We start from the raw sequence: 55523 nt of genomic DNA on the forward strand, positions 1-55523 counted from the left end.
CCGTCGACCCGCTCATCAACCGAGGCTGGCAGTTCAACCGCCCGCACCTGAACACCTTCGCCATCACCTCACCCGACGGGCTCGCCACGCTGGAGTACACCACCGGCGACCTCGACCCAGCGATCGAACTGGACACCCGCGACGCGCGCTGGCACCTGTGGGCTGGCACCTCCTCAGCCCGCCCCTTCTGGTACGCCACGGCCAGCACCGACATCCCCGCCGCCCTCCTGCGAGCCGTCACCGAAGCCGTGGCCGACCCCGCACCCCTGCCTCGATGGCGGGACGACACCGACAGCTACGTCAAGGGCCGCGCCCAGCTCTCTCCGATCCTTCCTCCGCGTCCGCCGTCGCCCACCCCGCTCGACGTTCGGCGGACCGCAGCGTCCCGCCGCCCGGCCGCGCTTCCCGCGGCCAGCGTCCCGCGCTGGAGCACCACGAGCCGACCTGCCCTGCCCGGCCCACGCCGCTGACCCCAGCCCGACTCCGACCGGAGACCCTCGTGTCCCTGCAGGCCCCCGAGTTCTTCACCGAACTGTGCCTCCCATTCCACGACCACACCGTCGTGGGCAACACCTACTACGCCGCTCCCGTCCCGGGCACGCCGCTACGGCTGCGAATCGACTTCACCCGCACCATCCACGCGGACACCTACGGCGGGCTGCGTGTCGCAGTCGTCCACCCGGAACGCGGCGAGATCGACGCGGTGGCGCTCAGCTTCGTGGACCACGGAACATTCCACCGCCGCGACGAAGCCAACCACACCCATCCGAACACCAAGCAGTACGGCACCTTCGACACCTACCACCGCCCCGGCCGCCCGCCGTGGGACGGGGCCGTCACCACCGGACTGCGCGATGCCATCGAGCAGTACACCGCCGTCTGGTTCCCCGGCGCCTGGGCCGCCTCCGCGCCCAAGCGAGCGGCCGGCCGCACATCGCGCAGCACTCCGGCCCCGCCAATCGCCCCCGCCGGGGCGGCCCGCACCCGCTGAGCCTCGTCCCGCCCCCCCCCCGCGATACCACCCATCGGCCATACGACCGGCCGCACCCGCTGCCCCCGACCGATCAAGGAGTCTTCTTCCTCGTGCACGCACGTCTCGTCCGATCCGCCGCCGCCATCGCCGTCGCCGCGGCTGGCACCCTCACCTTGGCGCCGACCGCGAGCGCCGAGCCCTCCGAACCGATCCCCTCGGCCTCCGCCGCCCCCGCCGAGACTCCGGCTCCGGACGCGGGCAGCGTCGAGATCACCACCAAGGACACGGCCGGAGACGCCCTGCCTGGCGCCGTGTTCCTGCTGCTCGATTCCGCCGGCCAGGAAGCCGGACACGGGAAGACCGACGCACAGGGGAAGCTGACCTTCTCCGACCTCGCGCCCGGCGTCTACCGGCTCAAGGAGACGGCCTCCGGCAGCCCGCTCCACGAGGTCGTCGCCGACCAGGACGTCATCGTCACCCCAGGCGCGACCACACGGCTGACGATCACCGACCCGTTCAAGGCCGCCAAGGTCCTCCTGCAGGCCAAGGACGACAAGACCGGCAAGCTCCTGCCCGGCGCGACCGTGAACATCGGCACCGGCACCTCGACGCTGCTCACTCTGACCACGGGAGCCAAGGGCACAGCCTCCGGAGAGCTGCCCATGTCGAGCCGGAAGGCCCAGTTCTGGGTCAAAGAGATCAAAGCCCCTGCCGGCTACGACCTGTACAAGCCCACCAAGACGTTCACCGCGGGTCCCGGCGACCCGGTGACCGTGACCGTCACCAACGCCAAGACCACCACCGACCCGAAGCCCGAACCCTCGGGCAAGCCCACGCACAAGCCCACCGACACCCCCGCCAGCCCAGGCAATCCGGACAGCGGTACGGGAAGGGCCACGCCGTCCGCGTCGGGCAGCGACACACCGGAACCCGACTCCTCCACCATCGCTGCCACCCCGGTCGGCGACTCCACCCCGAAGACCCCAACGGGCACCCTCGCTCACACCGGCGCTGACGCCACACCGTGGCTGATCGGCGGAGCGGCCGTTCTGATCGCGGCAGGCGGAGGCACCCTCGCCGTGGCACGCCGCAGCCGCTCCGACAGCCCCACAGAAGACTCCACCGGGAGCTGACCGCACCCACCCTTCTTCACTACACGGAGCCCCCGCAGCCCCAGATGGACACGCTGTTGGCGACCGCCAACAGCGTCCTCCCGGGTGCGGGGGCCTCGGTGCGTGTTTTGACTCAATACACAGCGCCTTGATTCATTACACGTCTCGTTGGCGTTCCCGAAGGCGTGGGGCGTCCCGGTGAGAGGTATTGCAGATGATGCTGCCCACGATCGCGCTCGTTCGCCCCGAGGCGGCTTCCGCCTCGGTGCTGTCCCGTGGTGAGGCTGCGAGCCTGCTGGGGGTGTCGGTGAATACAGTGGGGAAGCTGTTGGACAGTGGGTTCCTGCCGGGGCTGGAGGCGTCACGGGTGACGGCGCTGTCGCGGGCGCCGCAGGTCGAGGTGTCCGCAGGGGTGCTGCCGGTGTTGCGAACGGGTGCGCCGGGCTTGCCCTCGCGCGAAGGGGACGACCGCGAGGTGATCGGTGCGGGTGCGTCGATGTCGGACGTGCAGTTCCTGGAGGCGGCGCGGCAGTGGTGGCGGTGTGACGCCGGCACAGTCACGTCCGCGGGTGTGCTGGCGGTCGCCGTCGCCGGATGGGTCGTCGGGGTGCTGGCGGTGCAGGGGGTGCAGGAGACGCGGGCGTGGAAGGTCGGAGAGGTGCGGCATTCTTTCGCAGCTGACCTGGTTGGCCGGGTGGGGACGCTGGACGAGTCGGGTTCGCACCGGGTGATGACGTCACGGCCGGCGCTCGTGGAGCTGGCGGCGCAGCTGCTCGGCGCGCGGGTGCAGGGTGCCGTGTCGGGTGGGCCGATCGCGTATCTGTCGGCTGGGTGATGCATGAGGGCGGGGGTCCCCGCGCCTGGTGGCGTGGGGACCGCCGTGCTGTGTCTGGAGGAGGAGTCGGAGGAACTGTACGAGACCGCGCAGGCCCTCCTTGATCCCGAGACGGGGTCCTTCACCGACGAAGTCAGCGAACGGCTGGAGTACGTCGGCTCAGCGCTGCTCGTCATGAATCGCGTGACGCTGGATCCGCCATGGCGCGGGCACGGCCTGGCGGCCGTACTTTGCCTGCGAGGTGATCACCCGGCTCATGACCGGCTGCCGGGCCATCGCCTGTTCGCCCGGCATCACCGATCTCAGCAGCCATCGGCTGGCGGCCAGAGCCGAGTGGGACCGCGTGAACGCCAAAATTGCCAGGGGTGGGAGAGCCTGGGTTTCCGTCCCTACCGAGACAATGTCTATCTTCTGTCTCCCGCCTCGCAGGATCTTGAGGAGCAGCGTGGTGCACTGCGCAGGCATCTTGCCGAACTCGGTGGTTCCTGGCGGGGTGGCGCGTCATGACCAGCCCGCCAGCGAGTGAGGCGAGCTGCCTACTAACCCGGCGCCCTTCTCGGTCCGCAGGCAGTTGCGACGGCCGGCATCCGCTCATTGGCAAACGCGTGGTCGCAGCCCGCAGGATTACTCGGCTGCTGGCACCTGAGAACCAGTAGTCGACCTAAAAGGAGCCTGTGTTTCGCGGGCGACTATTTCGAGGAACTCGGTGACGGACTCGGGTCGCATCGCGGGCTCGTCTCTCGTGGCGGCCTCTACGACCGCACGCCATGCGCCACTCTCCGGCAGGAGGGGAATGTTTGCGCGGGGACGCTTTCCTGTGACTGCCCACCCGATTAATTGGCCCAGGCTGTATATGTCCGCCTGCGGCCCTGCGCTGTGAGCGTCGTCTTCCAACTCGGGGGCGGCAAACCCAGCCGATCCCAAAGCTACGCCCACCCTCGTCCTCTGAGGGTCGGTCGTCATCCCTCGCGGACGCCTAACAATGCCCCAGTCAGCGACCACCCACCGACCGTCCAGCAAAAGAATGTTGGCCGGTTTGATGTCACGGTGCACATAGCCTTCTTGGTGTGCTACCTCAAGGGCCGAACATACGGATTGCAGGAGAAGAATCAGTGCGTCGTCGTTCCGTAGGTCATCATGGTAATCCAGGGCCGTTCCCTGTGCGTACGGCATGACAAACCAGCTATGATCTGGCGCGTGGTCCAGAATGGGCATGGCATGAGGATGACCGCTCAGGAACAGTCCGACTTCAATCTCCCGCCCCATTCTGGCGACACGGCGCTCTAGCGGTGTGCGGAGCTTCTTCAGGGCTACCACGGATCCCGTGGACTTGTCTCTCGCCCTGAAAACCTGAGCTTGGCCGCCATCGATAGGGATGGGATCGCATGCGTAATTTTTGCGCACGCCAGTCATATGGCGGGCAGTGAATTTCGGCTTCTTGTCGTACTCTGAATGCTCTGAGCAGACTTTCAGGAAGGCCATGAGTGCCAACTTGCATTCCTGCGAGTCCTGTCGATCGAGAAGTCTCAGCGCCTTATCAACCCTGTCGAAATACGTCCCCTTTTCCGCTTCAGGTCGGGGTATCTCGTCCCAATGGTCGTAGCGGAAAAAGGGCTGGTTGTTGAAAGGTTCCCTTCCTGCGGTGTTCAGGTCGAAACCGAGTTCCGCGGAAGCGGGTACAAGTACGCGGTGGCATAGGGTTCGAGCCGAATAGGATCGAGCATTGTGTGTCTGCTGCTTGATAGAGCGAGGGTCAACGGTCTCATCGAGTGTTCGGGCGAGGAGTGCGGTACCCAACGCGGGGGTGTAAGTGCGTGGGGCTTCTTCCTGTCGCAGTGAGCGCGAAAGATGCAGCCACGCCTCTGGCAGCGAAGTGGCTTCCATCGCTTGCCTAAACGCCTCGTCCAATGCCTGGCGGGCGATATGCGGGTCGAACCTGACTGTCATCTATCCCCCTGAGTCGATCAGTCTTAATCGGCGTTGGGTTCGCCGCTACCGAATCCCAGGCCATGTTATCCATCTGCCAGCGTCGGGCCGTAGCGCACTGATGGTGCCGAAGACCGTCGCCGCCCGGTGGTTCTGCTGTCGACGGACGGCAGTTCGCCGGGGGCAGACAGGAAAGATCCGGGAAACACTGGCCAACGGGCGCGAGAGCATGTCAACGTAGACGACCTTGCAAGAAGCCCCAGGTCAGAGAGGTGATTGCCCGTGACCGTAGCCCCTGCGGGCCCCGGTTTCTCCACCACCGTCGAAGCCCTGCGACCGCGGGAGTGGCAGCTCGGCCCTGGTCAGCCGACTCTGGTCATGGACCAGTTCTCCGCCGAGGACTTCCATCTGATCGTCGATGATCGCGCTGACGTGCACGTCAGCTCCAAGGACGGCCGGTTCTACCTCGGCTGGTTTCCGCTCGGTCGCCCCGGCACGGATGGTGAGGGGTGGAAGATTGCTGTCACCGGAACCGCCCAGGTCCGCGGCTACCACATGTCGTTCGACACCGAGACGCCGGCCGACATCGTCGCCGCCACCGTGGCGAGGGTGCTGGAGACCTCACGCCGCCTCTGACAGCGCGGACACCGATACATAGCGCCCGCCCTACGAGCGCTGGCGGTGCCGTAGGCCGGCCTGTTCTGCTGCCCCCCGTTTCCCCCGAACCTCAGGAGGCTGTCCGTGACGTCCCCGGAGATGACCGTCGGCGATCTCATCGACCTGTTGTCCGGCTGCGACCGGAGCGCTCCGGTCCGCCAGGCCATGAACCCGTTCTTCCCGATGGCGCACCGCTTGGCGCAGGTCCTGCAGTCGGTCGACGAGACCGGCCGGACCGTTGTCTACCTCGCCGAAGGGCGGGAGCCAGACGCACAGCTTGGCCACCTTCCGCCGGAGGTCGCCATCGCCCTGACGTGGCAGGGCCCCGTCCAGGCACCCCCGCGCCGCCCTCGCCGCCGTGCCGGCGGCAACTAGACCCGCACCGAGCCCTTGGAGGCGCCCCTGTACCCCGACCTTCCACCCGACCCGTCCGCCCCGCGTGGCGGCCAGCCCGCGTTCTGGGTCGGCCCCCGGCACTTGGCCGGGGACGATGGACGGCTCTACGACGTCGTTGCCGACGCGCTCGCCGGCCTGGGCTGGACGAACCTGACGATCGTCCGCGGACGGCACGAGCCGGACGAGGAACCGGAGGACCGCCAGGTCGTGCGCAGCACCGTCCTGCACATCAGCCCCGACGCCTTGCGTTGGGCTCAGTGGGGACTGGCGGACGAACCGTTCCATCTGGGTGGGCTGCCGATCGCCTGGCAGATTTCCGCCCGAGCCGAGGCGAGCAGCCCGCTCGCCCAATGGTCGGCCTACTTCACCCGTGACGTCCCCGGCGAGGCGGTGGTCGACTTCCTCGTCGCGCTCGACGCAAGCAACCAGCCTGCTTCGCCGCTCGCCGGATCCGATCTGGTCCTTAACGCTGTCGCCGCCCACGGCTGGTTCCGCGACATCGACCAGCCTGAGGTGGTGGCGACGGACCCGACGTTCACCTCGCACATCAGCCTGGGGGAGGTGCCGCCCCTCATCCAGGACGGCGACCCGCGGGCCCTGCCCGCCGAGGACGACGAGACGGGACCGGCCGGATGGCAGGCGTGGGCCGAGCCCGTGCTCGGCGCCCCGCTTCTGTGGGTGGCCTCGTTCGCCGCCAGCGTCCCGCACGATCTCGTCGCCGCCTTCGCCGCCTCCCTCAGCTCGACCGCACCAGTCCTGCGGCGGGTACTGCCCGAGGCCACCCAGGAGCGCCTCCTGCGCGCGCCGGCCATCTAACGTCCCGCGCACCACTCTCGACGATCGCAGTCCGGCATCCTCCCAGTTGGGGATGCCGGACTTTCTTATTCCCCGGGTGAAGTGGCCGGTCGGGTCGTCCATGCGCAGCCCATAACGCAATGCTGCCCCCGACCCGCGACGGTCGGAGGCAGCAGCGTGACGTGCACGCAGGTCAGCTCGTTGCCGTGGCCTTGGCAAGGGCCTTGTCGAGGTGGCGGTCGACGAGGGCCGGGGAGCCGGAGACGACCAGCAGCAGGTTGCCGTCGCGGATCGCGGTCTGCTTGACCACGGTGCTCCGGCCCCCGGTGATGAACGTCAGAAGCAGGCTCCACCGCTCATCACCGCCGACGCTGGGCGCGGGCAGCATCTGCGAGGTCACGTCGACCTGGGTGCCACCGGCGACGACCTGATAGGCCGGGCAGCCTGTCATGGCATCGAAGATCCGGCCGACGCCGTCGGAGAGCTTCTTCACGCTGTCGCTGTACAGCTCCTCGGAGATTTCTGAGGAGCTGCCGCCGTAGGTGAAGTCCGCCTTCGCCTTGCGCGGGAAGGTGAGCGTGCCGCCAGTCACCGCGTCGCCGCCCAGCTCGCTCAGGGCCGGGCAGCCGATGACGGTGACGTCGTCGTGCTGGGCCGGATGCTCCGGCTTGGGAAGGTAGCCGCTGCCGAGGTCGCGCGGGTCGAGTAGGCGGGACTCGAGCGCGGCCGAGGAGAGCGCGGCCGGCTCCTGGGCGGCGTTGGTCGGCTTTTCCGTACGGGAGGAGGAGGTCTGGTGCTTGGACCCGGTGGTTTCGGTGGAGCAGGCGGGCACGGCGAGGAGGGCGGCGGTGATACCGAGTGCGGTGGTGGCGACGCGAACGCGCATGACGGAACTGACCCCTTGGTGCTAGGCGACGGGTGGTCAGTGCGGGCCCGCGGGCCCGGTGGGGTCGTAGGAGTGGTGGTCAGTGCCCGAGGTGGCGCAGGCAGTCCTCGAACGTGGCGTGCGTCGAGTCCGCCGGCCCGGAGTGCCGGTTGTACCAGGCGGTGTCGATGCGGGTCTCCAGCTGCTGGTGACCGGCCCTACAGCGCAGCCAGATCTCACCGCGGGTGGAGAGGATGAGCCAGTCCCGGTAGGCGCCGCACTCGGCGCAGGTGGCCATCTCACCGTCGAGGACCAGGGGCTGCTTCCACGGCATCATCTTGCCTTCGACCTGGTCGTGGCTCGGCACCCGCAGTTCCGGCGGGAGGAAGTCGTCTACGATGGCCGCCGGTTCGGCGGACTGCGGCTCAGGCGCTGGCACTCCGATGCCGGGTGGGACCTGGCCCTGCATCCGCGCGTGCAGCTCGGCGAACCGTTTCTGAGCTTCGCTCGGTTCCTTGGCCCTGCGGCGTATCCGGTGAAACACCCTGGCGTCCTCCTCTACCTCGGCACCTCGTCCTGCGCGTTTCATGATCGTGCCCCACGCCCCCGTCGGTTTCAATTCACAAAGTCCACAGTCCCCTCCGGCCACGTCAGCAGGGGCACTCGCCTTGTCGGCAGCCCGGATGACGAGTCGGTCTTGATGCGTGTCTCGGTACGGCGTGGCGGTGTTGCCGGTGAGACCGCATGCCGGCTCCTGGTGGGCTTACCGGGTGTAACGCGATGTCTCCTCTCCGCTGCGCCGCCTGCCGGGCGAGGCGGGCTTGGTGGTCGTCCCGCGCGTCGCGGACCGGTTCTCCGCAATGCTGGTTTCGGGAAGGTGCGAGGCATCGGCGGGCAGGTCTGCTGTCCGCCGCAGCCGCCACACGAGCACGTCGCTGACGGAGTCCGCGGTGCCGAGTTCGCGCCGAGCGGCAACGTCGGACAGGAGGGCGGCCGGGTCGTGGCCGGCGGCTTCGGCTTCCGAAATGGTTGCAGCCAGGGCGTACCAGCCGGGTTCGGCGAGGATCTGCTCGGCCAGCTCCGGCAGCGTTTGGCGTAGCAGCACCGTCTGCCGCTGGAGCATCGGCCGGCTCAGACGCCGACCACGCTGGTAGAGCACACCGAGCGGCTGGGCCGAGGCGGCCCGGTAAGCGGCGCGCAGGTGCTCGGCTGCCCGGGCGGCGGCCTCGGCCTGCTGGGCGTGGCCCTTCCTGGCGTGCCAGTGCGCGGTGGCGGTGATCAGGAAGAACAGCATGTCGATCGCCATCGCCGTGGTGGCTCCGTCCTCACCCCGGCCGAGGGCCGGACCGCCCTGGACGAGGTCGCGGGCGGCCTGTCTCAGGGCGCGATCGTGCCCGCGTACGGCACGGACGTGAGAGCGCGAGGCCCGTTCGAAAGCCGTGGCAGCGTCGCGCAGCTCGCGGCGGGTGTGAGCGGCAGACGTCTTTGCCAGGGCGTCCAGGACCTCGCCGACCGCGGCGATGTGGGCGGCGGCGACCCCGTCCTCGCCGTGTTCGACGACGACCACGGCCTGCCACACGGCCGATGCCGTTCCGCGGCGCGCGGAGGCCGGACTGCCCGACCCCGGACGAATCGCTTCCCCCCGCCGAGCCGCAGGCACATCCTGCGCATCACCGGACCACCGCTCGCGGATGCGAGGCAAGGACAGGTCGGGAGCCAGGCGCGCGCCGGGGTAGAACACTGGCTCGCCGTCCTTGTTCAGGTCGTCGGGCAGGGCGACCTTGTATCCAAGCAGGTCACCGGACGGGGCCTGGCGCTTGCGGATCAGCAGGCCAGCGGCGGCGAGGCGGTCGAAGAACTCCTCTTCGCTTCTGGTGCCGGTCACCGCTCGACGTACGCTCTCGCGCAGTTCTTCGCGCGCGGTGCGCTCGCGGCCCTGGCGCTGGGCCTTGTGGCGCTCGGCGCTGGTCGGGCGCTGCGCTGCGGTCCCATCGCCGGTGCTGAGCTGCTTGAGCCCGTACTCGGCTTCGATCAGGCGGGCTTCGGCCTGAGATCGCTTGGCGTCGTTGTTGAGGCGTGGGCGTCGGCCGTCCTCGCGGACGAGCGTGGCGATGATGTGGATGTGGTCGTCGGCGTGGCGTACGGCCGCCCAGCGGCATCCCGCCTCGTCGGCGGCCGGAGCGATGCCGGTCGCGGCGACCATGCGTCGGGCGATCTCGCCCCATTGCTCGTCGGAGAGAACCGGGTCATCCGGTGCGGCCCGGACCGAAAGGTGCCAGACGTGCTTCGCCGGGCGTCGCGACTCCGCGAGCGCTTGGACGGGCTGGTCCAGGAGCTGCTGGAGCTGTCTCTTCGTAGCTTGCGGATCGCGACCGGGATCGGGAGCGAAACTGTCCCAGGCCGCCACGAGATGCGGGTCGACATGCTCTTCGTGGGTCCCTTTGCCGTAGAGGTAGTTGAGCAGGCCGAACGTGTTCGAGCCGCGTTTGTGGACGCGCGGGATCATCCGATTCGCGTTTCGGTGTCGAGGTAGTGCTGGATGAAGGAGTCCACGCGCTGAGTGGCGCGCTGGACGGCTCCGAATACGGCTTCGGCGTACGGGACGTCGGCACCAGAGTTGATGGCCTTGGCTACCTGGTTGACGTTGTTGCCGATGTGGCCGAGGTGCCGGCGCACAGCGAAGAGCTCGTTGTGGACTTCTCGTTGGGCGGCGATTTCCGCCGCCGTACGGTCGAGATCGTGGGCGGCTTTGAGAGCGGCGTGGGCGAGGAAACTAGCGACGCTCATGTTGCACACGGCGGCAGCACGGGAGAGGAGTTGGTACTCGTCGTCGTTCATGCGGCAGCTGGGCTGGCGCATGCGTTTGTTCTCGTCGCGCAGGCGCTCACGCTGCTGCACATGCGGCTTTGAAGGTGCGGTGTGCGTGCAGTGCGCGCTGTGGCAGGCGTGCTGCTCCTGCCCCTCAGGATGCGAGCCTCCCTCGGTCGCATCCTCACGGATCGGCGCCCCCCGGTGCCGATCCGCTCCCGCCACTCCAGGGGCGGGGGACGCAAGAGCATTGCTCCCCTCGGGAGCAATGCTCTTGCGATAACTTGCTCGCCCCGAGACCGAGTTGGAGTCGGGATCAGGTTCCGGGGTGGTGCCGGTCTTGGGTGCGTTCGTCATCGGGATCCGGGCCTCGTAGAGCGGGTGTATTGCTGGATGGTTGCGGCCAGCGCGAGGACATCGGCGGGGCTGGCAAGGACGCGGACCGGTTTGTTGGGACGGTCCTGGACGAGCCACTGCCCGGTCGGCGTGAGGACGACGGCGTGGAGGAGTTGCCGGCGGACGAGGACGTCCGCCCAGGCATCGGCTTCGGCGGTGGTGGGCGGGGGACGAGGAATCATGGCCTACCTCCTAAGAGGGGCGGTGGCCCGGCTTGAGCCGGGCCACCTTTACGGATACGGGCCTTGAGCTGGGGTTTGCCGGTTCAACCGCACTCGGGGCAGCGCCCGACGTGACTGTTGAGCGCGCGGGCCATCCGCTGTTTCGCCGAGGCAGCTTGCTTCGCACTGGACTTCGCCGCCGGCCTGCCCGCATGCCGCTCGGAGTGAGCGAGCATGAATCCGATCTCTCGCTCGTACTCCGCGCGGACCGTCTTGAACTGGTGGCAGGTCTTCATCGGGCGGTGCTCCTCGTCGTCGTGATGTCCTCGTTCCGCAGCTCCTGGAGGACCAGGCCGAGTCGGTCGTTACCGACTCCCGTCAGGCCCTGGCGGCGGATGATTTCGCGCAGCTGCACCCGAGTGATCGCTCCGTTGCCGTCCCGTTCGAGCAGGGCGGGAACATGGGGGCGCACCTCTCGGACAAGCTGGCGCTCGGACTCACCCAGCTCGCGTGCCTGGCGCTCGGTCTGCGGAGAGCGGGACCGGGCACGCTTGTCCTTGTTCTTCGTCCGGGACGTCCTGGTCGGCTTCCGGCGAAGCGGGACCTTGTGTCCTCGGTCCTGGGTGGTTGCGGTCCCGGACTGTGGGGTGGTCGGCCCTCGGTCCTGGGTGGTTGCGGTCCCGGACTGTGGGGTGGTCGGTCCCCGGTCCTGGGTGGTTGCGGTCCCGGACTGTGGGGTGGTCGGTCCTCGGTCCTGGGTGGTTGCGGTCCCGGACTGTGGGGTGGTCGGTCCCCGGTCCTCGGTGGTCTCGGTCCCCGACTTCGCGATGCCCGGTCCCCGATGAGAATCCGGGTCCTGATCTGCTACTTCTCGCGTGTTGTGGTCGGTCCTCATGGCCGCTGCGTTCCGCGCTGCGGCTTCCGGACCGGCGAGTTCGGTCCCCGGGACCGCACCGTCTTCAGAGGGCTTGGTTCCCGCGCCGATCTTGGCTTCCGGGTCCGCCTCCTCGGGGACCGGTCCCCGAGGAGCCCTCGGTCCTCGGTCCGGGACCGGCTCGTCGAAACCGTCGGGACCGGGGACGGGGACCGGCACATTCGATGTCGGCTGTACGGGGACCGTGGCCGCCGATGCGCTGCTGTGCGCCGGGGACCAGGGAGAAGGCAGCGGGACCGTGGCGAGCGCCAGCGCGTGTCGCCGAGCGGCGAGCTGGTCGAGCAGCTGTGCCCGCTGGAGAGGGTCGGTTCCGACCGAAGCTCTGCCGACCGCCTTCGACAGGCGTCGCGTCAGCCACCGGCCTCGACGGTTCCGCTGCTGCTCGGGTGTGCGCTCGGCGAGGCGGGCGGCGAGGGTGACCGCGCGGGCGGTGGCCCGGTCCCGGGTGATCTGCGCGGCGTCCCGGTCTCGCGCGGCGATGCCCAGGCGGGACAGCAGACGCTCGCGTGCCTCCCGGCCCAGGACGGCGATCAGTCCGTTCGAGGCTGCACCCGGGGTGCGCAGGCGCAGTTCGATGCCCATGGCCAGGTGCCACAGCATCGCCGCCATGACCGGTCCGACGAAGGCGCGGACCGTGCCGCCGATGGGGCCGCTCTCGGCGTAGGCGGGGATCACCTGCACGGTGGTGATCACCCACACCAGCGTGCCCGGCAGGCCGGGAGCGCCCTGGACAGCGAGGTTCTGCCGTGCCATCAGCGCGGTGGCGAACAGTGCGAGTTCGGCGGCGGCGAACATGCCGGCGCGCTCGGCGGTGCCGGCCATGTCGAGGTAGTCGGCCGCAAATCGCCAGCTTGTGTCGGCGCTGTAGGCGGTGCAGCCCAGGGCGGCGACGGCGGCGACCTTGACTGCCGGACCGCCGAGACGTTTCTGCGGGCGGGTTCCCCGGCGCCGGATCGCCCAGGCGGTCAGCACGAGCGCGAGGGCGGCGGGCACGACGGCGGCGAGGAGGAGAGGGAGGTCCGAGGTAGCACCGAAGGCGAGGACAGGGTGGGTCATGCTGCCTTTCCGAGAGGGGCGTGCGCCGGGGTCGACGCCGCTGGGCGGCCTGTCGGCTGCTGAGTGCCGGGAGTTGCGGGCGCGGGGGTGCCCTTGGGCTTGGAGGTCTTCTTCCGCTTCTTCTTGGAGCGGGGCACGCCGTAGTTGCGGTCGCGGTCGAAGACCTTGTTGGCCGCTTGCCGGAGCAGGTCGCGGGCGTGCTTGTGGCTGATCTGCAGGGCGGCGGCGAGCCGGTCGGGCTGCCAGCCCCGGACGTAGGCGTGGTCGATGGCCACCTGCCGCTCGGCTTCCGTCAGGTGCACGTCGCGTCCCTGGAAGAAGGCGGTCACACGCCGGTAGTCCAGGCGCCGGTGCAGGTTGTCGTGCAGCGGGCGCCGCTCGGCTTCGGTGAGCCCGCCCCAGACGCCCTCCTTGAGGACGTTTTCCAGGGCGAAGTCCAGGCACGCGCGGCGAACGGGGCACCAGCCGCACAGCTCCTTCGCCTCCGCGATCTCCTCGTGATCCCGGGGCCCGGGGAAGAACACCGCGTCGGCGTCCTCGACGTCCATGCCGTGGCACGCTCCGCGGGTGTGCCAGCTGGTGTCTGCGATGCCGCGCAGGCCGGTGGCCGGCGCGTCGTGGGTGGTGATGTGGCGCAAGGCGAGTCTCCGATGTGCTGCCGCACCGGTCGGCTAGCGCGGTGCTCGGCGGGTGCGGCGTGGGGTGCCGGCTGCGGCGCGTGGGCGTGCGCCGCAGCCGGTGCGGGACGGTGAGGTTGCGGCGGTGCAGCGGGCGGGATGCACGTGCCGGAGGCGCCGGTCAGGCCAGGGCGGGTTGCTGGGCCCGCTCGGTGCGCTGGGCCTGCTGGGAGGCGAGGTCGAGGCGGCCGGGGTGCGGGGTGGCGCGCGGCGTGATGGCGCGTACTCCGTCGTTGGGTCCGATCCGGCGGCGGCGGCACGGCTCGCCGACCGGGGCCAGACACCACTCGCATCGCACGCTCAGGGCATCGGGCAGCCCCTGCGCGACGGCGGCTTCGCGTGCAGCCCGGGCGGGCCGGAACGGTGCGAGAGCGGCTCGGGCGGCGGGGGGTATGCAGGAGCCGATCTGGTCCAGCCGAGCCTGCAGCCTCGGGTTGATCCCCTCCTGGCTGCTGGTGATGGCCCGGGCCTGCGCGGGCTGCGCTATGCCTGCGGCGACAGCGCGGCGGGTGCCGACCAGCTCGGCGGTCCAGGCGGCCTGGTCGTCCGGGTCCGCGGACGGTGTGGGGTCGGAGTGGAGGGCCAGGCGGTTGCGCCGGTAGCTCTCCCAGGGGCGGACCACGTCCGCGGGCTGGATCTGGTATGGCGAGGCGCGGTAGTGCTGGCGGGCGGCGACGCGGGCGTCCCAGCCGTGCGGGGTGGCCATCGGCACGTCACCGAGCAGCTCGTGCCACTGGGCGAGCTGGTCGCGGGCCTCGCCCTCGTCGGTGCGGATGCTGCGGGGGTCGAGTCGGCCGATGTAGGCCAGCAGGGCGGCGATTTCGCGGCGGTCCACGGTCAGCCCTCCGTTCCGGTCGGCTCGTCCAGGGCGGCGAGAAGGGCGGCGGTGTGCTTCTCGGCCCGCGTCATGCCACCGGGCGCGGCGGTGTTCTGGCCGGGCACGGCGTAGAGGTTCGGGCGGCTGGGGGCGTGCTCCCGGGTGATCCAGGAGCGCCAGTCGGCAGCCCAGGCTTCCGCCGGCCTCGGAGCATGGCCCGCCCGGTGTGCACGCCACTTCGCGTCGGCGGCCTGCAGGCCCTGCTCGCCGAGGCGGTCGAGGTGTCCCTGCTGGCGGGCCCATGTGTGGGTGGCGGAGTCGACCTGCCACTCGGCAGCCGGGAGGACGGCAGCACCACCACTGCTGTACCTCCGGTTCAAATCAGGTTCACTACGGTTCTGTGTGCCGGTGGCCGGTACATCGCTGTGCCGGTGGCCGGTACGCCGCTGTGCCGGTTTCCGCCTGGGCCTGCCGGTTTCCGGTACTGCCGGTTTCCGGACCCTCGCGGGGGATTCCGGCACCTCACGCGGGCGGATTCCGTACCGCCGCAGAGCCGACAGCCGGAGTTTGGCAGGACCAGCGGGCTCGTCCGGTACCGCCGTGTCGCCCGCTTCCTCCCGCTGCTCGCGCAGCGCCTGTGCGACCGCCTCGGCGGCGAGAGGAAGGCGGTAGACCGTGCTGCGCTGCGGGCCCACCAGGTCGTCGAGCTGTTCCAGCTCGCCGGCGAGGACGAGGCGCTCGACGGCTTCGCGCACCGTGGAGACCGAGGCGCGCGTGCGCTTGGCCAGGCTGGACAGCGAGGCCCAGGAGATGCACTGATCGTCGGCCACCCGGTCGGCGATCGACAGCAGGACCAGACGCGCGGCCCCTCGGCTGGAGCTGTGCTCCCACACCCACTCGCGGGCTTCGCTGCTCATCGGCCGCTCCCGGCAAGCGGGCGGGCGGGGCGGCTCGCGGGGGCCAGGATGGTGCGGTCCGGCTCGGGGCGCTGAGGCGCCGAGGCGGAGCTAGCTGCCGCGCAGGCCGGACGGTAGGGCCTTTTGCGCAGGGCGGAGCGCATGCAAGAATCTCCTTTGGTGTTGCCAACGCTGAGACGCCCCGTGGAAGGGATCAGCGTGGTGATGGTGGCGATCTCCGCCCTTGCCGGGGCGGTACAGCCGTTAAGCGTCCGGCGTCCGGGAGTTGCAGCTCTCGGGCGCCGTCGCTGTGTCCTGGGACCTATGAGGCCCGGAGGTTGTGCACGTCATTGCTCCTGTGCTCGTCCGTGCGGGCGGTCTGCCCGGCGGGGGACGACGAACATACGCACGGCTCCGCGTCAAGGTCCAGAGTTGGTTCTTAAACCCTGTAGAAGTCGCGTGAGCTGCTGCGAGGGGGCTGGAGCGATCATGGGCGGGTCCTAGGCGCGTACGTATGCCGCGAACGCGGGACAAGAAGCGCCTACCGCGCCCTGCCGACGTCGCAACACTTCAGTGAAGCTGTGATCGAAAACCTACGCCAAGGTGATCCCCTCCTGTCAACACTGAAGTGCAGCATCTCGGCCTTTGGCTCCAGGGACTACACTGCAGTACAGTGTCCAACGTCCAGATGGGAGGAGTCGGGGATGGCGGAGTCCAGCGGACCGGCGGAGGCGCCCGGCGGCGCGGCCGGCGCGCGGCACTCATTCGCCGACAAGCTCAACCACCTATTCGAGACCAAGAAGAACCTGGCGACCGGCAAGCGCTACACCAACGCCGAGGTCGCCCGGGCGATCTCCGTGTCCGAGAGCGCGATCTCGCAGTTGCGAACCGGGGCTAAGTCCAATCCCACCTATACGACGGTGGAACGTCTTGCCGGCCACTTCCATGTCAAAGAGCAGTACTTCTTCTCGGACTACGACGCTGAGGAGGCTGACAAGGTGCGCGCCTCCATGGAGCTGATCGAAGCCGTAGCCGACAGTGAAGTGCGCGGACTCGCGCTACGAGCCAACGGCCTCTCGGCGGACAGCTTGAGAATGATCACGGACGTGATCAATCAGGCTCGCCGATGGGAAGGGCTCGACAAGCCCGGGCAGTGATGTGACCTCTCTCACTCGCTGGGCGGATTTGACTGGTATGCCGCACCTGGTCCTTCAGGGTCGCCTTGGGCAACCATCTGCACGTATGCAAGGCTCCGCTAGAACCACGCGGAATGGTGGGTTCCGGTTAGCGCAGGCCGTGTCAGCGCTCATTCGGGGGCTACAGCAAGGATCTCGTCCATGTTCAATCGGCAATTTGCGCGCAGAGAGGCGCAGCTGAGGCGACTGTGTGAGGAGCAGTTGCGGGGGATCGAGGTATCTGATCCCTACGCGGTGGATGAAATATGCCGGCAGCTCGCCATCAAACGGGGCCGCCCTCTGCACCTCCACGAATTGCCTGAGACCGGAGGGGCCAACGCTCCCTGTGGAATGGTTCTCTCCTTCGACCACGGGGATCACGTCTTTCACGTCGCGGCTACCAGCGAACGGCATCGTGCGCAGATCGTGCGCCACGAGCTAGCGCACCTGCTGCTCGGGCACGCTGGGAACAACGAGAGCGTCATCAAGTCACTACTGGGGATCCTCCCTGACGGGGTCGACCCCTCTGCCGTGCTCTCCGCTCTCGGCCGGACGAGCTACGACAGCGAAACCGAATACGACGCCGAGATGGCCGCCTCCTGCCTGGGAGAGCTCTTTCACGATCTCGCCCACTCGGGCCGGGAACGCGGCCGGTCCGGCGCGGTGTCGCGGCTCGACGACGCCCTGGTCCACCCACGGAGGAACCGCCGCTCATGAGCACATCCACCCTCATCGCCGGCGTCCTCTGGCTGGTGGCGCTGTGGCGACTGCCGTCCATCCGACACTCCCACAAGCAGCGAAGCCTGGCGCTGACCCTGGTGGCTCTCGCCGCTGCCATGACGTTCGAGGTTCCGCAGGTCAAAGAAGCAGTCGATGCCGCCGTCGGTACAGACGCCAGACTGTCGCCGCTGCTGAAGCACCTGCTCGGCGTTACCTCAGCGGCGTACCTGCTCGACTTCGTCATCGCAGTCGTCCGACCGCAGGGCCTGGCGCGTCGCACCCGACTGGTGGCCGCCGGCGTGACGCTGCCCCTCATGCTCGCCTTCTACGCCTTGGCCAACTGGACGCCGGGAGGGCCGGTCAGGCTTGGAGAGGGCCGTGATGCCCTCTTCCCTGTCCTCTACATGACGGTCTTCACGCTCTACATCGGCACCGCCATGGTCGTAGCGACATGGCTGTTCCTCGGCGGCGTACGCCACAGCCGGACTCTCCTTGGGAAGGCCGGCCTCGGATTTCTGGGCTTGGGAACCCTGCTCGGCAGCCTGTACGCACTCCAGCGCATCGTCTTCGTGACGGTTCAGCTCGCCTCCGGCACCAGCTATCCAGACTTGGAGAACCTTCTCTCTACAACGCTCAAGCAGGCCACCGTCCTGTCGGTCGCACTCGGCGTCTGCTTGCCTCCTCTCTCTGTCGCCGTGGAATACGTCGCGGCGTGGAGCACCCTGCGGAAACTGCGTCCCCTCTGGGTGCAGCTCACGGAAGCAGTCCCGTACGTGGTGCTGGCGGCCTCCGTAGGCAGGTGGCGTATCGCCTTCCGGTTGGAGCGGTGCGTCATCGAGATCGAGGATGCCTGCCTGGCGCTTCGCGAGTACGTGTCAGTCGACATGTACACAAAGGCTCGGAGGTTCGTCCGTCAGGAAGGGGTCGACGCGCAACTCTCTGACGCAGTGGCGGAAGCCTGCTGGTTGCGTGCAGCCGTCCAGAGCGCGCGAAGCGGGGAGCGACTGCGGGGAGTTGAATATCCACCTCTCGGCGTCACTGGCCGAGACAGAGCGAGCGAACTGTCATGGTTGCGCACTGTTGCCCGCGCGTACCTCTCCTCGCCAGTCGTTTCCGAATTCGTCCGGCAAGAGCAGTCGTCCATTTCCCACGAGCAGGGCGCTTCGGAAAGGATCTCCTCACATGACAACTGATGTCCGCCCCAGCGAGTCGCTGCTGGCCCGCCGCATTACAGACTGGCTTGAGCCGAAGAACTGGATCATCGCTGTCACGCTGCTGGTCGGCTGGCACACCGCACAATGGACAGGTGTTGCCTGGGGCGTGGTCGGCGCCCTCTTCGCGGCTGTCATCCCGATCACCTTCATCAAGTACGGCATTCGCAAGGGCCACTGGGGCGACAGACACGTCGGAGCGAAGCCGGCACGGCTAGTCGTGATGGCCGTCATCCTGCTCTCAGTAGCCACCGGCATCGTCCTGATGCTCGTCGCGGGAGCGCCGCGCACCATGGTTGCCCTCATCGTCTCGATGCTGGTGACGCTTGCGATCCTCACCGCGATCACCTTTGCCTGGAAGATCTCCGTCCATCAGGCCGTGTCCGCAGGCGCCTGCGCGATGCTCGTGCAGACCTACGGCCCGTGGATGGCCCTCGGCTTCCTCTTGGTCATCGTCGTCGGCTGGTCCCGCGTGGAATTGCGCGACCACACACGCAACCAGGTGATCGCAGGCACCATCCTCGGCACCATCGTCGCGGCGGCCGTCTTCCACCTGGCGCGCTGATCCGACGCAGGGAGGGTGCTCGCGACGCGCCTCCGGAAGTCACGTACGGCCGGGTCCTGGTCGTGGGAGGCGCACCCATTAGCGCTTCCAGGTCTCCGGCCAACTCCGCCAGGCCGCTTCGCCGGTACAGGGCGAGGAGGTCGGGGTGCTCCTCCAGCTCGGGGGCGAAGCTGCGTTCGGTGTAGGCGGTGAGCCGCGCGGGGTCGTACGCCTCGGCCAGCCAGCCAGCCAGCCAGCCAGCCAGCCAGCCAGCCAGCCAGCCAGCCAGCCGCCGACGAGGGCGCGCGCCTCGGACAAGACGGCGCCGTGGACCAGGCCACGGCGTATGAGGACGCCGTCATCGACGAACCGGTGCTGCTCGTCGTCGCTCCACGTCACAGGACTGGGCATGGTGGATCTCCTTCCGGAGGGACACGGGGCCGGGGCGGGAAGGGGGGCCGCCCCGGCGCGAAGGGGGGAGGAGCGGGTCAGCCGCGCCGGCCGAGGACGATCTGGAAGGAGGCAGGCTCGATCAGGCCGCCGCCGGCGGTGGCGTGCTCGTCGAGCAGAGCCCGGGCGCGGCGCTCGAAGTCGTCGACCCGCTCGCCGAACAGCGGCCGGGCGGCGAAGGAGGTCGAGTACAGGTAGCCGATCACCGTATCGGTGCTCCACTCCCGCTCGACGGCGACGGTGTGCTCTTCGACCTGGCTGAACGCGGACTCGGCGAAGATGTCGCGGTACGGCCGGTTGTGCGCCGCGTACTTCTTGCCCACCCCGGCCCGCCGCTCCTGTCCCAGGTACTCCTGGATCAGGGCCCGCAGGGCGTCGGTCCACTCGGTGCGCGCGGTCCACAGGCTGCCGTCGCCCATGACCGCGACAGTCGCGTCCGGCGCGGTCATGCCCTCCAGGCGCGACAGCACCACGTCCTGGTCCACCCAGTGGAACGCCCTGCAGACCGTGACGAGGTTGGCCCGGTAGGAGGCGGGCGGAGTGAACTCCTCGGCCGAGGTGTTGTGCAGGCGGACGGTGACCGGCAGTCCGGCGAGCGCCGTATCGGCCTCGGCGAGCATGCCCGGGTCCTGCTCGACGACGTCGATCTCCGTCATCGCCCCGGCCAGGGCCAGGGGAACCTGCCCGGTGCCGGACCCGAGGTCAAGCAGGACCCGGTGCTCCCTGCCGACCACCCGCTGAGCGAGCAGCCCGACGGCTTCCTTCGGGATCCCGGGCCGGTAGGCGGCGTAGAACGGGGCGGTGGCGTAGAACTGGCTCACGGGGTAGAACTCCTGATCATCTGGGTTGACGGAAGGACGGTCTGCTCGACGTGCTCGACCGCACGGGCGAGGTCCGGTACGGCCGTGACCCGGCCGGGGTGCTCGGCCAGCAGCCGGAGGGCCTCGGCTGGCGGCGGGCGCGAGGTGATCCACAGGGCGTGGGCTCCGGCGGCAAGGGCGCCGCGCACGTCGTAGTCGAGGCTGTCGCCGACGTGCAGCACCTCCGCAAGGTCGCGGCCGTGCAGTCGAGCAACAGTCTGCACAGCAGCCGGGTCGGGTTTGGCGAACCCGAGCTGCCACGACGGGTGATGGGCCCGCAGGTGGGGGGCGAGAAGGGCGCGGCGAAGTCGGTCTCCTGCTCGTCCCAGTGGCTCACGTTCGACAAGGTGACCACCGGCACGACCCCGGCGATCCGTGCCACCGCCTCCACCGCGCCGGGCCACAGGGCGAAGCCGGGCGGGTGGTGGTCGTGGGGGAAGGCGGATGGCGCGAGGCCCAGGGCGGCGCACACCGTCTGCGGTCCCGTCGCGTCGCTGCGCGGGTCGAGGGCGTGCAGGATCTGCTGTGGGCGTGTTGCCTGCCAGTTCGGCCAGTAATCGGATCTGCGCGGCAGGTGGGACGAAGTCGCTGGACAGCTCGTCGTACTCGTCAGCGGTTCGGTCGCCGTAGGTGTCGCTGTCGTACGTCATGTGTGAGTTCCCTTCGTCAAACGGGATGGGATGTCTGCGCGGCAGTCAAGAGGGGCCCCGGCGACTGCGGGTGGAGGTGCAACCGCTGGGGCACCCCGGCGTCGACCAGGCCCGAACGCACGGGGGATGGCACTGGGCGACGCCCTCCGGGGTGATCAGGTGGGGGACGCCTCTTCGGGAGGGGCGAGCCGGTCCAGGCGCTCGTACAACGCCTTGACCATGTAGGCCCGTTGGCGTACGCAGCGAGCGGTGCCCTGGTAGGGCTCAGCCAGCCGGATGTGGGCCTCGGTGAGGACCACCTCCGTCAGGATCCGGGTCGCGTTGAGGACGGGCAGCCTGCGGCTGTGGCGCCGGACGTCGGCGGCGACAGCACGCGCGTGCCCGGTCAGCTGCAGGGCGATCTGTTCGCAGTCGCTCGGGGGCAGGACCACGTTGTCGGCCCAAGCCAGCACCGCTTTGACCAGGCACATGTATGGGGCGCGATCGAGGGGGAGCTCCGCCTCGATGAGGCCCTCGGGGTCATACAGCACGGTGTGGGTGTTGGCCTGCGTGCTCACGAGGCCACCGCCTCACACGTCGCGGGTCGGTCGACCAGGCCCTCGTACAGCTGCCGGGGGTCGAGGGCGCCGGCGGACACCAACGCTCGGAGGGAATCGGGCCGGAGACCGGCGGTCGTCTCGTCCTCACCCTCGTCATCGCCCTGGGTGAGCTGCGGGGGAGGCAGGCTCAGCCACGCCGCGGCGTAGGACCCGGCGCCGCCCGGAGCGGGCACAACGACCCACCCCCCGTACGGCACGACACGGACGTCCGGAACGAACTCCCACAGCTGTGCCCAGCCGCTGGCCACGACCGCGAGCAGCTTCCGGTGCAGGTAGTCGGCGATGAGCGAGTGGCCGTCCGCGATCGGTACCTGGACCGCGTCGAGCGCCGCCAGTCCGGGCGCGAGCGGTAGCACTATGACGTCCTGGCCGCCGTCGTGCTGCAGGAGGCGCGAGGACCAGGTGCCCGCGGCGAGCAGATCGTCACGGCGTTTGCCCTGCGGCTCGCCGTACTGCGACATCCATGTGGGAGGGGTCTTGGGGGCCTTGCGCTTCGGGGCTCGGCGAGTGGTCACCGGGGAGCCCCCGTGGTGTTGGCTCCGGTGGACATCCTGAACACCTCGCCAAGGTGACGGCCGACGTCCTGGCCGTTCAGGAGCTCGTGCGGGGTGTGGGTGGACTCCACCCAGGGCGGGGTGTCCCACCGGGCCCCATTGCTCGGGGGCAGGGCGATCCAGCCGTCCGGACCGGTGCGTACCTCGACCCTCGGGTGGACGGCCGCGTACCGGCCGGTGGCCGGCAGCACGAGCAGAGCCGCCGTCGCCCCGTGGGTCACGAGACAGGGAACGGGGCTGATGCGGTCGAGCCGCAGCATGACCGCCATGGCGATCGGGTACGGCACGAGCACCGCGTCGAAAGGGATCGTCGCCGCGATGAGGGAGCCTCCGGGGGCTTCCTGCAGCGCCTCCTCGATCGAGTCCTCGACGAGCCGGGGACCCGGGGGGATCAGCGGATGCGCGCCCAGAGTCGGGCATTGAATGTTGCCGCAAGTGCAGCCCGCACGAGGCCGGAGCCGGTGCCCTACAGTCACTGACCATCCCAGCTGGACGTAGGCGCGAGCCGCCGCAGCAAGGGAGTAGGTGTTGATCGGCCCCATAAGCCGAACCCCCATGTGATCACTCAGACACGGATCGTTACCTGTCTGAGGATGGAGCCCAAAAAGCACCGCGCCCCCTAGAAAAACTAGGGGGCGTTTTGCGGGCCGGATTGATGGAGGGTCAGCTCACGAGTTCCATGTGCCGGATCAACCCGGACAGCGCTCCCTTCTGCGAAGGAACGCCCACCCGCGCGAGGTCGGACACGAGTGCCCGCGCCATCGGATCGGCGTAGGTGTAGTACGGCGCTTCCGTCGCCGCTGCTTTCAGCTTGACCACGGCGGAAGCGTCTTTGCCCATCCGGTGTAGGGCGCGCGCCTCATCAATCGCGTAGTGCGTGCGCCGCTCGCGGCTGGGCACCTGGCCGACGTCGACGGATGGCACCTTCTTCAGACCCTTGTCCGGCTGGTCGACCTCGACCCCGGCCTCAGCCGCGTGCACGGCCACGGTGCCCCGGCCGAACACCGTGTGAGCGTCCAGGTCGTACCACTCAGGACCGAGCCTGTCCGCGTCCTCCAAGGCCGCGTCGATCCGAGACCAGGCATCCGCCTTCTGATTGCCACGCGCGTGCGCGATGGCACACCGCAGGTGCAGCGCACCCCTGATCGATACTGCCTTGTCCGAGGCGCCGCGCCCCGTGACATACGGCTCCAGGTCCTGCAGCGCCGCGTCCGCGACCGCCACCGTCTCGCGCAACGACGCCTGATGCAGCAGCGCACCGCACCGGTCCCACGCCACGGTGCCCTTGACCACCGGATCACCGAGCTCGGCCGCCGCGCCGGCCGCGACCTCCGCAGCGATCCAGGCAAGATCGGGGTAACCCAGCTGATTCAAGGCCATGCGAGCCGTGCGCGCCGCGTCGACCATGAGACGCAGCACGCTCTCACGGGCCCGCCCCTGAGCGACCAGGAGCGCTGTATTCAGGTCCTCCACCATGTTCGGCAGCAGCGTGGCGACCATCGGTAGATCCGCTGCCTGGCGCGCGACGTTGGCCTTGCGGGAGTGGGACCGCATGGTCGCGAGGTGCACCTGCGGGCCCTGCGGACTCAGCCCCGGATGACCGGAGAGGATCAGCCCAGACCTGCGCAAGCCCATGCGCAGTGCCGGAATATGGGCGTGGGCGAGGTTCCCGCCGCTCCGCTGCAGCCGGTAGGGCTGGCCGAGCAGCCAGACCACATCCACGTCGCACCGGTCAGCGATCTCCGTGATCACCGAGTAACGGTCGAGCGACTGCCGGCCCGCTTCGACGTTCGCCACCCAACTGTCGGTTCGGTCAAGAAAATCGGCCAGCTCAACCTGCGTCAGTCCTGCTGCGTTTCTGGCGATGCGGACTCGCGTCCCGATGTGCTCGTCACTGAGGAGAGGCATACTTGGCTCCGTTCTGGACTAGACACTCAGAACGGTACGCCGAACGGTGCGTTCGCCGCTTCCCGCAAGGGAGAGAGGCACCGTTCGGCGTGCAAGCGTTCGATCCTCCTCTTCCTGGACAGTTTCTCAGGACGCTCGTCCAGAGTCTGCAGCTGCTCGGGGCCGGTTCCGCCCATCAGGGGGAACCGACGAAATACGGTGCTCGGGGTGACGGAATACGTGGGGCGCAAGGTCAGTCGGCTGGGCGGCTTCGGCTCTTGATGCGTCGCAGGGAAGGCTGAGTGATTCTCAGCGAAGGCTGGCTACCGACAGTGCGCCATTCTGGTGACGCAGCGGTGCGTCATCCCGGTGACCAGGGCCCGCCCCCGCTCGATGTGGTCGAATCCGAAGTGGTGGGCCCGGCGGGGTCCCTGCCCCGTACTCGACCCGACATCGAGTACACCGTGGAGAAGCCAACTCGGCCGGCACCGTTGCATGGTCCTGATGTTCCTCGTGGCTCTCGGCCGCGCGCGCCGTGTCGGGACGGCTCCGCGGTATTGGGGGGCTCCGAGTCATGAAGACAACTGCCATCGAACGCCGCGCCGAACTGCTGCGCCTGTACACCGGGCTGCCCTGGCAGTCCGCCCGGCGCCGGGTCAGGGCCGCCGTGCCTGGCTCCCTGCTAATCCCACAGCCGGACGCCGACCAGCTACTGCTGGAGGCCCGGGTGATGGCCGCACTGGCCTGGCGTCGGATCACCACTCTGCACCCGTGGGGCATTGAACACGTCGACCCGCGTTCCGACCGCCTCCTGATCCGATTTGAGGCCGACTCGGTCGAGCGGCGCAACCCGGACGAAACCCAGGCCCTGGACCTGGCTGAGGCGCTGCTGCCACGCGCCGACGAGTACGGCGACATCAACGGGGTGCCCGGGGCCCGTACCCACGTCGACGGCGGGCAGGTGGTGCTGCGCATGCTGGACACGTCCGCCTCCGTCACCCTGCTGGGTCTGGACCCTGACGAGTGGCTGCGCGCGGTCGACGTCCAGGACCAGCAGATGAGCAACTACGGCATGACGCCGTGTCACCGCGAACTGCCGGCCCGCTGGCACCCGGCCGAGCGCCCCTACCGGCGGCCGGGCCGCCGGGGCACCGCGGTGTCGGCCTGGCTGACCAGCGGACTGTTGCGCCGGGTCGGCCTGATCCGCACCCTGGGGGTGCCGCTGGCCGTGACCGGCTGGCTCGGCCACCACGAACGCGGCGGTGGCGAACGCTGGATCATCGACCCCACGTTCGCGGAAGGCCACGGCGCCACCGGCCACCGGCGGCTGATGGCGCTGCTCGCGGCACCCGGCTGGGGCCTGCCCGTCACTCCCTTGGACGACCACTGCAACTGCCATCTGCCGCCCGGTTACAGCGACCAGTGCACCACCATCACCGCCGGCCTGGCCGAGCGGCCCGGAGTGCTGGAGGTGCGCGCCATCCAGCGCCGCGGCGACCGCCTGAAGCGGATCCAGGAGCACCGCCCAGCGATCTACGCGGCCCGGCAGCAGCTCGCCCTCTCCGTGCCCGCCTGGGTCGACCGCTGGCTCGAGCGCGGCGGATCTCCTGTTCCGGACCGACCGGTCGGCGCCGTCACCAGCCTTCGCTGAGAATCACTCAACGTTCCCTGCGACGCATCAGCTCTCGCTGGACTCGCAGTAAACGGCGGCGACATGCCCTATGTGACGGGTGGCGTCGTCGACCGGCCGCCGCTCACCGGTGAGGGACCGGCCTGCCAGTGGGCGACGAACGGCAGCTGTATGAGGGCTCCTGGACCGCCGTGGAACAGCCGCCGGTGGTGACCTGACCGCTCTGCCTCACGCCGCCAGAACGGCGTGTGCCCGCTCCCGGAAGTCTCGGGCCGAGGGTGTGGCCTCGAACCGGCCGAGTCGCTCGGTGAGGTCGAGCAGCGGGCCAGTGGGCCGGTGCGAGCTGATCTCCTCGGCGAGGTCCAGGGCGCGGTGAGCGGCTGCGCAGGCCCGTTCCACCTCGCCCTGGTCCAGCAGAGCGTCCGCCTGCCGCGCGGTGTACAGAGCGGTGGTACGGACGTGCACCGGGTCGATGAGGTCGTGGACCCGGGCGAAGCCGTCGGCGGCCGGGCCCGACTGTCCCAGGTCGCGGTGGCTGGAGGCGCGGGCGCCGGCCAGCTCTGCCTCGTCGAACCAGTACGCCCAGTCGGGATCCGCGTGCCCCCTGGCTTCGGCGAGGAGCGATTCGGCCCGGTCGAAGTCCTCCCAGCAGCGTTCGTCGCCGAGGTGGGCGCGTGCGCGGCCGCGCCGAGAGGTGAGCATCGCCTCAACGCGAGGCGTGGACCGGCCGCGCACCGCGGCCAAGCCGGTGGACGCCATCGCCTCGGCGTCGGCGTACCTGCCGGTGTTGTAGGCGGAAACGGTCCAGAAGTTGAGGCAGTTGGCGCCGAGTTCGTCGCTGCCCGCGATGCGGGCCGAGCGCAGGGCGGTGTCGAAAGCCGCGTCGGCGCACTCACCGTGGACATCGAGCATCGCGGCGGCCCTCTGCCGAGCGAGGTCGGAGGCGACCGCATACAGGCGGGCGCCGTGGTGGTCCTTGTAGGAGCGGGTGCGCAGCAGCCCGGCGACCAGGGTGAGCGCGCTGGAGGTCTCTTCGAGGATGATGGCGCCGCCGTCGGCGTCGTCGGTGTGCCGTAACGCGGCCGCGCGGGCCTCGACGCGGGCCACGGCTGCCTCCCCGATGCGCTCCCTGGTGGTCATCTGGCCGGCGGCAGCTGGGTCGGCGGTGATCCAGGCCAGGAGAGTGGCGGTCAGCGTCCCGCCCGCTATGAGGACGAGTTCCCTGCGCGTGTAGTCCACGGTGGCGGCGCTCCCTGCGAGTTCGGTCAGTGATGTGAGGGCGCCGAGGCGCGTCCAGGGCCGAGGCTCCGGCCGCTGTAAGGGGTCCTCGGCCAGCCACTCGGGCCATGGTCGCTCATCGACCGCCGCTCGTGGAATACCGAGCACGTCAGCGATCACCAGCCGTGTGGGCCGGTCGGGTTCGCGGCCCCGCTCCCAGTGGCACACGCCGTCCCTGCCGGTCAGCATCGGCCGGCCCAACTCCTTGCTGCGGACGCGGATGCGGTGTGCCATCTCGGCCTGGGTCCAGCCGCGTACCAGACGGGTCCGAATGAACAGGTCACAAGGGGTAGGGGCCTGCCGTGGGGCCCTGGGGCGCATGACTGCCTCCGCTGTACGGGTCGGCGACTACGCAAGGTGAGCGCACTGTAACCGATGTCCTGGGTGCCGTGGAGGCGAAGTCGTGTTGCTCCATGTTGCTCGTCGGCGCAACCGCGAGCAACACCCCTTCACCTTCCAGTAGCCGCCCAACTCCGCGAAGTTTGCCGGGAGTTGACGAGAAGCATCCGGCAGGAAGGGGAATCCCGGTGCGATTACGAGCACCGCACGCAGCAGACGTCCACCAGATCGAGGAGCGCAGTGCAGCCCTCGACCTGGCAGGCCCCGACTGGGCCCGCCTGACCGACGTGACGGGCAAAGACGAACTGTTCGCCCGCGACCTGGTCGCCCAGGAAGGATGGGCGGCACTGGCCGGCGAACTCGGCGAGGAGGAGGCGTACGCCTTCGCCGCCAGGACAGCCCTGATGTGGCTGCGCCCGGACGCCGTCGCCGCCGGGACGGCACGGCGCGTCCTGGCCGCGACCGCCGCGCACGGGTTCAGACCGCTGGCCGCACAACCGGTCCGGCTGGAACGGTCCGCAGTGCGCGCCCTGTGGGCCTACATGTGCCGGTGGGCGACAGCAGAGCGGCTGATCCTCATGGACGCCCTCGCAGCGCTCGGGCCCGGCCTGCTGGTGCTGTGGGCCGACGCCACGGGCGGGCCGGTATCCGTACGGATGACGGCCGTAAAGGGCCGCAACAACCCGGCCCAGCGCCAGGAGGGCACCCTGCGCGACGTCGCAGGCAGCCCGAACCGCGCCCTGACGATGCTGCACACCACCGACGACCCCGCAGACGTCGTACGGGAGCTGGCGGTGCTTTGCTCGTGGCCCGAGCGGGCCGAACTCATCACCGAAGCGGCCGCACGGCTGCGTGACGGCCACTCAGCAGACTTCGACCATGCCCTGCGCGACATCGAGAGCGAACTGCCCCCGCTCGGCCTCCCCGAGGCGGGCGCCCCGGCCCCCTCGGTGCACGAGCTGCACACCGGGCCGGTCGACAAACGCTGGGCGGCCCTGGTCGCGGCGTCGGAGCGCTGGCCGCTGCTGCGGCGGGCCCCGGGGCCCGCGGCCTGGCCCGAACAGGAGACGAGGAGCCCATGGCAGTGATGGCGGCACTCCCCACGACCAGCGCCCCCAGGAGCACAGCCGCCACCGACGAAGCGCTGCTGTGGCCGTGGTGGTCGGAAGACGCCACGAACACCGTGCTGCGGCTGCTCAACCAAGGCGACATGGCGGCGGCCGGCTCCGACCATCCACTGATCGACGCGTGCGAGGACCTCGCGGCGGACGCCCTGGCGCCGGGACGGTTGGTGACGCTGTGCGACTCGGGCACGGCCGCGCTCGAGACCGCGTACGCCGCGCTGGGACTGGAGCCGGGCAGCGAAGTCCTCGTCGCGTCCGCCTCCTTCCGATCCACCGTGACGGCCATGCTCCCCGCGCACCTGGTGCCGGTGCTGTGCGACACGGACCCGGCCACCGGCGGGATCGACCTCGACGACGCGGCCGCACGCATCACCCCGCGCACCGCCGCGCTGACGATCACGCACACCTGGGGTCGGCCCGTGCCACTCGATGCCGTACGGCGCCTCTGCCACCGGCATCAACTGGCGCTGGTGGCCGACTGCTCCCACGCCCACGGCCTGGCCTGGCAGAACCAGCCGGTGGGGCTGGTCGGCGATGTGACGGTCTGGTCCTGCGGCACATGGAAGATGGCCAGCGGCGGGAAAGCCGGGCTGCTGGCCACCCGCGACCGCGATGTCTGGGAGCGGGCCCTGATCCTGAGCCAGCCCAAGCACCGGGCGCTGGCCCGGGTGCGCGATGAGCGGTTGCGGGCCCTCGCCGCCACCGGCGTCGGCCACAACCGGCGGCCCAGCCCGGTCGCGGCGGCCCTGGTCGCCGATCACCTGCGGCGCCTGCCGCACACCGTGGCGACCAAGAACGAGCGGCAGACGGCCGTGGAACGGCTCCTCGCCCGGCACCTGCCCGCCCTGACACCACTGCCGGAGCCGTCCGGCCGCACGGCCGGCGCCTTGTACAAGTGGCACTGGCGCGTCGCCCCCGGCCACTGCGTGAACGCCGTCGTGCAGACGCTTCAGGCCGCCGGGATACGGGCAGGGCTGCCCGCCCGGCCCCTCCACGAGGCACCCCTGTTCACCCGCCCCGATCTCGCCCCGCTCCTAGGGCGGCAGGTCGAACTCCCCGAACCCGGAAGCTTCCCCGGCACGGCCCGGCACCTCGACCGGCTGGTGGAGATCGACACCCGCGACATGTACGAGCCGCTGCCCGACGGCGACCCCGACCCGTACGACCACGCGCTGACCGCGGCCGCCGACCGGCTGGCCGTCACCGCCTCCTGAGCGAAGAGGGACACACATGGAAAGGCTGTTCACGCCGCTGCGCCTGCGCAACATCGAGCTGCGCAACCGGCTCGGCCTCCCGGCGATGAGTACCTACCAGGCCGCGCCCGGGAACCTGCCCGACCCGCGCTGGCACCTGACGCACTACCAGACCCGCTCCGTCGGCATGGGCCTGGTCCTCGTAGAGGCAACCGCGGTTGCCCCCGAAGGACTGGCGACCCCCGACGACCTGGGACTGTGGGACGACGGCCAGGCCAAGGCCCTGGCCGAGGTCACCGAGGTCATCGCCGCCCAGGGCGCCGTGCCCGCCGTACAGCTCTCCCACGCCGGCCGTAAAGCATCCCGCACCCGCCCGTGGGGAGAAGGCGGAGACGCCCCGCTCGCCGAGGCCGACGGCGGCTGGACCCCGCTGGCCCCCTCCCCGCTCGCCTTCGCCGACGGCTACACCGTGCCCGCCGAGATGACGCTCCAGCAGATCGACCAGGCCGTCACCGAGTTCGCGGCCGCCACCGAGCGGGCCGTCACCGCCGGATTCCGCGCGGTCGAGCTGCACGCCGGGCACGGCCGGCTCCTGCACTCCTTCCTGTCGCCGATCGCCAACCGGCGCACCGACGCCTACGGCGGCGACTTCGACGCCCGGACCCTGCTGCTGCGCCAGACCGTGCGCACCGTACGGGCCGCCCTGCCCGACGAACTCCCGCTCCTGGTGCGCATGTCCGTCTGCGACTTCCTGCCCGGCGGGTGGACGCTCGACGACACGGTCCGGCTCGTGCCGCTGCTCGCCGCAGACGGCGCCGACCTGATCGACTGCACCTCCGGCGGCATCGCCCGCCCCGAACAGAGGCCCACCGGCCCCTGCTGGCAAGCCCCGTATGCGGCCACCATCCGCCGCGAGACGGGCGTGCCCACCGCGGCCGTCGGCAAGATCACCACCCTGGGGCAGGCACGCGACCTGCTGACCAACGGCACCTGCGACCTGGTCCTGATGGGACGCCAGCTCCTCGTCGACCCGATGCTCCCGGCCCGCAGCGCCCCCGGCCTCGCACCCGCCCCCTACCAGCGGGCCCTCGCTACCACCGCGGCGGGCGATGGCCACCTGCCCCCCGAGCTGTGACCGTACGGGAGGAGACCCGATCATGCTCGTCATGCACGACAGAGGACTAATCTTCGTCCGCACCCGGAAAACCGCGGGCACGTCGGCGGAGATCGCTCTGTCCCGCCTCGCCGGAGAGTGGGACATCATCACCTCGATGTCACCGCGAGACGAAGCCTTACGGGCAGCCCAAGGCGGCCGGGCCCCGCAGAACTACCTGCTCCCCGGCCACACCCCGGACCAGGAACCGGTGCCGCCCGGGCGCAGCCCCGGCGTGCGCTACTACAACCACATGCCCGCCCGGGAGATACGCGAAGAACTCGGCGCCGGCATCTGGGACCGCTACCTGACCGTGTGCCTGGAGCGCAGCCCCTTCAACAAGGTCGTCTCGCTGTACTTCCACCGGCACCGCACCGAGCCCCGCATCCCCATCGAGGCGTTCATCGAGTCCGGGGAGTTCCGGGACGCGTTCAACTGGCCCCTGTACACGGACGCCTCCGGTGCGGTGATGGTCGACTTCATCGTCCGCCACGAGCATCTGCAGGCGGGCCTGGACGCCGTGTGTGCCCGGGTCGGTATGCCCGCGCTGGTCCTGCCCCGGGCGAAGTCGCAGTTCCGGCTCCCGGGCAGCGACTACCGCCAGATCCTCACCCCTGCGGCGCGTAAGGCGATCGAGGAGGCATACGCTGCCGAGTTCGAACACCATGGCTACAGCTGGTAGCCCCATCCGATGGCGACGGCCCGTCCCCTTCCGTAGCGGGAGGGGCCGGGCCGGCGGCCGTGACTACGCGCCCGGCTCGACGCCCGCTCCCGTCAGCCGCACCAGGTCCTCGGCGAAGCGCGGGTAGCTCGTCGCCACCGAGTCCCAGCCGTCGATGCTGGTCGTCCCTTCGGCTGCGCACGCGCCGGCGACGGCGGCGGTCATCGCGATCCGGTGGTCACCGTGACTGTCGACCCGCGCCGGGCGCAGCCGGGAGACGCCCTCGATGAGCATGCCGTCCTCGGTCTCCGTCACCTGCACCCCGAAAGCGCGCAGCATCGCGGAGGTGCTGGCGATCCGGTCCGACTCCTTCGCCCGCAGATCGCCCGCGCCCGAGATGACGGTCGTCCCCTCGGCGACGGCGGCCGCCATCGCCAGCACGGGCACCTCATCCACGATGCCGGGGATGTCCTCGGCGGTGAGCTCTACCGCCCGCAACTTCGACGACCGCACGGTCAGCGTCCCCGTGCTGCGGTCGAAATCGATGCCCGCGCCCATGCGCTGCAACACGCCGACGAAGTCCGAGCGGCCGTAGCCGGGGTACAGGTTCTCGACGGTCACCTCGCCCTGGTCGGCGAGGAGCGCGGCCACCGCCCAGAAAGCCGCCTGCGACGGGTCGCCGGGCACCGCCACGTCCGTGCCCGCCAGCTCGCCCGGCTCGACCGTCACTCGGTGCTCGTCGACCCGCACACGGGCCCCGAACTGGGCCAGCATCTCCTCGGTGTGCCGCCGCGTCGGGTGGATCTCCTCCACCGTCGTCTGGCCCTTGGCGGACAGGCCCGCGAGGAGCACCGCGCTCTTGACCTGAGCCGACGCGATTTTCGGTGTGTACGTGATGCCGGTCAGCCCGCCTCCGCGGATCGCGAGCGGCGCCAGGCGGCCACGCTCGCGGCCGTCGATCGTGGCACCCATGCTGCGCAGCGGCTCAGCGATCCGGTCCATCGGCCGCCTGCACAGAAACTGGTCCCCGGTGAGCACCGACAGGCCGTCGATCCCGGCGCACAGCCCCGACGTCAGCCGGATACCCGTGCCGGCGTTGCCGTGGTCAAGGACGCTGGCCGGCTCGTGCAGGATCGGTCCCTCCACCCGCACACGGCCCTCATCGGCGTCGGTGACGGCCACCCCGAACTGCTGGACCGCCCGCAGCGTGTGCGTCACGTCCTGCCCCCGGGACAGGCCGGTGATCACGCTGGGCCCGTGGGCCATCGCCGCCAGCAGAAGTGCCCGGTGCGAAATGCTCTTGTCGCCCGGGACCTGGAGTGAGCCACGGGCAGGACCGGCCCCGGTGACCTGAAGGGTTGAGACGGCGTCGAGATCAGAGGCGGAAACAGCGGGGGTCATGAGGCTTCTTTCTCTACGGAAGGAACGCGGCGGCCTGAGTACGAGCGACCGGGGACAACTCAACGTGTCCAAACAATCACGCTCGCAGCCGACATTACGCGCCGCGCACTTCACCGCGGGCGCCGATTCACCAAGTGGCCACCTCCCGGGGATGGCCCAGCCGAAACGGCCGTGTGCCGAGACGTCGGCTTCCAACGGGCCCGGCCCAGCGATGCACTCACGCCTGCTCTGCAACGGCTCTCGATCGCCGTACGGGCATTCAGGTCACGGCCGTGCCACGTACTGTCTTGCGGCCCACGCTCATGTAGGTGAAGCCGAGCGCACCCATCCTCTGAGGGTCGAGCAGATTGCGCCCGTCGAAGATCAGTGGGCCGGTCATACCGGCGGCCGCCCGGTCCCAGGCGACATCCCGGGTGTTGGTGTCCTCGGCGGGCACAGTTGCCTCCTGGGTGGGGGTGTCGGGGATCAGGTGTGCGTGATCAGGTAGGCGGGGCCCTCGCCGCGCCGGGCTCGTTCGATGGCGTCGAGACGGGCGAAGGCGCGCGGAGCCATCAGTTCCTGCCAGGTCGCGAGGTCGTGGACGGCCCACATGTCGTGCTCGGCGGGATCGAGGCGGATCCGGCCGAGCTGGCCGGCGGTCAGCTGCCCTCCGTCGAAGATGAGCCCCACCTTGTTCAGCGGCAGCCGGGGCCCGGCGTGCAGGAAGTGCGTCAGGAGCAGCGTTGGTGTGTCCAGACCGAGTTCGAGGCCCGTCTCCTCGACCGCCTCTCGCCGGGCGGTCTGCAGCGGGTCCTCGCCTGGGGCGTCCAGGTTGCCGCCCGGGAACTGCCAGAGTCTCGAGCCGTAGACCGAGCGCAGTTGGACCGGCCGGTCGTTCTCGTCGCGGATGTAGAGGCAGCCGTACACCGTGTGGTGGGGGACGGTCTGCGCGTACTGCGTGGGCGTCATCGGCATGGGGCGGCCGGGCCGGGCCGGGCGGTGGTCGAACGCGAGGGCGAGAATGCCGAGGGCTTCCTTGGCCGGCGAGTAGATGCTGCGGAGGTTGGCGAGCAGCTCTCCGGGCGGCCCGTCCGGGTCGATGAGCACGGTGTCCTCCGAGCTGAGCAGATCCTCGAAGGAGTGGTACGGGGTGATCCGCTTAACGATGACGTCGAGTTCCCGCCCGGTGTCCCGGTCGTGGAAGACGACCGTGTCACCGACTGCGACGGCGCGCTTCTGCGGGGTGGCCACCCTCACTTCGATCGTCTTGCGGCCTGCTTCCACTTGGCGGTAGTACCGCCCGAGCAGGTGCATGTGGTGCTCTTGTGGTTCACCTCCGGTCGCCGGACTCGGGACGGCTGGGATCGCCTGCTGGGTGTCGTCAGGCACGCGTGCCTCCGTTCGATGCGGTCCGTCCGTTGCGGCCTTGGGATCGCAGGCGCGCCAGGGTGCGGTGGCCGCGCTCCTTTGGTTCCGGATCGGCGTGGGTGGCGAGAAAGTGGACGAGGATGCCGGCTCGCTAGGGCAGTTCGATCGGTCCGTAGCGCGGAGGTATCGCCGGAACAACGGCCGTGGGTCGTCGTCACGCCGGTGCACGACGCCATCGCGCTGCTGGAGAGCTTCGGTGACTACGCCTTTTTGTTCCCCGCCAGCTTCACCAACGCCCACACCAAGCGGCCGAACGACTTCAACGCCCGGCAGGTTGAGTCGGTCACCCGGGATCTGGAGGACTTCGTGGCGTGGGTGAACAGCACGTTCGGCCACCCCGGCACCGAGGTGCCCATCCCGCCGGATCCGACCAAGCACCTGCACGCTTCGCGCTTCAGGAGAACCCTCGCGTATTTCATCGTCCGCCGGCCCCGCGGCCTGGTGGCCGCCGCGCTGCAGTACGCCCATGTCCACACCAAAGTCACCCTGAGCTACGCAGGCTGGGACGATTCCTCCTGGATGGACGACGTCCAGCTGGAGACCCTGGAGATGGTGCTGGAACAAAATGAGCAGGACGCCCGCCTGCTGGAGTCGGGCGAACACATCTCCGGCCCCGCTGCCGACGAGTACCGACACCGCGTACGCACGCGCGCCCGGTTCGCCGGACGCGTCGTCACCGCCGGCAGAAGCGTCGATCGACTGCTCGAACAGACGGATCCGAACATCCTCCACGGCGAGGCCATGACCTGCGTATGGCGGCGGGAGACGGCCGCCTGCCGTAAGGCCCGCCTCGAAGCCGGACTGCCCGCTGAAGACGGCCCCAACGAGGGGGAGTGCTTGTCAAGTTGCAGCAATCTCGTCTACACAGATCGGAACATTGTCGTGCAGAAACGTCTGCAGCAGCAGTGGGAGAACGCGGCAGCCGACCAACTTAGCCCACGTCCTCGGCGCGACCGAGCTGCCGCGCTCGCTGAGCGCAGCCGAACGATCATCGCAGCCCATCAAGCGCGACCCATACGGACAACATCAACGACGAAGGAGCGGTGATGGGACGCCGACCACGCGACCAGGAAGCCGACCGAGCCGCGATCCAAGCCGCGGCCGAACGGCTCCTGGCCGGGATGCCGTTGCGCTCACAGTCCGGGAGACTCACCGCATCGGAGCTGATCACCGAGTGCGACCTGCGGCGCGACATCGTGTACCGCCACACTGATCTCGTCCAGGACTTTCAGGCCCGCGCGAAGGCCCAGAATTCCACCCCGACCGCGATGCAGGAACTCGCTGACGAGAACCGGAAGCTCAAGGCTGACGCCGACGACTTGAGGGACGAGCTCCGCCACGAGCGGGCGCGAACTAAGACCATGCGAATGATCATCACGGAGCTCTCCCTCGAACTGGAACAAGCCAAGGCCGAACTCGAGGGCGCCTCGGGCGTCGCCCGGCTGCCGGACCGGCGCTGACCCGAGGTCTACGCGGCGTCGCTACCGTCGTGGTGGATGGTGGTCAGCACGGTGATGCTGACCGGTTTGTCCCCGACTAGGTTCGTTGCTGCTGCGTGCAGGAGGGTCGAGCCCGAGCCGTGCTCCTCGGTGCGCTCGGCCCCGATTTGGGCGACCCATGCCTCGAAGGCGGCCTGTTTGCTCGCGTCGTCCATTTCCTCGCCGACGGCCGACGGTTCGCACGGGCACCGGCTCCTTCCCCCATCTGTCCGACGAGAATGCGCTGTATGGAAGCGGTTCGAGACCACCCAGCAGAGCCACGATGTGATCCCTGACGAGAACGGCAAGACCGCCTACGAGGGTGTCCTGCCCGGCGGCAAGGGGCTGGCCGGGAAGGTCGCCGCCGTCACCGGCTGAACCCGCCATGGCCGGCCTGCCCTTCGCCCTCGCGCTCGGCGCCGGGATGCTCGCCACCGTCAACCCGTGCGGCTTCGCCCTGCTCCCCGCTTACCTGTCCCTGGTCGTCCTCGGCGACGTGTCGGAAACGAAGTCGCGCATGGCAGCGTTGGTGTCGAGCCCGGCGACGCCGACGACGTTCGCCTTGCCCTGGTAGTCGGCGGCGACCTTGGCGGTCTCGGCGGCCTGCCCCTTGCACGTGGGACACCACGGCGCCGCGAACCACAGCACCGTGGGCTTGCCCGCGAGCGTCAGGGCGCCGAACGGCTTGCCGTCCACGGTGGCGGTGAAATCCAGCGCCTCGGGCACCTGCGCCCCATCCAGCGCGCTCCGCTGCCGTTGGAGGCGGTGGGCGACTGGGCGGCTGGGCGGCTGGGCGGGGGATGGCGCCTTCGACGGGGCGGCTCCCCTGTGGGCAGCACTTGCTGCTGACCATTGACCGGTCACCGCGCCCCCGTGTTCGACGTGGGTGTTACGACGCCTGGGCCACGCCCGCACCGACATCTGCTCGGTCGGAGAGGTGAGAATCTCACCCCGCTGATCGGAATAGGTATCTCAGCCCAGGCTGAGGGAGAGGCTCGCGGGGATTGCGTCGAAGGCTTCCTCGATGCGGCGGGCCAGGGTCTTGGTGCCGCCGTGGCCTCGGCGGTTGTCGTAGCCGCGTCCGGCGACCCAGTTGCGGGCGCCGCAGCGCCAGGCGCTGAGGGCGAATTCGCCCAGCAGGCGCAGGCGGACGTCCTCACGGCTGTCGGTGGCGAGGCGTCGTTCGAGGATCTCGACGAGGCGCTGCTGGCACTTCATGGAGGACAGGATGCTGTGGTCGCGCAGGACGGGGGTGCCGGCGGCGAGGCGGCGGGTGGCGAGGAACCGCTGGTCCCATCCGTCGGGCATGCCGAGGATCGCGGCGGTGAGTGACAAGCGCAGGGCGTCGAGGGCGGGTCCGTGGCCGGCGTGTTGCTCGAAGTGGGCGGTGTAGGCGTCCCACAGTTCGCCTTCAGCGGCCATGGCGACGTCTTCCTTGGTGCCGTAGTAGCGGAAGAAGGTGCTGCGGCCGATCTCCGCGTGGGCGGTGAGCTCTTCGAGGGTGACGCGGTCGAAGCCGCGCTCGCTGAACAGCGTCAGGGCGGTGTCGGCGAGTGCGCGGCGGGTGCGCTGCTTCTTGCGTTCACGCAGCGGAAGGCTGCTGTCGTCGTCGGGGGCGGGACTGTTGGTGGCCACGGCAGCAGGTTACCGAAACCAGACCCGGACCTGAATGGCACTGGAGCCATTAAGGAACTCGTGCCAGAGTTGTACTCAGTCTCATTTTATTGGTGGGGTGGGCCTGCGCCCTCACCCGCTCCGGCCGACTTCTGGGGAGAGCTGTCGCGTGAACCGTCGCACCGAGACCCCGCCCGAGATCACCCGCGCTGACGCGCACCTCGTGGTGATCACCATCAGGTACGTGGGTGAGGCCGCGTGTTGTGCTGCCGTTGCCGAGACGGCGGCGGCCAGCCGGGAGCAAGAGCCCTGGCCCGTCGGGCTGTTGAGCTGGTCGCTGTTCGCCAGCACCGACGGACAGGCGTTGATGGCGTACGAGCAGTGGACCGGCGATGCGGCGCTGGATACCGTGCTCGCCGCGCCAGAGCCTCATGTGCCGGGGATCGCGGGCACCGAGCCGTCCGCGCCGGTGCGCTACCGCCTGCACCGCTCGCACGTCAGCACCACCGGCTCTGGCGCGGTGGGCTGCATCGTGACGCCGGTGTTCGACACGGACGGGCCCGGGCGGCAGCGGCACTTCATCGACGAGGTCTTCGCCATGACCAAGGACGTGGCCCCGATGCCCGGTGCGATCGCCGCGCACTTCCACACCAGCAGCGACGGCACGCGGGTGTTCAACTATGCGGAGTGGCGCGACGAGCAGTCCCACATCGACGCGCTGGCCGCCGACGATCCGCAGCACGTCCGGCGCCGGGTCAGCGGGGAGATTCCGGGGGTCCGACCGTGCGGGTACCGGCGCTGGAACCTGCACACCGCCCTTCTCGCGGCCTGACCGCGAGGAGGGGGAGCGCCATGTCCGCTACGTCCACGACGCACGACGCCGCCCCTGCTCCGGGTCGGGCCACCCTCACGGTGCTGCTGCTCGCCTCCACGCTGGGGGTGATGGGCGGTGCCACGATCGCTCCGGTTATCGAGGTGATCCGCCAGGCGCTCGATGTGGGAGGCGCCGCCGCCGGCCTGGTGCTCACCTCCCACAGCCTGGCCATCGCCGTGGTCAGCCCGGTGGTGGGCAGGGCCACCGACCGCTTCGGCCCACGCTTGCCGCTCGCCCTCGGGCTCGCGGTCTACGGGCTGGGCGGCGGCGCGGGCCTGGTCACCGGTTCCTACCCGGCGCTGTTCGCCTCCCGGCTGGTGCTGGGCGTCGGGGCGGCGGCGGTGTTCACTTGTTCCACCGCCGCTCTGCTCGGCCTGTACCGGGGGGAAGCGAGGGACAAGGTGATGGGCTGGCGTACGGCGGCCACGACAGCGGGCGGCTTCGTCTACCCGCTGGCGGCCGGCGCGCTGGGCAACCACTCCTGGCACGCCCCGTTCGCCATCTACCTCATCGGTCTGCCCCTCGGCGCCGCCGCACTCCTTGCTCTGCCGCGCGCCACCCTGGCCGGCGAGGACGGCCATAAGACGCGGCGGGATCGCGGCGGTGCGGTCCGGCTGCTGCGTGAACACCCGCTTGTCCTGGGCCTGTGCGGGCTGTGGGTGGCGACCACCGGGCTGATGATGGTCCTGGCCGTCTCCCTGCCTCGCCGCCTGGACCAGCTCGGTATCCACGACACCCTCGTGGTCGCCCTGTTCGGCACGGTCATCGCCTCGGGTGCCGCGACCGCGGTCGGCCTCACCTACGCCAAGCTCGCGGCCCGCCTGGGACATGCTGCACTGATGCGGATCGCGGCTGCCGCATGGACGACGGCCCTGCTCGTCTTCGCCTTCGCCGACCATCCGGTGCTGCTGCTTGTCGTACCGGCCCTCACCGGGATCGGCAGCGGCATCACCATGCCCACCCTGACCGTCCTCGTGGACCGCGCGGCTCCGCCCGAGCAGCGCGGCACCGCCACCTCGTTGCAGGCCAGCGCGCTGTTCGGCGGGCAGTTCGTCTCGCCGCTGGTGTTCGGCCCGCTGATCGATGCCACCTCGATCGCGACCGGTGCCCTGGTGGCGGCGGGCGGCACGACCCTGATCCTCATCGCCCTGTTCCGGCTCAGGGATCTGCCGGAGACAGACGCCGGCAGCTCCGCGCCGGAGGCGGCCGCCGTCACGGAGCAGACCTGAAACGCTCTGTGCCCAGGAGCGGTGCGCGGCTTGGTGGGCGCCGCCAGGAGACGGACCCGGGCTGTACGGCCCTGCTCACCGCGCCTCGGGCTGCCGGCGGGGCAGGGCCAGGGCGACGACGGCGACGACGGCCAGCACCGCCGCGATCACCAGGAACGCCCGCGCGTACCCCGCGGCCAGATCCCGCGCCCGGGCCGAGCCGCCTGGTGCGGCGATGGTGGACAGCAGGGCAAGCCCCAGCGCGCCGCCGACCTGCTTGGCGGTGTTCATCAGCCCGGACGCGGCCCCGGCGTCAAAGGGCTCGACGCCGCTGGTGACGGCGGTGGTGATCGGCGTGAGCAGCAGCCCGGTGCCGGCGGACAGCACGAGCGCCGGGCCCAGCACCCCGTCGACGTAGCCGCTGTCGGGGGTGATGCGGCTCTGCCACCAGAACCCGGCCGCGCAGACGACGGCGCTGAGCGCGATCAGCGTGCGCGGCTCGGAGTGCCGCATGAGTCGCGGGGCGAGGCGGGCGCCCACTGCCATGGTGACCAGGGTGTGCGGGAGGAAGCCGAACGCGGTCTGCAGCGGGCTGTAGTGGAGCACCTGCTGCATAAACAGCGACAGGAAGTACCACATCGGGATCAGGCACGCTCCGGTCAGCAGCAGCACCAGGTTGCCCACCCCGACCGAGCGGACGCGAAAGAGCCGCAGCGGTATCAACGGCGCCCGCGCCACGCGCGCTTCGACCCCGGCGAAGGCGGCCAGCGCCAGCACCCCGGCCGTCACCGCGCCCAGGGGCACGGGGTTGCCCCAGCCCAGGGCCTCGGTCCGCGCCAGGCCGTAGGTCAGGGCGGCGATGCCCGCGGATGCGAGCACGGATCCCAGGATGTCGAGGCGCACGCGAGCCCCCGCGTCCGGTCCGCCCTTCAGCACGCGCAGGGCCAGCAGCGTTCCTGCCGCGCCGATGGGGACGTTGACCAGCAGGATCCACCGCCACGACAGGTACTCGGTCAGCACCCCGCCGATCAGGTTGCCCGCCGCGCCGCCCGCGACCCCGACCGCCGTCCACACGGCCAGCGCCCGCGTACGGACCGGCCCCTCGGGAAACGCCCCGGTCAGGACGGTCAGCGTGGCCGGGGCGAGCAGCGCCGCCCCCGCACCCTGCACCGCGCGGGCCGTGATCAGCGCGCCCGGCGCTCCGGCGAGCCCGCCCGCCAGGCTCGCCGCCGAGAACAGTACGAGCCCCAGCGTGAAGGCCCGCTGATGTCCCAGGACATCGGCGAGGCGGCCTCCCAGCAGCAACAGCCCCGCGAAGGCGAGCCCGTAGGCGTTCACCACCCAGGGCAGATCCGCCGGGGCGAAGCCCAGGGCGGACCGGATCGACGGCAGCGCGACGTTCACCACGGAGACATCCAGCACCACCATGAACTGCGCGGCACAGGCCAGGCCCAGCACCCAGCCCGCCCGGTGCCGCCCGAGGTCCGATCCCGCCGGGCTGCCGTCCAGGGCCGTTCGGTCCCGCTGCCCCACGTCCCCCAGCTCCTCACCGGGCGTGCACGCCCACCTCCGCCGGCTCCGATCCTTTATGATACGGCGTATCACAATGAGCCCGACAAGCCCCTGAGCGAGGCACGCCGTGCCCAGAACCGCCGACCACGCCCAGCGCCGGGCCCAGATCATCGACGGTCTCAACCGTGTCGCGGCCCGCGACGGCGTGCACGCCGTGACCATGCGCGCGGTCGCCACCGAGGCCGGGGTCTCGCTGCGGCTCGTGCAGTACTACTTCGAGACCAAGGGCCGGCTGATGCTTGCCGCCCTGCGCCACCTCGAACAGCAGAGCCACGCACGCTGGGCAGCCCGTCTGGCCGCCCTGCCGGAGCCGCCCACACCCCGGGCCCGCGTTGAGGCTCTGCTCGCCGAGGCCCTGCCCACCGACGAGGCCAGCCGCACCTTCCACATCCTGTGGACTTCGTGCGCGATGCTGGCCATGACCGACCCGGACGTGGCCGCCCAGCCGTTCACCGAAGGGCCCGACCGCCTGGAGACCCAGCTCGCCGGCCTGCTGCGGCAGGCGCAGACCGACGGCGCGCTCGCCGGGCACTCCGACCCGGACATCGAGTCCGCGCGCCTGCTCGCCCTCGGCCACGGCCTCGGCGCGAGCGTTCTCGTCGGCCGACGGACCCCGGAGTCGGCGATGGCCGTACTGGGCTACCACCTGGACCGGCTGTTCTGCAGCGAGTGAGTCCTCACTCATTGACTGAGTGAGGACTTCATCTTTCTGACGTTGACGTCTGGTGTTGGTGCCGACGTCCAGCGGGGTGGTCCCTGTCCGTTCCTGCCTGGCTCAGTGGGGAGTTGGGGCGCGGCCGAGTCAGGCGTCGATGATGACGGGGATAACGAGAGGCCGGCGCCGGTGGGTGCGGAACGCCCAGTTGGCCACGGCGCGGGCGATGAGCTGTTCGAGCTGGCGGGCGTCGCCGACGCCTTCCTCGGCCGCGGTGGCCAGCGTCTTCTCGATGACGGGGACGACCGGCTCGAAGGTGCTCTCGTCGTGCACGAAGCCGCGCGCCAGGAAGTCGGGAGCCTCGGCCAGGGCGCCGGTGTCGGCGTCGACGAGGGCCACGACGGTGACGACGCCTTCCTCGGCCAGGGTGAGGCGGTCCTTGAGGGAGGCCTCCGTCGCGCCACCGACCTCCATGCCGTCCACGTAGACGTTGCCCGCGGGCACCTTGCCGGTGATGGCGGCGCGGCCCTCGACAAGGTCGACGACGACACCGTCCTCGGCGATCACGACCCGGTCAGGATCGACGCCCGTACGGATGGCGAGGTCGGCGTTGGCCCGCAGGTGGCGGAACTCGCCGTGCACGGGCATGACGTTGCGCGGTCGGACGATGTTGTAGCAGTAGACGAGCTCCCCGGCGCTGGCGTGGCCGGAGACGTGCACCTTGGCGTTGCCCTTGTGGACGACGTTGGCGCCCCACCGGGTCAGGCCGTTGATCACCCGGTAGATGGCGTTCTCGTTGCCGGGGATGAGGGAGCTGGCGAGCAGGACGGTGTCGCCCTTGCCGATGCGGATCTGGTGGTCGCGGTTGGCCATCCGCGACAGCGCCGCCATGGGCTCGCCCTGGGAGCCCGTACACACCAGGGTGATCTTGTGATCCGGCAGCTTCTCCAGCTCCTTGGTGTTCACGACCAGGCCGGAGGGAACTTTCAGATACCCCAGGTCGCGGGCGATGCCCATGTTGCGGACCATGGAGCGGCCCACGAAGGCCACCTTGCGGCCGTGCGCGTGGGCGGCGTCCAGGACCTGCTGGATACGGTGCACATGGCTGGCGAAGCTGGAGACGATCACCCGCCGCGGCGCCGTGCGCATCACCTGCTCGATCGCGGGGTTCAGCTCGCGTTCGGAGGTGGTGAAGCCGGGGACCTCGGCGTTGGTGGAGTCGGTGAGGAACAGGTCCACGCCCTCCTCGCCGAGCTGGGCGAAGGCGCGCAGGTCGGTGATGCGGTCGTCCAGCGGGAACTGGTCCATCTTGAAGTCGCCGGTGTGCAGCACCAGCCCGGCTGAGGTACGCAGGGCCACCGCGAGGCTGTCCGGGATGGAGTGGTTGACGGCCACGAACTCGCAGTCGAAGGGACCGAAACCACGCCGGTCGCCCTCGCGTACACGCACCGAACGGGGCCTGATCCCGTGCTCCTTGAGCTTGGCCTCCAGGAAGGCCAGGGTGAGCTTCGAGCCGACGACGGGAATGTCCGACCGCTCCCGCAGCAGGTACGGAACACCGCCGATGTGGTCCTCGTGGCCGTGGGTCAGCACTACGGCCACGATGTCGTCCAGCCGGTCCCGGATCGAAGTGAAGTCCGGCAGGATCACGTCCACGCCGGGCTGGTTCTCCTCCGGGAACAGCACACCGCAGTCCACGATCAGCAGCTTGCCGGCATGCTCGAAAACGGTCATGTTGCGGCCGATTTCACCCAGACCGCCGAGGGCGACGACACGCAGCCCTCCTTCGGGCAGGGGTGGGGCGGCTTTCAGCTCGGGGTGCGGATGGCTCATACCTTGACGCTACCGGAGAGTGGGACAGGATGATCCATTGCCTGTCCGGTGGAGTCGGGCCAGGCCGGGGAGCATGCGGAAGTTCGGCAGCTGGTCACGGCTGGGGAAGGGACAGTGAGCGCTGGGGGTGGTAGCGCCCGCCGTGGGTGAGCCGTACGCCGGGTGTGCTGGACATGATCTCGTGTCCCTTGTCGTGGTCGCCTGCCTCGGCGGCCTCCAGGTGCGCCTCGATGCTGGTCCACTCGGTGTAGAGGAGAACCCTTGAGCCATCGGCACTGAGCAGGAAGTGCGCGGAAATCGCCCCGGGATGCCCGCCGTCCTCGGGCTGGACGGCGATGAGGCTGTCGACGAGGTGGCGTTGCCGCTCGGGGCCGTCGACATCGAAGGCGGCGGTGATCAGGCAGCCGGGGAGGCGGGTCTCGTGTTCCTCGGCCAGGCTGTGGTGCAGGCGGTACCGGGGCGGGCCAGCCAGCGGGGCCGCATAGCCGCCGCCGCGCAGGTAGGTGTCGTATGCCAGGGAGCTGTCCCACTGCGCGAGCGTCAGCACGCTCTCGCCGTCCGTGCTCGCGAACCAGCTCACGGCGGCCAGGCCACGGGGCGGGCGAGTGCAGTCCAGTGCGTCGGCTTCGGCGTCGGCCACCAGCCGCTGCCGGTCGGGGTCCGCGACGTACCGGGCGCCGATCACCGCGGTGCTGGTGCGGGTGAGGTCCGGGAACGAGGGGGTGGTCAACACGCTCTCCCTGGGAGGTGGACGGTGGTGGTACCGCGACGATGATGCCGGGGTGGCAGCAGGGCCGGGCAACTGCTTTACGGAGCCCCAGGGCAGGCGCCGGGCACGCGGGCGGGAGCTCATGTCACACCACGCATCCGGCCCTGGCGTACCGGTCCTGCGGCACCACCTTCACGGCCTCCACGGCCTCCACGGCATGCCGGCTGAACCGCGTGGCCGGCACTCGGTCGTACGCGGTGGGCGTTCCGCCGCGCTGGACGTGCCCGAGGGTCACGCGCATGAAGGGGCTCCTCCAGGAGATTGGTCGTGCGGCGTCAGAGCCGGTTGCCCGCAGCCGGGATGCAGAGGGGCAGCGCCACCCCGAGGGGGAGTGAGGCAGCGCTGCCGTGAACGACGGCGGCGATCAGGGCGGTGAGGCCGCCGTCCGTTCCACTCGCTTGCAAACCTACCCTAACGAAAGGGTAGCTTTTTAGTCCGGCAAGGGCGCCGGACGAGGAGGCGAGGCGGTGGGGCCGTGACCGGAAGGCTGATGCAGATCGGCGAGGTGTCCGAACGGACGGGACTGTCCCTGCGCACGATCCGCCACTGCGAGAACGTCGGCGTCGTCGCCCCGAGCGAGCGCAGCGCAGGCGGCTTCCGCCTCTGCACCGAAGCCGAGGTGCGCCGCCTGTCGCTGGTTCGCCGGATGCAGCCGCTGGGCTTCTGCCTGGAGGACGTGCGCGCCATGCTGGAGCTACTGGAGAAGCTGCCCGAGGGCGGCGGACCCCCAGCACCGCACGGCGCGACTCCACACACTCGCCGTTGTTGCGCCGACATCCGCGTCCTCATCCCCCGTCCATCAAGCGAGCCCCGAGCAGGTCCCAACTCCATGACCGTACGCGCATACCGCATGCCCTTCCGGCGCCTCCTGACGGACCCGATCGGCACAGTCGGCCGGGCCCTGCCCCTTCCCGGGGTGGCCGGACGCTAATGAGCTGGTCGAATCCGTCGTCCTCGGGCTCATCCAGGGCCTGACCGAGTTCCTGCCGATCTCTTCCAGTGCCCATCTCCGCCTGACCGCGGCGTTCGCGGGCTGGGACGACCCCGGCGCCGCCTTCACTGCGATCACCCAGATCGGCACTGAGACGGCCGTTCTGATCTACTTCCGCAAGGACATCGTGAACATCGTGTCCACCTGGGCGCGTTCGCTCTTCGACAGGACGCTGCGTGGCAACCACGACGCACAGATGGGCTGGCTGGTCATGATCGGTTCGATTCCGATCGGTGTGCTCGGCGTCACGCTCAAGGAGCAGATCGAGGGTCCCTTCCGCGATCTGCGGCTGATCGCCACCGCGCTGGTCGTCATGGGCGTCGTGCTGGGCGTCGCCGACCGGCTCGCCGCCCGCGATGAGAGGGGCGGCAGGCGCTGGGCCGTGAGGGGGCGCAAGTCGCTGAAGGACCCTCGGTGTCCGGGACGGGCTGATCTTCGGGGTGTGCCAGGCCATGGCGCTGATTCCGGGCGTCTCCCGTTCCGGCGCGACGATCAGCGGGGGTCTGCTGATGGGTTACAGCCGTGAGGCGGCGGCCCGGTACTCGTTCCTGCTGGCGATCCCCGCGGTGCTGGCCTCCGGGCTCTTCGAGTTGAAGCCGCGGCAGAGGAGGGCAGCGTGTCGTGGGGGCCCGACGATCATCGCCTTCGGCATTGGATACGCCGCCATCGCGTGGTTCATGAAGGTCATCACGACCAGGAGCTTCATGCCGTTCGTGTTCTACCGGGTGCTGTTGGGCATCGCCATCTACGTGCTGGTGGGCGCGGACACGCTCAGTCCGCACGGCGGCGAATCGGCTGAATAGCTCGAGGCCCGACGTATGAGTGGCCCTTGACCGTCGGTCTGTTGACCACTGGGGTGTCCGACCTCCGACGGTCGCTGGTCTCTTTTCGCTACCGAGCCCATCGGCGTGCTCATGGTTCTTTCTGGTCCTCCCGGGTGGGCTCCCTCCAGCAGGACTTCACCGGCTCCCGGCTTGACCGCCTCATCGCCGGCCATGACTGGCCGAGCCTGGTGGTGAATCTCACGTTACGGAAAGGTGAGTGGGTGTCCTCCTGTTCGTTGACTGGATGAGCAGCGGCCTTGTTGTGTGCTGCGGGCGGCTTGGGCGGGGCAGGGGTGCTCTCCGGCCACCTGTTGGCAAAGTGAAGGTAAAGCTGCTGCTACGGTGAGTTGATGGCCGTCCGGAACTCCTGTCGCGCGGGGCGGCCGGGCTCTTGTCTGCCCGCCTCTGCCGCGCCGGCCTGCCGCCGATGCCGCTCGGGTGCCGCTGTGCGCCGAGTGAATCCCTCCTCTTACGGAAAGGACGAGTTGTGCCGAAGGACGTACCGCTCGCCGTGCCGCAGCCGCAGTCGTATGAAGCGGCGCCGGGAGAGAGATCTTCTGCAGCCGGACGGGATGCGTTCTTCGACAACGCGAAGTACCTGCTGATCGTGCTGGTGGCGGTGGCGCATTCCTGGGAGGCCGTGGAGACCAGTCGCGCCACCAAGGCGCTCTACATCCTCGTCTACACCTTCCACATGCCAGCGTTCATCATCATCTCCGGCTACCTCTCACAGAGCTTCGCGGCCCGTCCCCGGCAGCTCAGGCGGCTGGTCACCGGCCTCGCGGTGCCCTACGTCGTTTTCGAGACGGCCTACTCGCTGTTCAAGCGGTACGTGGACGATGCCCCGGACCACGCCATCAGCCTGCTGGACCCGTGGTTCCTGACCTGGTTCCTAGCCGCGTTGTTCATCTGGCGGCTCACCACCCCGCTGTGGAAACGCCTGCGCCACCCGCTGCCCGTAGCGCTGATCATCGCGGCACTCGCTTCCACCTCTCCCGGCATCGGGGAGGACCTCAACCTCCAGCGCGTCCTGCAGTTCCTGCCCTACTTCGTGCTCGGCCTGTGCCTCAAGCCCGAGCACATCCGGCTCGTGCGGCGCCGCGAGGTCCGCCTGCTGGCCCTCCCCGCCTTCCTCGGCGCGGGCCTCGTGGCCTACTGGGCGGCGATCCGCATGAGGACCGCCTGGTTCTCCCGCAGCGACACTGCCCAGGAACTCGGGGAGCCCTGGTGGACCGGTGTCCTGATGACGCTGGTGCTCTTCGGCTGCTCGCTGCTGCTGACGGCCGCGTTCCTGTCCTTGACGCCGACCCGGCGCATGTGGTTCACGGCGCTCGGGGCCGGCACGATCTGCGGCTATCTCCTCCACGGGTTCCCGATCAAGTGGGCGGAGTACGCGGGCGTCTTCCAGACCTACGCCTGGCTGAACGATCCCGCGGGCAAGGTCGTCCTGTCGGTCATCACCGCGGCCGCGGTCACTCTGATGTGCACCCCGGTGGTCCAGCGGCTTCTCCGGCCGGTCACCCAACCCGACATGGCCTGGGCCTTCCGCTCGGTCCCGGCCGAGCGCCCCGACCCGTCCACGCCCGCCGATGGTGCGCAAGCGCCCTCCGGTGCGAGGGAACTCGCACGCGCCGACCCGGCGTAGCCGACCTCAGGCATCGGCCTGACATACCTAACGTGACGTAAGGAAGGGCACGCGCTCGTCGGCGTTCACTGCGGTCGGCCGCCGTAGCCGCCGCCCCACGCTCACGCCGACGCCCGGCCGGTGAGAGGCGCCCTGACAGAAAGTAAATCAGAGGCAAAATTCGCTGGTAATCTGACTGTCGCCGATGGCTCAGGGTCGCTGGGCGTCTGGCGAGCCCCTGGGTGCGCCCTTTGCCACCCATCGGCGCTGCTGCGGACATCCGGTGATCGACCTCGTCATTGCGGATCGGTCTGCAGCCTCGTCCTTTCTTTTACGAGAGAGTAGAGTGTAGTGAGCGGTGTGCCTGACGCGGCTGTCCCGGACGTCACGGTGGTGGTCGGTGCCTATAACGCGATGCCCTATCTGACCCGGTGTGTCATGTCCGTGGTCGAGCAGACCATCGGACGCGACCGCATCGAGCTGATCGCTGTGGACGACGGCTCGACGGACGGCAGTGGCGCCGAACTGGACCGGCTGGCCGCCGAGTTCCCTGAAGTGATCAGGGTCGTGCACCAGGCGAACTCCGGCGGGCCGTCCGCGCCGCGCAACGCGGGACTGGAACTGGCGCGTGGCCGGTACGTGTTCTTCCTGGACGCCGACGACTACCTGGGGCCCGAGGCTCTTGAGCGCATGGTCGCCATGGCCGACGCCAACGGCTCCGGCGTGGTGCTCGGCAAGATGGTGGGCGTCGGCGGCCGGGGCGCACCCCGCTCGATGTTCCTGCGCAACCAGCCGCGTACGGACGTCTTCTCCTCACGGGTGTACTGGACGCTCAGCCCGCTCAAGCTCTTCAGACGCGAACTGATCGAGCGGCTGGGCCTGCGCTTCCGCACTGATCTGCGGGTCGGCGAGGACCAGCCGTTCGTCGCCATGGCCTACCTGCACGCCGCCGCGATCTCCGTGGTGGCCGACTACGACTGCTACTACTGGGTGGAGCGGGAGGACGGCAACAACGTCACGCTGACCACCCGGGGCACGCAGCCCCGGCTGCGCTTTCTGCGGCTGATGTTCGACCTGCTCAGACGGGAAGTGGAAGCGGGCCCGCGACGGGACCTGCTGGTCCGGCGCCATCTGGAGGTCGATCTCAACGGCGCACTGGGCCATCTGGTGCGCGAGAACGAGCCGGACGTGCGTCAGACGGCCCTCACCGAGATCCAGGACATGCTCGACACCTGGTGCACCGACGAGATCGCCGAGCGCCTGCCCGCCATGACCCGGCTGCGCTTCCACCTGGCCCGCCGGGGCCAGATCGACGAACTGCGCACAGTCGTCGCCTTCGACCGGTCCGGTCGGCGGGACAAGGTCATCGTCGACAAGGGGCGCGCCTACGGTGCCTACCCCTTCTTCCGGGACCCGGACGTGGGCGTCCCCGACGCCTGCTACGACCTCACCGACCAGCTGCCCGTACGGCATCACCTGAACTCGCTCTCCGTGGACGGCAGGTGGCTGCAGGCGGAGGGGCACGCTTTCATCCACCGCATCGACACCCGGAAGACCGGCACCGACGTCGTGCTGCGTGAACGGGAGCAGGGCACTGAATACGCGTTTGACGCCGAGACCGTCAGCACGCCCGAGGTGACGCGGTCGGAGGGTGAAGGGCTGTACGACTACGACCGGGCCGGGTTCAGCGCGCGCATCGACCTGGCCACGGCCGCTGACGGCAGCGCCCTGCCCGCCGGGCTCTGGGACGTGTTCCTGCGCGTCCGCGGCCAGGGCATCGTCAAGGAGGCCCGGTTCGGCAACCGGCGGGCCGCGGACATCGACTCCCGGCCGCGGCCACACCTGGTCCGTGTCACCGAGGAGCGAGCCCAGGTCGTCACGCCGTACTTCACCAAGCCGTACGACAACCTCACCCTCGACGTCGGGCAGCGCAAGCACTCCGTGCGCCCGCACAGCGTCATCGACGATGCCACGTGGGCGCCAGACACCCCTGCCACGCTCGTCCTCGGCGGCCGTATCGATGTCCAGGGCATCGCGGGCGGCGACCTCGTCCTGCGGGCCGACTGCGACGGCCGGACCGTGGACCTGGACGCCTTCCAGACCGTGACCTTCACCGCCGGCGGCCGTTTCGAACTCCGCACCGACCTTGCTCGCGCCGTCACCGCCGGAACGCTGCGGTGGGGCGTGTGGCAGTTCTCCGTGGGCCTACGAGGTCCCGGAGTGCCCGACATGCCCGTCCCGCACGATCGCGTCCTTCCGGCCGTGCGCTTCCGGCGCCGGGGTCTGCCCGTCTACGCAAGGCCGCTGTCCGGGCGGAAAGCCCTCACCCTGCGCCTGGACCGTATCGACCCGGTCGCCGGTGTCAGGCGACGTCTTCGCCGACTGACCGGGGCGAAGGACTCCGCGCCGTCCGGCTGATCCGCCGCCTGACAGTGTTCGTGCCGAGCAGCATCTGGACGGGCGGTGACACGCTGGAAACCGGTGCGGCGAACCACGCCGACGGTGCCAACTCGGACGGCAACTCTCGTCTCACGTGAGGGTAGGCTCTGGATGGGGGAAACCCTCGGCTGCGAGGAGGGCAGGCGATTATGGCGGGTGTGGCGGTGTGTCCGTCGTGTGAAGAGAGCGAGGAACTGCGCGGTCGGCCCGTGGGTGACGACATCGAGGTCACCTGCCTGACGTGCGGCGTGCAGTGGATGCGCGGTGGTCTGCGCTGTGCGAGCTGCGGCGGCCAGGACATCGTGCACCGGCCGCAGGCGATGACCCGGCACTCGCGCGGCACGCAGTTGTCCATCATCGGCTGGCGCGAACTGCCGCTGTGCCGCGGCTGTGACGCCGACGCCCTGGAGACCTCCATCGCGCAGAACGTCCCCGTGCCCAGCGACTACGTCGCCGCCTGCCTCGGCGCCGCCCAGGCGCCGGCGGCGACCGCTGCGCCGGGCGCGTCGCAGCCGACATCCGCACCCGCCCCGCAGCCTGCCCCCGCGCCCGTGCCTGCCCCCGAACCCGAGGCGAAAGCCACTCCGCCCGCGAAGAGTTCACCCGGGCCTCGCACCGCGCCACGCCCGCGGACGGCCCGGCCGCAGGCTGCGCCGTCGCCGCCCATGGTGCCCACCGTCCGGCAGGCCATCGCCGCCTTCATGACCGATGCCTCCGGGCAGACCGATGCCACCGCGATGCTGCTGTTCGGCACTCACCTCGGCTCCCACAACCGGCTCAGTGTGCTGGAGGAGGACGGGGCCGCCGACCGGCTCGCCAACTGGTGTGCAGGCCACTGGGGCGACGGCGGCGACCGCGACCAGCGGGCCCTGGACACGATCTGCCGGGCCGTGGACTTCTGGGGCGCCCGTGGCTGGCTCGCCTCCGACCCGGCCGCCCACCTGCGCTGAGCGGCGCGGATGCCGGGAAAAGGCAGCCCCGGGCCGGGAATTGCTTGGAGGACCCCTCCCCGGGACTGCCGCGCCGACCGGACGTGCCCAGCTCCCTGCCGACGATCGAACCCTACTTCAGCGTAAGAGTCTGATGCTGATCTGCTCAGTACGTTGCAAACTTCACAACAGGGTGACTCTCGCGTTAGGTTAGAGATGAACGGTCGGGGACGCGGCGGTGCGTCCCGCCTCGGGCCACAGAGGCGGGGCCGGACAGTCGCTCCGGGCGGCCCCTGGCCGCAGCCCGCGAGACCAGTCCTGCCCTGACCGAAACGGTCTCGCGGGCCCGACTTGCTCCTGGCATGACTGCGGGCCCCCGCTACCCGACGCATGCCCGGTCCTCCCTGCAAGAGACAAGGAGTCCGCATGCTGTCCTCGATCTCTGCTCCCGGCGGCGCCGAACTTGCCGCGAGTGCGCCGGAAACCAGGCGCCTGCTTGAAGCCGCCGCGCGCCTGGCCCGCACGCTGCCGTCCGCGACACCCGTCCTGGGAATCCTGCGCGGCTGGAACCGCGCCGATCGCGACCGGGCGCGGCAGCTGCGCCAGGGCCTGGCAGAACACCGCATCCGCACCATGGAGTTGAGCCCGGTGCCCGAGGCCGGTGAACGGGACGCAGAGCGCCGGAATCCGGCGCGCCCCCGGGTCGACCTGCTGGTGCACACCGGAGGCCCGCAGCCGGAACAGGCCATGCGGGCGGCGGCCCTGTGGCGGATGCCGCTGCTGATGGAGCGTCCCGAGGGGCAGGCGGGCGGCGAGCTGAACGCCTTCCAGGCGCACCGCCGGGCGGTCATCGGCATCCGTCTCGCCGACGGAGGCTTCGCCGTTGGCGTGCGCGAGGCGGTCCTGGTCTCGCTGCAGCCGCACCCGGGCAACGCCCGCCTCATCCTCGACAACGAGAAGATCACCACCCCCGGCGAGCAGCCGCTCCGTGTCCGTCTCGCCGATCAGGGCCTGCTGGAAGTCCGAGGTGACGCCTTCGGTCTCCGCCGTGTCAGGCGCCTGCGCTTCGAACGCGCCTGGGGTGCCTACCGGTTGGACATCGACGGAATGCCCTCCCGCGACGTCCGCGCCCCGCTGCGGCTGGAGGCCGAACCCGGGCGCCTGCACCTGCTCCACCCATGACGGGTTTGGCGGGCGGGCGCTGGCTCGGGTGCAGCCCCGGCTCCGCGCGGGGGAGGAGGCCGGGGCTGCACGATGGCGCGTCACCGGTCCGCCGCGCCAGCAATCCTCACCGTACTCTCGTGTCGCGTTAACGTTTATCCTTTTGTTCACGGGTCGTGCAACCTACGCCTGTAGGGGAACTTCAGCATCTGGGAGCGGCAGCCGCTTGCCGCTCAACCCTCCCCGTGCGTTAGAGTAAGCGTGCTCGCCGACAGTGTCGGTCTGCTTTCGAAAGCTGTTCCCGGGCCGCTGCCGACCTTGTCGTCAAGGTCGCGGCCCGGGAGCGGCGCACATGCCGCCTGTCGGGCTGTCCCGACCCGCTCCGTACGACCGTCTGCGCGCGGGGAGAGTCGTGACTGCAGAAGTCACTCGCATCGAAATCGCCGACTGTCTCGCCGGTGTCTTCGCCAACGGAGCGGTCACCAAGCATGATCTGCTGATCGCTGCCGCCGGCGCCCAGGCCGAAGTCCTGGCGGTCCCCCGTCGGCGCTGATGGCGCAATAGCCCCTCATCAGCGGTCCGTCGATGCCTCCGGGCCCGGTGGCGCCACCCCCGAATCATGATGTCCACGCTCCCCTGCGCCATCGAAACCCTCCCGGGCCGCCTGTACCTGTTGCACCCGTGAGGGAGACGCCGACGCCCCGGGAGGGCAGGACGGGCGGGTACCTCGCTCCCAGGGCGTGCGGCCGCGGCCTCCGGGCCGCACGGGGGGACGGCTCCGGGTTCGCGAGGCGGCGCGTCACCAGTCTCCACGGCGCCGCCTGTCCGTCAGCATACCCTCACGTGACGTCAAAGATGGCCAGGGGTGGCGTCGCGTACAACCCTCCTCGCTCACGGAGAGTTGCTGATCGTTATACGGCTCTTGTCATTCAACTCTTCCCTTGCGTTAGGGTAGTGTTGCTTGCCGACATAGTCGGTCTGCTTCCAGAAGCCGTTTTCAGGCGGTGTCCGCTTTGTTACCTCGGTCACCGCTCGATGACGGTGCCAGAGCCGCCCGTCCGGGCTGCCCCGACCAGTGCAGCGCCGCCGAAGAGCACACCGCGCTGACGCATTCCACATCTTGGGGAGAGCCATGACCGCAGAGGTCACCCGCATCGAGATCGCCGACCAACTGGCCGGACTGTTCGCGAACGGCGCCGTGAGCAAGCACGACATGCTCATCGCCGCTGCCAACGCCCGCCCGGAGGTCCTTGAAGTTCTCTCGGCGCTGCCCGACCGTCGCTACACCGAACTGCGCCAGGTCTGGGAGGACTTGCCGCGGGTCCCCGTCGGCGCCTGAGACGGCGGGAAAAGTCGAACCATGGCCTTGTTCATGCTCCAACTCGCCAGTGGCGAGGACGCCGTCATCGAGGCGGACGCCGCCGGGTGCACGGCTGCGGGAGAGATCGTGCTGGAACGCACCGACCAGTACGGTCCGGCGGTCCGGCTGAAGACGTACCCGGTCGAGACAGTGACTGCGGTCTTCAGGCAGGCCCCGCTCGACGGCGGCGGTTACGGCTGGCTTCCCCAGCCGACGACCGGCACCTGGTGGTGCTACTGACGCCTTGTACGGCCGATGGGAGGACCCTGATGGGGATCTTTCTGCTGGAAATGACCGACGGCAGCGAGATGATCCTCACTGCGGGCCGCGCCACCCGCACGGAGACCGGTGACGTGGCCTTCGAGTACGTCGACGCCCGCGGAAACTGGTCGCGCTCATGCACCGTTCACAGTGCCCAGGTGAAGACCGCCTACGCACGGCGCGTCGGCGAGGACGGCGTGGCCCGCTGGGTACCTCAGCTGTCCGTGGGCCGCTGGTGGGCGTACTGAACACGGTCCGCCGGCATTGGCCTCCCGGCCTCCTCGTGAGGGCTTCGAAGTGGAGACCGGCGTGGAACGGACGTCGTGCCGGTCTGTTGCTGAGACTTGGTCATGCTGTGGGACTCAAAGCGACAGGCGTTCGACTGGCGGGCCCCGTGCTCCGACGGTCCCTCCAGCACGCGGTATATGCCCTCGGGGTCACCGCAGAAGTCGCAGCGCGGCCGGAATCCGCCGCCCGAACACCGACGGCCTCGTCACCGAGCCCGGACACCTCGCGACAGGCAGATGCGACGGGTGGTCCTCGGTCCCGTGCCCTCACGGTGGTGCACGCCAACTGCCGCAGCCGCGCCCGAGCCGCATCGACATTGCCGTACCCGGAGACGGAACGATCCCTGTGACCGAGCGACGAAACAGCGTGGACGGCAAACCCGCCACACAGCTCCCCCCGCAAGTGCGGGCCGTGCCCGAAGGAAGGCTGCTGCAGTACTGGAAGGAACGCGAACGCCAGCACCTGCGCGATGTGTACGCCGGGTTGCGCATCAAGAAGTTTCCCGAGGACCTGCGGATACTCGAACACCTGCTGTGGCTCTCCCGCAGTCAGGTGGTCATAGAGCTGGGGACGCACCTGGGCGGTTCCACCCTGTGGTTCCGCGACCGCCTGCGCACCCTGGCCGCATACGGCCGCGTGCCTGAGGACATCCGCGTCGTCACCGTCGACCTGGATCAAGCCCGGGCACAGGCGCTCCTGCAGGACGCAGACCCGTATTTCGCCAAAGACATCATCCTCGTCGAAGGAGACATCACCGACCCCGGCATCACCGCAGCCGTCTCCCAGCGCATTCCTGCCGGCGCCCGGTGCCTGATCGTCGAGGACACCGCCCATACGTACACCACCACCTATGCCGCCCTGCAGCACTTCTCCTCATTCGTTGCCACCGACGGGTACTTCGTCGTCGAAGACGGCATCGTCGACATTCCTCAGCTGTCTCCGCCCGGCCTGTCCGGTGGGGTCGTGCCGGCCATCCGCGACTGGCTCACCACAGACCCGGGACGGCATTTCCAGGTACGTCGAGACCTTGAGCTGTACGGCATCACCTGCCACCCCCACGGCTGGCTCCAGCGCATCCACCCCTGACCCGCGTCGTCAACACGGTGAGGGGCATGCCCCTGACTCGGCGCAAACGGCGCGGCGGCTTTGAGCTCTGGGCGCGGATGGCTCACCCCCTGAGCTCACCGGAGCGCCTGCTGAGGTAATCCCCTGCCCATCCCGTGGGATCGGGGGCCAGCGCGGCGCCGGGCACGCCGGTCACGCCAGGGGGAGGGGCAGCGAGCGGTGGAGGTGGTAGCGCCCGCCTCCGGTGAGCCGTACGCCGGGCGTGCTGGACATGATCGCGTGGACCTTGTCGTGGTAGCCGGCCTTGCCGGCTTCCTGGGGCGCTTGGATGCTCGTCCACTCGAGGTAGAGGAGCACCCCGGTGTCGTCGGCCAGCTGAGCAGGAAGTGTGCGGAGATCGCGCCGGGATCCCCGCCGTCCTCGGGGTGGACGGCGATG

At 69.8% G+C, this 55523-nt stretch carries 60 protein-coding genes and 2 pseudogenes (1 of these 62 running past the window's edge); 33 read left to right on the plus strand and 29 right to left on the minus strand.

What is annotated here, in order from left to right; translation table 11 throughout:
- The 5 genes from ACZ5TL_RS30365 to ACZ5TL_RS30385 form a co-directional block, all read left to right on the plus strand.
- Nucleotides 1–470: the 3' portion of an SPDY domain-containing protein gene (locus ACZ5TL_RS30365; protein WP_468593784.1), read on the plus strand. Its footprint begins 397 nt before the window's first position; only the last 470 of its 867 coding nucleotides appear in the window; the start codon falls outside the window, past its left edge; it ends in the stop codon at nt 468–470.
- A gap of 29 nt (nt 471–499) precedes the next feature.
- Nucleotides 500–991 carry a hypothetical protein gene (locus ACZ5TL_RS30370; RefSeq protein WP_468593785.1) on the plus strand — a complete coding sequence of 164 codons (492 nt, stop codon included), beginning with the start codon at nt 500–502 and terminating at the stop codon, nt 989–991.
- 92 nt (nt 992–1083) lie between these two features.
- Nucleotides 1084–2106 carry a SpaA isopeptide-forming pilin-related protein gene (locus ACZ5TL_RS30375; protein WP_468593786.1) on the plus strand — a complete coding sequence of 341 codons (1023 nt, stop codon included), beginning with the start codon at nt 1084–1086 and terminating at the stop codon, nt 2104–2106.
- 193 nt (nt 2107–2299) lie between these two features.
- A complete protein-coding gene (locus ACZ5TL_RS30380; RefSeq protein WP_468593787.1) occupies nt 2300–2920 on the plus strand; it encodes a hypothetical protein in 621 nt (206 codons plus the stop codon).
- A 33-nt stretch (nt 2921–2953) separates the two neighbouring features.
- Nucleotides 2954–3427: a hypothetical protein gene (locus tag ACZ5TL_RS30385; protein ID WP_468593788.1), complete on the plus strand. Its 474-nt coding sequence runs from the start codon at nt 2954–2956 to the stop codon at nt 3425–3427.
- 117 nt (nt 3428–3544) lie between these two features.
- Here ACZ5TL_RS30385 and ACZ5TL_RS30390 read toward each other — a convergent pair whose 3' ends face one another.
- On the minus strand, nt 3545–4867 hold the full coding sequence (locus ACZ5TL_RS30390; RefSeq protein WP_468593789.1) for a restriction endonuclease, SacI family: 1323 nt from the start codon (nt 4865–4867) through the stop codon (nt 3545–3547).
- A gap of 261 nt (nt 4868–5128) precedes the next feature.
- Between ACZ5TL_RS30390 and ACZ5TL_RS30395 the strand changes: the two genes are divergently transcribed.
- The 3 genes from ACZ5TL_RS30395 to ACZ5TL_RS30405 all read left to right on the plus strand — a co-directional run bounded on the left by ACZ5TL_RS30395 (nt 5129) and on the right by ACZ5TL_RS30405 (nt 6715).
- Nucleotides 5129–5482 (plus strand): SPDY domain-containing protein, encoded by a 354-nt coding sequence (locus tag ACZ5TL_RS30395; protein WP_468593790.1) that lies wholly within the window; start codon nt 5129–5131, stop codon nt 5480–5482.
- A gap of 105 nt (nt 5483–5587) precedes the next feature.
- Entirely contained in the window at nt 5588–5878 is a 291-nt protein-coding gene (locus ACZ5TL_RS30400) for a hypothetical protein (protein WP_468593791.1), read from the plus strand.
- A gap of 15 nt (nt 5879–5893) precedes the next feature.
- Entirely contained in the window at nt 5894–6715 is an 822-nt protein-coding gene (locus ACZ5TL_RS30405; protein ID WP_468593792.1) for an SPDY domain-containing protein, read from the plus strand.
- Between the two features lie 172 nt (nt 6716–6887).
- Here ACZ5TL_RS30405 and ACZ5TL_RS30410 read toward each other — a convergent pair whose 3' ends face one another.
- The 10 genes from ACZ5TL_RS30410 to ACZ5TL_RS30455 all read right to left on the minus strand — a co-directional run bounded on the left by ACZ5TL_RS30410 (nt 6888) and on the right by ACZ5TL_RS30455 (nt 15325).
- Nucleotides 6888–7580 (minus strand): hypothetical protein, encoded by a 693-nt coding sequence (locus tag ACZ5TL_RS30410; RefSeq protein ID WP_468593793.1) that lies wholly within the window; start codon nt 7578–7580, stop codon nt 6888–6890.
- 79 nt (nt 7581–7659) lie between these two features.
- Entirely contained in the window at nt 7660–8103 is a 444-nt protein-coding gene (locus ACZ5TL_RS30415; protein ID WP_468593794.1) for a hypothetical protein, read from the minus strand.
- Between the two features lie 219 nt (nt 8104–8322).
- The gene (locus ACZ5TL_RS30420) at nt 8323–10065 is read right to left on the minus strand and encodes a relaxase/mobilization nuclease domain-containing protein (RefSeq protein ID WP_468593795.1); all 1743 of its coding nucleotides are present in this window, start codon (nt 10063–10065) and stop codon (nt 8323–8325) included.
- Nucleotides 10062–10418, minus strand: a complete 357-nt coding sequence (locus ACZ5TL_RS30425; protein ID WP_468593796.1) for a plasmid mobilization protein — start codon at nt 10416–10418, stop codon at nt 10062–10064. The genes ACZ5TL_RS30420 and ACZ5TL_RS30425 overlap by 4 nt, the downstream gene beginning before the upstream one ends.
- A gap of 302 nt (nt 10419–10720) precedes the next feature.
- Nucleotides 10721–10945, minus strand: coding sequence for a hypothetical protein (locus ACZ5TL_RS30430; protein WP_468593797.1), 225 nt, complete (start codon nt 10943–10945; stop codon nt 10721–10723).
- An 83-nt stretch (nt 10946–11028) separates the two neighbouring features.
- Nucleotides 11029–11220 carry a hypothetical protein gene (locus ACZ5TL_RS30435; RefSeq protein WP_007491133.1) on the minus strand — a complete coding sequence of 64 codons (192 nt, stop codon included), beginning with the start codon at nt 11218–11220 and terminating at the stop codon, nt 11029–11031.
- On the minus strand, nt 11217–12914 hold the full coding sequence (locus ACZ5TL_RS30440) for a hypothetical protein (RefSeq protein ID WP_468593799.1): 1698 nt from the start codon (nt 12912–12914) through the stop codon (nt 11217–11219). Before ACZ5TL_RS30440 ends, ACZ5TL_RS30435 begins: the two co-directional genes overlap by 4 nt.
- Nucleotides 12911–13552 carry a WhiB family transcriptional regulator gene (locus ACZ5TL_RS30445; RefSeq protein ID WP_468593800.1) on the minus strand — a complete coding sequence of 214 codons (642 nt, stop codon included), beginning with the start codon at nt 13550–13552 and terminating at the stop codon, nt 12911–12913. Before ACZ5TL_RS30445 ends, ACZ5TL_RS30440 begins: the two co-directional genes overlap by 4 nt.
- A 160-nt stretch (nt 13553–13712) precedes the next feature.
- A complete protein-coding gene (locus ACZ5TL_RS30450; protein WP_468593802.1) occupies nt 13713–14426 on the minus strand; it encodes a zinc finger domain-containing protein in 714 nt (237 codons plus the stop codon).
- 2 nt (nt 14427–14428) lie between these two features.
- Nucleotides 14429–15325 (minus strand): helix-turn-helix domain-containing protein, encoded by an 897-nt coding sequence (locus tag ACZ5TL_RS30455; protein ID WP_468593803.1) that lies wholly within the window; start codon nt 15323–15325, stop codon nt 14429–14431.
- Nucleotides 15326–16008: 683 nt separating this feature from the next.
- On the opposite strand from ACZ5TL_RS30455, the gene ACZ5TL_RS30460 reads away from it, so the two are divergent.
- The 4 genes from ACZ5TL_RS30460 (at nt 16009) to ACZ5TL_RS30475 (ending at nt 18975) form a co-directional block, all read left to right on the plus strand.
- Nucleotides 16009–16461, plus strand: coding sequence for a helix-turn-helix domain-containing protein (locus ACZ5TL_RS30460; protein WP_468593805.1), 453 nt, complete (start codon nt 16009–16011; stop codon nt 16459–16461).
- Between the two features lie 180 nt (nt 16462–16641).
- Entirely contained in the window at nt 16642–17196 is a 555-nt protein-coding gene (locus ACZ5TL_RS30465; RefSeq protein ID WP_468593806.1) for a secondary metabolite protein, read from the plus strand.
- Nucleotides 17193–18392, plus strand: a complete 1200-nt coding sequence (locus tag ACZ5TL_RS30470; protein ID WP_468593808.1) for an MAB_1171c family putative transporter — start codon at nt 17193–17195, stop codon at nt 18390–18392. Before ACZ5TL_RS30465 ends, ACZ5TL_RS30470 begins: the two co-directional genes overlap by 4 nt.
- Nucleotides 18382–18975, plus strand: coding sequence for a hypothetical protein (locus ACZ5TL_RS30475; protein ID WP_468593810.1), 594 nt, complete (start codon nt 18382–18384; stop codon nt 18973–18975). The genes ACZ5TL_RS30470 and ACZ5TL_RS30475 overlap by 11 nt, the downstream gene beginning before the upstream one ends.
- 467 nt (nt 18976–19442) lie before the next feature.
- Here ACZ5TL_RS30475 and ACZ5TL_RS30480 read toward each other — a convergent pair whose 3' ends face one another.
- The 6 genes from ACZ5TL_RS30480 to ACZ5TL_RS30505 all read right to left on the minus strand — a co-directional run bounded on the left by ACZ5TL_RS30480 (nt 19443) and on the right by ACZ5TL_RS30505 (nt 23975).
- Entirely contained in the window at nt 19443–20225 is a 783-nt protein-coding gene (locus ACZ5TL_RS30480) for a class I SAM-dependent methyltransferase (RefSeq protein WP_468593812.1), read from the minus strand.
- A complete protein-coding gene (locus tag ACZ5TL_RS30485) occupies nt 20222–20914 on the minus strand; it encodes an HAD hydrolase-like protein (protein WP_468593814.1) in 693 nt (230 codons plus the stop codon). Before ACZ5TL_RS30485 ends, ACZ5TL_RS30480 begins: the two co-directional genes overlap by 4 nt.
- A gap of 155 nt (nt 20915–21069) precedes the next feature.
- On the minus strand, nt 21070–21471 hold the full coding sequence (locus ACZ5TL_RS30490; protein ID WP_468593815.1) for a restriction endonuclease: 402 nt from the start codon (nt 21469–21471) through the stop codon (nt 21070–21072).
- A complete protein-coding gene (locus tag ACZ5TL_RS30495) occupies nt 21468–22028 on the minus strand; it encodes a hypothetical protein (RefSeq protein WP_468593817.1) in 561 nt (186 codons plus the stop codon). The genes ACZ5TL_RS30490 and ACZ5TL_RS30495 overlap by 4 nt, the downstream gene beginning before the upstream one ends.
- On the minus strand, nt 22025–22543 hold the full coding sequence (locus ACZ5TL_RS30500) for a hypothetical protein (protein WP_468593819.1): 519 nt from the start codon (nt 22541–22543) through the stop codon (nt 22025–22027). Before ACZ5TL_RS30500 ends, ACZ5TL_RS30495 begins: the two co-directional genes overlap by 4 nt.
- A 187-nt stretch (nt 22544–22730) precedes the next feature.
- Complete coding sequence (locus ACZ5TL_RS30505; RefSeq protein ID WP_468593821.1) at nt 22731–23975, minus strand: helix-turn-helix domain-containing protein; 1245 nt, start codon at nt 23973–23975, stop codon at nt 22731–22733.
- Between the two features lie 553 nt (nt 23976–24528).
- Between ACZ5TL_RS30505 and ACZ5TL_RS30510 the strand changes: the two genes are divergently transcribed.
- Nucleotides 24529–25605, plus strand: coding sequence for a hypothetical protein (locus ACZ5TL_RS30510; protein ID WP_468593823.1), 1077 nt, complete (start codon nt 24529–24531; stop codon nt 25603–25605).
- Between the two features lie 207 nt (nt 25606–25812).
- Here the strand turns inward: ACZ5TL_RS30510 and ACZ5TL_RS30515 are convergent, their stop codons facing one another.
- A complete protein-coding gene (locus ACZ5TL_RS30515) occupies nt 25813–27096 on the minus strand; it encodes a transcriptional regulator (protein WP_468593824.1) in 1284 nt (427 codons plus the stop codon).
- Between the two features lie 293 nt (nt 27097–27389).
- Here ACZ5TL_RS30515 and ACZ5TL_RS30520 point away from each other — a divergent pair, with 293 nt between their 5' ends.
- The 4 genes from ACZ5TL_RS30520 to ACZ5TL_RS30535 are packed head-to-tail and all read left to right on the plus strand — an operon-like array spanning nt 27390 to nt 31353.
- Entirely contained in the window at nt 27390–28289 is a 900-nt protein-coding gene (locus ACZ5TL_RS30520; RefSeq protein ID WP_468593826.1) for a hypothetical protein, read from the plus strand.
- Entirely contained in the window at nt 28280–29539 is a 1260-nt protein-coding gene (locus ACZ5TL_RS30525; protein ID WP_468593827.1) for a DegT/DnrJ/EryC1/StrS family aminotransferase, read from the plus strand. The genes ACZ5TL_RS30520 and ACZ5TL_RS30525 overlap by 10 nt, the downstream gene beginning before the upstream one ends.
- Before the next feature lie 16 nt (nt 29540–29555).
- The gene (locus ACZ5TL_RS30530; protein ID WP_468593829.1) at nt 29556–30653 is read left to right on the plus strand and encodes an NADH:flavin oxidoreductase/NADH oxidase; all 1098 of its coding nucleotides are present in this window, start codon (nt 29556–29558) and stop codon (nt 30651–30653) included.
- 22 nt (nt 30654–30675) lie between these two features.
- Nucleotides 30676–31353, plus strand: a complete 678-nt coding sequence (locus ACZ5TL_RS30535) for a hypothetical protein (protein WP_468593831.1) — start codon at nt 30676–30678, stop codon at nt 31351–31353.
- 63 nt (nt 31354–31416) lie between these two features.
- Here the strand turns inward: ACZ5TL_RS30535 and aroA are convergent, their stop codons facing one another.
- The 3 genes from aroA to ACZ5TL_RS30550 all read right to left on the minus strand — a co-directional run bounded on the left by aroA (nt 31417) and on the right by ACZ5TL_RS30550 (nt 34101).
- Nucleotides 31417–32733, minus strand: coding sequence for a 3-phosphoshikimate 1-carboxyvinyltransferase (aroA, locus tag ACZ5TL_RS30540; protein ID WP_468593833.1), 1317 nt, complete (start codon nt 32731–32733; stop codon nt 31417–31419).
- A gap of 259 nt (nt 32734–32992) precedes the next feature.
- Nucleotides 32993–33169 (minus strand): hypothetical protein, encoded by a 177-nt coding sequence (locus ACZ5TL_RS30545; RefSeq protein WP_468593834.1) that lies wholly within the window; start codon nt 33167–33169, stop codon nt 32993–32995.
- A gap of 29 nt (nt 33170–33198) precedes the next feature.
- Nucleotides 33199–34101, minus strand: coding sequence for an NUDIX domain-containing protein (locus ACZ5TL_RS30550; protein WP_468593836.1), 903 nt, complete (start codon nt 34099–34101; stop codon nt 33199–33201).
- A gap of 201 nt (nt 34102–34302) precedes the next feature.
- Between ACZ5TL_RS30550 and ACZ5TL_RS30555 the strand changes: the two genes are divergently transcribed.
- A complete protein-coding gene (locus ACZ5TL_RS30555) occupies nt 34303–35187 on the plus strand; it encodes a hypothetical protein (protein WP_468593837.1) in 885 nt (294 codons plus the stop codon).
- Nucleotides 35187–35600: a hypothetical protein gene (locus ACZ5TL_RS30560; RefSeq protein ID WP_468593838.1), complete on the plus strand. Its 414-nt coding sequence runs from the start codon at nt 35187–35189 to the stop codon at nt 35598–35600. Before ACZ5TL_RS30555 ends, ACZ5TL_RS30560 begins: the two co-directional genes overlap by 1 nt.
- An 8-nt stretch (nt 35601–35608) precedes the next feature.
- On the opposite strand, the gene ACZ5TL_RS30565 is transcribed toward ACZ5TL_RS30560, so the two are convergent.
- From ACZ5TL_RS30565 to ACZ5TL_RS30575, 3 genes are all read right to left on the minus strand, one after another.
- The gene (locus ACZ5TL_RS30565) at nt 35609–35794 is read right to left on the minus strand and encodes a hypothetical protein (protein ID WP_468593839.1); all 186 of its coding nucleotides are present in this window, start codon (nt 35792–35794) and stop codon (nt 35609–35611) included.
- Between the two features lie 292 nt (nt 35795–36086).
- Nucleotides 36087–36344 (minus strand): redoxin domain-containing protein, encoded by a 258-nt coding sequence (locus tag ACZ5TL_RS30570; protein ID WP_468593840.1) that lies wholly within the window; start codon nt 36342–36344, stop codon nt 36087–36089.
- Between the two features lie 246 nt (nt 36345–36590).
- Nucleotides 36591–37253, minus strand: a complete 663-nt coding sequence (locus ACZ5TL_RS30575) for a TetR/AcrR family transcriptional regulator (RefSeq protein WP_468593841.1) — start codon at nt 37251–37253, stop codon at nt 36591–36593.
- 148 nt (nt 37254–37401) lie between these two features.
- On the opposite strand from ACZ5TL_RS30575, the gene ACZ5TL_RS30580 reads away from it, so the two are divergent.
- Both ACZ5TL_RS30580 and ACZ5TL_RS30585 read left to right on the plus strand, forming a co-directional pair.
- Entirely contained in the window at nt 37402–38064 is a 663-nt protein-coding gene (locus ACZ5TL_RS30580) for an antibiotic biosynthesis monooxygenase (RefSeq protein ID WP_468593842.1), read from the plus strand.
- 20 nt (nt 38065–38084) lie between these two features.
- Nucleotides 38085–39335, plus strand: a complete 1251-nt coding sequence (locus tag ACZ5TL_RS30585) for an MFS transporter (RefSeq protein ID WP_468593843.1) — start codon at nt 38085–38087, stop codon at nt 39333–39335.
- A 75-nt stretch (nt 39336–39410) separates the two neighbouring features.
- Here ACZ5TL_RS30585 and ACZ5TL_RS30590 read toward each other — a convergent pair whose 3' ends face one another.
- Nucleotides 39411–40847, minus strand: coding sequence for a DHA2 family efflux MFS transporter permease subunit (locus ACZ5TL_RS30590; protein ID WP_468593844.1), 1437 nt, complete (start codon nt 40845–40847; stop codon nt 39411–39413).
- 106 nt (nt 40848–40953) lie between these two features.
- Between ACZ5TL_RS30590 and ACZ5TL_RS30595 the strand changes: the two genes are divergently transcribed.
- Complete coding sequence (locus ACZ5TL_RS30595) at nt 40954–41559, plus strand: TetR/AcrR family transcriptional regulator (protein ID WP_468593846.1); 606 nt, start codon at nt 40954–40956, stop codon at nt 41557–41559.
- Nucleotides 41560–41688: 129 nt separating this feature from the next.
- On the opposite strand, the gene ACZ5TL_RS30600 is transcribed toward ACZ5TL_RS30595, so the two are convergent.
- From ACZ5TL_RS30600 to ACZ5TL_RS30610, 3 genes and pseudogenes are all read right to left on the minus strand, one after another.
- Nucleotides 41689–43374 carry a ribonuclease J gene (locus ACZ5TL_RS30600; protein ID WP_468593847.1) on the minus strand — a complete coding sequence of 562 codons (1686 nt, stop codon included), beginning with the start codon at nt 43372–43374 and terminating at the stop codon, nt 41689–41691.
- 94 nt (nt 43375–43468) lie between these two features.
- Nucleotides 43469–44104: a hypothetical protein gene (locus ACZ5TL_RS30605; protein WP_468593849.1), complete on the minus strand. Its 636-nt coding sequence runs from the start codon at nt 44102–44104 to the stop codon at nt 43469–43471.
- 124 nt (nt 44105–44228) lie between these two features.
- Nucleotides 44229–44378 (minus strand): annotated as a pseudogene (locus ACZ5TL_RS30610) (6-phosphofructokinase); the annotation flags it as partial.
- Nucleotides 44379–44618: 240 nt separating this feature from the next.
- Between ACZ5TL_RS30610 and ACZ5TL_RS30615 the strand changes: the two are divergent.
- The 11 genes and pseudogenes from ACZ5TL_RS30615 to ACZ5TL_RS30665 all read left to right on the plus strand — a co-directional run bounded on the left by ACZ5TL_RS30615 (nt 44619) and on the right by ACZ5TL_RS30665 (nt 55106).
- Nucleotides 44619–45074: a MerR family transcriptional regulator gene (locus ACZ5TL_RS30615; RefSeq protein ID WP_468593850.1), complete on the plus strand. Its 456-nt coding sequence runs from the start codon at nt 44619–44621 to the stop codon at nt 45072–45074.
- Nucleotides 45074–45937 (plus strand): annotated as a pseudogene (locus tag ACZ5TL_RS30620) (undecaprenyl-diphosphate phosphatase). The gene ACZ5TL_RS30615 and the pseudogene ACZ5TL_RS30620 overlap by 1 nt, the downstream one beginning before the upstream one ends.
- A 508-nt stretch (nt 45938–46445) precedes the next feature.
- Nucleotides 46446–47603, plus strand: coding sequence for an acyltransferase family protein (locus ACZ5TL_RS30625; protein ID WP_468593851.1), 1158 nt, complete (start codon nt 46446–46448; stop codon nt 47601–47603).
- Between the two features lie 339 nt (nt 47604–47942).
- On the plus strand, nt 47943–50000 hold the full coding sequence (locus ACZ5TL_RS30630; RefSeq protein ID WP_468593852.1) for a glycosyltransferase: 2058 nt from the start codon (nt 47943–47945) through the stop codon (nt 49998–50000).
- 230 nt (nt 50001–50230) lie between these two features.
- Complete coding sequence (locus tag ACZ5TL_RS30635; protein ID WP_468593854.1) at nt 50231–50971, plus strand: hypothetical protein; 741 nt, start codon at nt 50231–50233, stop codon at nt 50969–50971.
- Between the two features lie 405 nt (nt 50972–51376).
- A complete protein-coding gene (locus tag ACZ5TL_RS30640) occupies nt 51377–52132 on the plus strand; it encodes a hypothetical protein (RefSeq protein WP_468593856.1) in 756 nt (251 codons plus the stop codon).
- 391 nt (nt 52133–52523) lie between these two features.
- Nucleotides 52524–52664: a hypothetical protein gene (locus ACZ5TL_RS30645; RefSeq protein WP_468593857.1), complete on the plus strand. Its 141-nt coding sequence runs from the start codon at nt 52524–52526 to the stop codon at nt 52662–52664.
- A gap of 579 nt (nt 52665–53243) precedes the next feature.
- On the plus strand, nt 53244–53450 hold the full coding sequence (locus ACZ5TL_RS30650; RefSeq protein WP_468593859.1) for a hypothetical protein: 207 nt from the start codon (nt 53244–53246) through the stop codon (nt 53448–53450).
- Between the two features lie 21 nt (nt 53451–53471).
- A complete protein-coding gene (locus tag ACZ5TL_RS30655; protein ID WP_468593861.1) occupies nt 53472–53711 on the plus strand; it encodes a hypothetical protein in 240 nt (79 codons plus the stop codon).
- Nucleotides 53712–53740: 29 nt separating this feature from the next.
- Nucleotides 53741–53980 (plus strand): hypothetical protein, encoded by a 240-nt coding sequence (locus tag ACZ5TL_RS30660; RefSeq protein ID WP_468593862.1) that lies wholly within the window; start codon nt 53741–53743, stop codon nt 53978–53980.
- A 385-nt stretch (nt 53981–54365) separates the two neighbouring features.
- A complete protein-coding gene (locus ACZ5TL_RS30665; RefSeq protein WP_468593863.1) occupies nt 54366–55106 on the plus strand; it encodes a CmcI family methyltransferase in 741 nt (246 codons plus the stop codon).
- Nucleotides 55107–55277: 171 nt separating this feature from the next.
- Here ACZ5TL_RS30665 and ACZ5TL_RS30670 read toward each other — a convergent pair whose 3' ends face one another.
- The gene (locus ACZ5TL_RS30670) at nt 55278–55442 is read right to left on the minus strand and encodes a hypothetical protein (protein WP_468593864.1); all 165 of its coding nucleotides are present in this window, start codon (nt 55440–55442) and stop codon (nt 55278–55280) included.
- Nucleotides 55443–55523 lie beyond the last annotated feature (81 nt).

This window comes from Streptomyces sp. NPDC033136 (genome assembly GCF_055578235.1).

What these genes read in the sequence shown, in the direction of transcription:
- ACZ5TL_RS30380 (WP_468593787.1), top strand. Translation starts at nt 2,300, where the DNA reads ATGATGCTGCCCACGATCGCGCTCGTTCGCCCCGAGGCGGCTTCCGCC.
- ACZ5TL_RS30390 (WP_468593789.1), bottom strand. Translation starts at nt 4,867, where the DNA reads ATGACAGTCAGGTTCGACCCGCATATCGCCCGCCAGGCATTGGACGAG.
- ACZ5TL_RS30410 (WP_468593793.1), bottom strand. Translation starts at nt 7,580, where the DNA reads ATGCGCGTTCGCGTCGCCACCACCGCACTCGGTATCACCGCCGCCCTC.
- ACZ5TL_RS30420 (WP_468593795.1), bottom strand. Translation starts at nt 10,065, where the DNA reads ATGATCCCGCGCGTCCACAAACGCGGCTCGAACACGTTCGGCCTGCTC.
- ACZ5TL_RS30425 (WP_468593796.1), bottom strand. Translation starts at nt 10,418, where the DNA reads ATGCGCCAGCCCAGCTGCCGCATGAACGACGACGAGTACCAACTCCTC.
- ACZ5TL_RS30430 (WP_468593797.1), bottom strand. Translation starts at nt 10,945, where the DNA reads ATGATTCCTCGTCCCCCGCCCACCACCGCCGAAGCCGATGCCTGGGCG.
- ACZ5TL_RS30435 (WP_007491133.1), bottom strand. Translation starts at nt 11,220, where the DNA reads ATGAAGACCTGCCACCAGTTCAAGACGGTCCGCGCGGAGTACGAGCGA.
- ACZ5TL_RS30440 (WP_468593799.1), bottom strand. Translation starts at nt 12,914, where the DNA reads ATGACCCACCCTGTCCTCGCCTTCGGTGCTACCTCGGACCTCCCTCTC.
- ACZ5TL_RS30455 (WP_468593803.1), bottom strand. Translation starts at nt 15,325, where the DNA reads ATGAGCAGCGAAGCCCGCGAGTGGGTGTGGGAGCACAGCTCCAGCCGA.
- ACZ5TL_RS30460 (WP_468593805.1), top strand. Translation starts at nt 16,009, where the DNA reads ATGGCGGAGTCCAGCGGACCGGCGGAGGCGCCCGGCGGCGCGGCCGGC.
- ACZ5TL_RS30465 (WP_468593806.1), top strand. Translation starts at nt 16,642, where the DNA reads ATGTTCAATCGGCAATTTGCGCGCAGAGAGGCGCAGCTGAGGCGACTG.
- ACZ5TL_RS30470 (WP_468593808.1), top strand. Translation starts at nt 17,193, where the DNA reads ATGAGCACATCCACCCTCATCGCCGGCGTCCTCTGGCTGGTGGCGCTG.
- ACZ5TL_RS30475 (WP_468593810.1), top strand. Translation starts at nt 18,382, where the DNA reads ATGACAACTGATGTCCGCCCCAGCGAGTCGCTGCTGGCCCGCCGCATT.
- ACZ5TL_RS30485 (WP_468593814.1), bottom strand. Translation starts at nt 20,914, where the DNA reads ATGACGTACGACAGCGACACCTACGGCGACCGAACCGCTGACGAGTAC.
- ACZ5TL_RS30505 (WP_468593821.1), bottom strand. Translation starts at nt 23,975, where the DNA reads ATGCCTCTCCTCAGTGACGAGCACATCGGGACGCGAGTCCGCATCGCC.
- ACZ5TL_RS30510 (WP_468593823.1), top strand. Translation starts at nt 24,529, where the DNA reads ATGAAGACAACTGCCATCGAACGCCGCGCCGAACTGCTGCGCCTGTAC.
- ACZ5TL_RS30515 (WP_468593824.1), bottom strand. Translation starts at nt 27,096, where the DNA reads ATGGCACACCGCATCCGCGTCCGCAGCAAGGAGTTGGGCCGGCCGATG.
- ACZ5TL_RS30525 (WP_468593827.1), top strand. Translation starts at nt 28,280, where the DNA reads ATGGCAGTGATGGCGGCACTCCCCACGACCAGCGCCCCCAGGAGCACA.
- ACZ5TL_RS30530 (WP_468593829.1), top strand. Translation starts at nt 29,556, where the DNA reads ATGGAAAGGCTGTTCACGCCGCTGCGCCTGCGCAACATCGAGCTGCGC.
- ACZ5TL_RS30535 (WP_468593831.1), top strand. Translation starts at nt 30,676, where the DNA reads ATGCTCGTCATGCACGACAGAGGACTAATCTTCGTCCGCACCCGGAAA.
- aroA (WP_468593833.1), bottom strand. Translation starts at nt 32,733, where the DNA reads ATGACCCCCGCTGTTTCCGCCTCTGATCTCGACGCCGTCTCAACCCTT.
- ACZ5TL_RS30560 (WP_468593838.1), top strand. Translation starts at nt 35,187, where the DNA reads ATGGGACGCCGACCACGCGACCAGGAAGCCGACCGAGCCGCGATCCAA.
- ACZ5TL_RS30565 (WP_468593839.1), bottom strand. Translation starts at nt 35,794, where the DNA reads ATGGACGACGCGAGCAAACAGGCCGCCTTCGAGGCATGGGTCGCCCAA.
- ACZ5TL_RS30585 (WP_468593843.1), top strand. Translation starts at nt 38,085, where the DNA reads ATGTCCGCTACGTCCACGACGCACGACGCCGCCCCTGCTCCGGGTCGG.
- ACZ5TL_RS30600 (WP_468593847.1), bottom strand. Translation starts at nt 43,374, where the DNA reads ATGAGCCATCCGCACCCCGAGCTGAAAGCCGCCCCACCCCTGCCCGAA.
- ACZ5TL_RS30640 (WP_468593856.1), top strand. Translation starts at nt 51,377, where the DNA reads ATGCTGTCCTCGATCTCTGCTCCCGGCGGCGCCGAACTTGCCGCGAGT.
- ACZ5TL_RS30650 (WP_468593859.1), top strand. Translation starts at nt 53,244, where the DNA reads ATGACCGCAGAGGTCACCCGCATCGAGATCGCCGACCAACTGGCCGGA.
- ACZ5TL_RS30655 (WP_468593861.1), top strand. Translation starts at nt 53,472, where the DNA reads ATGGCCTTGTTCATGCTCCAACTCGCCAGTGGCGAGGACGCCGTCATC.
- ACZ5TL_RS30660 (WP_468593862.1), top strand. Translation starts at nt 53,741, where the DNA reads ATGGGGATCTTTCTGCTGGAAATGACCGACGGCAGCGAGATGATCCTC.